Below are 52,119 nucleotides of genomic sequence, written 5' to 3'. Positions count from 1 at the left end.
GGGGTATAGCGCAGTCCGGTAGCGCGCCTGCTTTGGGAGCAGGATGTCAGGAGTTCGAATCCCCTTACCCCGACCATATTAAAAATCCTCGTATCGAAAGATACGGGGATTTTTTTTGCCCTCCGGAAATGTTTCATTCAAGTCATCGTACAACTTGCCGATAGCCCGCTAACGAAAGGGGCCTGCCATCGATCGCCCCTTGCATCCGGCCAATACAAGAAAAAGGGCGTTCGTCATGTTGCTTCGTCAGTTGAATATTGCTCCCCGTGCCGCCCTGGGCTTTGCCCTGATCGCGGTGCTGGTGGCGTTGCTCGGGGTGTTTGCGCTGGGGCAGATGTCGAGCATCCGCGACAGCGAAGTGGCGGTGGAGACGCAGTGGCTGCCGAGCATTCGCGGTGGCGACGAGATTCGCGAGATCATGCTGCGCATTCGCACCATCTCGCTGCGCATGGCGCTGGATCAGGATCCGGCCAACATCGCCACGTACCGCAGCCAGATGGACACCCGCGACAAGGAACTGAGCGAGAAAATCGCCGCCTACGACCGGCTGGTGACCACCCCGGAAGGGCAGCAGTTGTACGATCAGTTCAAGAAGACCTTTGCTGCCTACCGCACCGGCATCGCTCAGTCGTTCACTCTCGCCGAGCAAGGCAAGCGCGACGAGCTGACCAAGCTGCTGCTGGTCGACATGAAAACCGTAGTCGACGGCTCCGGCAAACAACTCAATGACCTGGCAGACTTGTTCGCCCGCCAGGTCGCTGCCGAAAGCCAGAACTCTGCAGCCCACTACGAAACCTCGCGCACCATCGTGAGCTTGTTCATCGCTCTGGCGGCGCTGGCGACCGTGGCCCTGGCCATGTTGCTGACCCGCAGCATCGTTCGCCCCCTGAGCGCCGCCGTCGACGCTGCCGAGCACGTTGCCAGAGGCGATCTGACCCGTCCGATCGAAACCCACGGCAACGATGAAGTCAGCCGGTTGCTCAAGGCGTTGGCGACCATGCAGCAGAATTTGCGTGAAACCCTGCAGGGCATCAGCGGCTCGGCAACGCAACTGGCGACCGCTTCCGATGAGCTGAGCGCGGTCACCCACGACAGCACGCAAGGGCTGCAACAGCAGAACAACGAAATCGAACAAGCCGCCACCGCGGTCAACGAGATGACCACGGCGGTCGAGGAAGTCGCCCGCAATGCGGTGTCGACGTCCGACGCCACCCGCCAGTCCAGCGAATCCGCGCAGTTGGGCCAGGAGCGGGTCAGCGAAACCGCCGGCGCCATCAACGCCCTGGCCAGCGAAGTCGAACACACCGGCGAGCTGGTGCAATCACTGGCCAATCAGTCGCAGGACATCGGCAAAGTGCTGGACGTGATCCGGGCGATCGCCGAACAGACCAATCTGCTGGCACTCAACGCTGCCATCGAAGCGGCCCGGGCCGGAGAGAGCGGACGCGGGTTTGCCGTGGTCGCCGACGAAGTCCGGGCACTGGCTTATCGCACGCAGCAATCGACCCAGGAAATCGAGCAGATGGTGCAGGGCATGCGCAACGGTTCAAGCCTGGCGCTGGAGTCGATGCAGGCCAGTGCCTCGCGCGCTGCCACCACGTTGGTGCTGGCCGAGCGGGCCGGTGAAGCGTTGCAGACGATCACGGCCTCGGTACACGAAATCCACGAGCGCAATCTGGTGATCGCCAGCGCCGCCGAAGAACAGGCGCAGGTGGCGCGGGAAGTGGATCGCAATCTGGTGAACATTCGCGATCTGTCGGTGCGCTCGGCGGCGGGTGCCGATCAAACCAACGCGTCGAGCCATGAACTGTCGCAACTGGCCAACGCCCTGCAAGGCATGGTGCGACGCTTCCAGCTGTAATCATGCAGGCGTGAAAAAGCCGCGCTTCTCGTCAGAGAACGCGCGGCTTTGTTTTGTCGGGCGTCTGAAAAATCAGGCACCGTCCTGGTCTTTCAGGTGTTCGAACAGGCCTTTCGGCATTTTCTTGCCATTGGCTTCGAAGTTGGCTTTGACGTTGTTGTACGCCTCTTGCTCGTCGATGAAGCCGTCGTGGTTGGTGTCGATCTTGTCGAAGTCGGACTTCGGCGCAACCTTCAGGAACTCGGCGCGCGAAACCTTGCCGTCGCCATCGGTGTCGGTCTTGGCCATCGACGCATCGCCGCATTTGCCTTCACCGCATTTGCCTTCCGGGGTTTTCACCGAGGTCTCGGCCGAAGCGACCATGTAACCCTGGGCCAGCGGTTGCGCGGCGAACACCGAGCCGGACAGCATCAGGCCGCCGGCCAGTACGGCACCGACCAGGCCAAGGGAGTTTTTGCCAATTTTCGAAGTACGGGACATTGCATTCTCCTTCGGTTGCACTGCGCAACCACACGTTTAGGGCGATCAGCCGGAGCAGGTGTGCTCGGGTGTGGCCATTAAGCGGTGGCGGTGTATCGCGTCTGTGTCGAGGAGCGGGGCGTTTGTAAGCGAAGGTGGGGAAAGCAGAGGCAGATACAGTAGAAAACAAAACACCGTGAGGGCGAGCCCGCCCCCACGGTGTTTTTACATCAGTGCAGCTTCAGGCGCGGCTCGGTGCCGCGTCCGATCTTGCTGCCCAGCATCAGCATCGCCGTGCGGAACGGCCCGTACAGCGCCATCTGGTGCATGCGATACAGCGACACGTAAAACATCCGCGCCAGCCAGCCCTCAAGCATCACGCTGCCGGTCAGGTTACCCATCAAGTTACCCACAGCCGAAAAACGCGACAGCGAAATCAGCGAGCCGTAGTCGGTGTATTTGTACTCCGGCAGGGTCTTGCCTTCGATGCGCAGCTTCAGCGATTTGGCCAACAGCGATGCCTGTTGGTGCGCAGCCTGGGCCCGTGGCGGAACGTTGCGATCCGAGCCCGGTTGCGGGCAGGCGGCGCAATCACCGAAGGCGAAAATGTTTTCGTCGCGGGTGGTCTGCAGCGTCGGCAGCACTTGCAGCTGATTGATGCGGTTGGTTTCCAGACCGTCGATGTCCTTGAGGAAACCCGGTGCGCGGATCCCGGCGGCCCAGACTTTCAGACTGGCCTTGATCTCGTTGCCATCGGCGGTGATCAGGCTGTCGGCGGTGACCTGGCTGACCGACGCGTTGGTCATCACGTTGACCCCGAGTTTCTCCAGGGTCTTGTGCACCGGCCCGCTGATGCGCTCCGGCAGGGCTGGCAGCACCCGTGGCCCGGCCTCGATCAGGGTGATGTGCATGTTTTCCGGTTTGATCCGGTCCAGGCCGTAAGCCGCCAGTTCATGTGCGGCGTTGTGCAGCTCGGCCGCCAGTTCGACGCCCGTGGCGCCGGCGCCAACGATGGCCACGCTGATTTGCTGGACCACATCGGTTTGCCCGGCGTGAGCACGCAGGTAGTGGTTGAGCAGTTGCTGATGGAAACGCTCGGCCTGCTTGCGGGTGTCGAGGAACAGGCAGTGCTGCGCTGCACCCTGGGTGCCGAAATCGTTGGTGGTGCTGCCGACCGCGATCACCAGAGAGTCGTAGGGCACTTCCCGCGCCGGAACCAGCTCAACGCCGTTTTCGTCGTAGGTGGCGGCCAGCTGAATCTTCTTCTGCTCACGATCGAGCCCGCTCATGCGCCCCAGCTGGAACTCGAAGTGGTTCCATTTGGCCTGGGCGACATAGTTGAGTTCGTCTTCGGAAGAGTTCAGCGATCCGGCGGCCACTTCGTGCAGCAGCGGTTTCCAGATGTGCGTGAGGTTCGCGTCGACCAGCATGATGCTGGCGGTGCCGCGTTTGCCCAGAGTCTTACCCAGACGGGTAGCCAACTCCAGACCGCCGGCGCCGCCGCCGACAATGACAATACGATGGGACATAGGGATAGCTCGCAAGGTTTTGAAAGGAAATCGGTACGGCTACCCGAGCGAGCGCGATGCAGCTCATAGCGTCAGGTAACTGATAAATCGGCTCAACAGGCCCAGACCGATGGTCACTGCCAGCACCAGCACCAGGAGCATCCACGGCCGGAATGGCCGGCGCTCGACACGGTGTTGGGACAACTGCAGGTACTCTTCGACATGCTTCTGGTCTTCGGGGTTCAGGCGGCTGGTCATAAAGGCCTCGTCAGGTAGACGTTACTGAATGAGAACACGCTACAGCGGTTTTCAACCGGGATTGAACGCAGCATAGCCACTGTCCGGGACCGGTTCGACAGACACACTGTCCCCGAGGCGAATGATCCCGCTTTGTAACACTCGCGCGGTGATTCCGCCATGCCCGCGCACGGCCTGGAACGTTCCGGGGCCAAGGTTGTTTTGCAGGCGCGCACACGGCTGGCACCAGCCTGTGGTTTCGAAAATCGCCTGACCAATGCGAAAGCGCCGCCCCTTGAGGCTGAACAGGTTGATCCCGCTTATAACGAGATTGCGCCGCAGATCTTCAGGCGTGACCGGTTGTTCGGCCGACCGGCCCATCAGGCCGCTGATCACGGCCAGATGTTCCCACTGAATCAGCGTCACCTGCCGCGCATTGCGCACACCGGGCCGCGCGTGATCGCCGGTGAGCCCGGCTTCAAGACGCGCCTCCACTGCATCGAGTGCGAGCATCGGCCCCCGTGATTCGGGGCGCACGCCAATCCAGCGCACGCACCCGGTCTGTGGGACATCGGCAATCAATTGTTGAAGCGGCGTCACAGGCTGATCCCGACATCGAACACGATGCTGCGTCCCAGGTTGCCGCGCAGAAAATCCGGGGCATCGGGATGGGCGAACAGCACCCGCGCAAAGGTCGGCCCGACCAGCGACAGTGAACGCCAGCCCTGACGCAGGTATTCGGTGGGTGGCGGAAAGTGGCTATTCAGGTCGAGCACTTCGCGTTTGAGGCTGGCGAAGGCAATGATGTCCAGCTCGCCCAGATCCATCCCGCGTTCCTTGTAGTTGTGCGCTTTCTTGCGCAAGGTCGGCGCCAGTCTCAGCAGAAATTCATTGGCCGGAATCCGCCGCGGCTTGGCTTCACGCCGCACCAGTTGGCTGAGGGAAAACGCACTGCGCCGCCGTTGCAGCTCATCGCGCCATTCGTCGTTGAGCCGACGGCCCTCGTCGAGGACGAAAAACACCTCGAAATTGGCGTCGCGAAACAGCACGTCCGGCGGCTCACCGGCGGGGGCGAATTCGTCAGCGCGATAAGGAATATTCAAGCCTTGCAGCAGGCGCTGGCAGACCCAACGCTCACGCTCCCATTTGCGGGCATTGGACAGGAAGGCGTTGGCTTGCTCGGCCGCGATGGTCAGCAGGCGTAAATAATCTGAGTCATCCATAGGCCCAAGCTTAGCGTTCAATTGCGACAAGCAGAAAGCTTTGCATCGGCAGATGTCCCGCCGTGCAGGTGTAGACTTCGCCGTAGGAGCGCCAATCAAAGGAGTCTGCGGTGCGAATGAAGGTGATGGGATCATGATCGGTGCAGAACTGCTGTCATCGACAAGTCTGACCCTCGGCTGGCTGATTTACCTGCCGGTACTGCTCTGGGCGATTGTTCGCGCACCGTGGGTCGAACTGTTCAGCGACAACCGCCGTCAGCATTTGCTGTTCGGCACGGTGTTCGCGTTGTTTCTGCTGTGGCTGGTGCGCAGGGATTTCGACACCGGCGTGTCCTACCACTTCATCGGCATGACAGCGGTGACGCTGCTGCTGGACTGGCCGCTGGCGATCGTTGGCGGACTGGTGGCGCAACTGGGACTGGTCTTGTTGGGACGTCAGGATCTGGTGGCCGTCGGGGTCAACGGCGCCTTGCTGATCCTGTTGCCAGTGCTGATCACCGAATGCGTGGCGATCCTGGTCGAGCGCGCCCAGCCACGCAATCCGTTCGTGTACATCTTCTGTTCCGGTTTTTTCGCCGCCGCGCTGTCGGCGTTGCTCTGCCTGACGCTGAGCCTGACGTTGCTTTGGTACGACGGTCTCTTTGCCATGCCCGAATGGCTGGAAGATTTCATCGGTTACCTGTGGCTACTGATTTTTCCCGAAGCCTTCATCAACGGCATGGTGGTCAGCGCCTTGGTGGTGTTCTGCCCGGAATGGCTGGAGACCTTCAACCGCACACGCTACCTTTCGGCGCCGTGGAAGGATGACGATCCCAAGTCTTGATCCACATCAAATCCACCCAGCGCGCCGCATTTCATGCTCGGCCAAATCCCTTCAGGAGCAGCGGCATGAGCGTGTACGAGTGGGCGAGGCAGGAAACCCGGCAGAGTCTGGAGATGGCGCAGGAGGTGGGGTTCGATCCGGGCCTGAGCCTGCGCGCCTTGCTCAGTGCGGTGGTGCAGCAGAGCAAGGCGGTGCGCAACGCCGAAGACCTGGCCGACGAGTTGCGCTTTCTGGCGGAAAACCTCGACGACGATCAGGACTACGGCTTCATGCGGCCCTGAGCGGGATCAGTGACGCGGGTCGAAATCGCCGGAAAACAGTTCGTCCTCGGCATCCGGGGCCACCGGAATCTTGTGCTCTTCTGACGCCCAGGCGCCGAGGTCGATGAGTTTGCAGCGGTCCGAGCAGAACGGACGGTATTTGTTTTCCGGGGTGAATTCCACGGGCGCGCCGCAAGTCGGGCAGTTGACGGTTGGGGTCTGGCTCATGATTGGCCTCCGGATAAAGTCAGGTAAAAGTGATGCAGGCGCTCGACCTCGCTGTGCAGCCAGGCGAGGTCGCGGTCGTTGACCACCACCTCGTCGGCACGGCTGACGCGGTCTTCGCGGCTGGACTGGGCCTTGAGGATCGCCTGGACCTGCTGTTCACTGGTCTGGTCACGCTGCAAGGTGCGTTCGATCTGCAGTTGTTGCGGGGCGTCAATCACGAGGATTCGCTGAGTCATCGCGTATTGCCCGGATTCGATCAGCAGCGGCGAAACCAGAATCGCGTAAGGTGATTGTGCCAGTGCCAGATGATGGGCGATTTCCTCGGCGATCAGCGGATGCAGCAGCGCTTCGAGCCAGCGCCGTTGCTCCGGCACCTCAAAGATCAGTTTGCGCAGGGCCGCACGATCCAGCGTGCCGTCGGCCTGCAACACATCGGGGCCGAAGTGTTCGGCGATCTTCGCCAGTGCCGGGCGGCCTGGTTCGACCACCCAGCGCGCTGCGTGATCGGCGTCCACCACGTGGATACCAAGATCGATGAAGTGCTGGGCGGCGGCGCTTTTGCCGCTGCCGATGCCGCCGGTCAGGCCGAGAATCCAGGGTTTTTCCACAGGGGTATTCATTTCAAACCGACAAACTGCCAATAGAAGCCGGTTATTTGACCACCCCAGAGCAAGGCAATCCAGCCGGCAATTGCCAGATACGGGCCGAAGGGGATCGGCGTCGAGGTTTTCTGGTCACGCAGCTTGAGCAAAATCACCCCGAGCACGGCGCCCACCAGCGAGGACAAGAGGATGGTCAGCGGCAGAATCTGCCAGCCGCCCCAGGCCCCGAGCAGCGCCAGCAGCTTGAAATCGCCGTGACCGATGCCGTCCTTGCCGGTGATCAGTTTGAACAGCCAGAACACCGACCACAGCGCCATATAACCCAGCACCGCGCCCCACAGGGCATCGTGCAGCGGCACGAACAGCTCGAAGCTGTTGACGATCAATCCCAGCCACAGCAGCGGCAGCACCAGCACGTCGGGCAGCAATTGATGTTCGGTGTCGATCAGGCTCATGGCCAACAGGCCCCAGGTCAGCACGATCAGCAGGCACGCCGGCCAGCCGAAACCCAGGTGCCAGGCGATGAACGCCGAGAGCAGGCCGCAGGTTAGTTCGGTCAGCGGGTAGCGCTTGCTGATCGGTGCGCTGCAACTTGAACAGCGCCCGCGCAGGAACACGTAACTCAACACGGGAATGTTTTCCCACGCGCGGATCCGGTGGCCACAGTGCGGGCATTGCGAATGCGGCAGCATCAGGTTGTAGGTGGGCAATGGCGCTTCACCGGGCAGCCCCAAAACATCGTGAGCCTGTTGGCGCCATTCGCGCTCGAGCATTTTCGGCAGGCGCCAGATCAACACGTTGAGAAAACTGCCGACCACCAGCCCGAGCAGCAGGGCGGTGATGACAAAGGCCAGTGGGTAGAGACTGAAGAGTTCGTCGATAGGCATGTCAGATCGCTGAGCCGAGTTGGAAGATCGGCAGGTACATCGCCACCACCAGACCGCCGACGATCACCCCGAGCACCACCATGATGAACGGCTCCATCAGGCTGGTGAGGTTGTCGACCATGTTGTCCACTTCGTCCTCATAGAAACCCGCGACCTTGTCGAGCATCTCGTCCAGTGCGCCGGACTCTTCGCCGATGGCGGTCATCTGCACCGCCATGTTCGGAAAGATGCCGGTGGAGCGCATCGAGAAATTCAGCTGCATGCCGGTGGAAACGTCCTGGCGGATGCGCAGCACGGCGCGTTTGAACACCACGTTGCCGGTGGCCCCGGCCACCGAGTCCAGTGCTTCCACCAGCGGCACGCCGGCCGCGAAGGTGGTCGACAGGGTCCGGGCAAACCGAGCCACGGCGGACTTGTACATCAAGGTGCCCACCAGCGGCAGCTTGAGAAACCAGGCGTCACGCCGGTCGCGCAGGGCCTGGGATTTTTTCAGGGCATGGCGGGTGCCGAAAAAACCGGCCACCAGCAGACCGAGAATCGCCCACCACCATTGCTGCATGAATTCGGACAGGCTGATCACCATCAACGTGAAGGCTGGCAGTTCGGCACCGAAGCCAGAGAACACCGACTGAAACTGCGGCACCACCTTGACCAGCAGAATCCCGGTAACCACCGCCGCGACCAGCACCACGGCGGACGGGTAGGTCATGGCCTTCTTGATCTTGGCCTTGAGGCTTTCGCTCTTTTCCTTGTAGGTTGCGACCCGCTCCAGCAGGGTGTCGAGGGCGCCGGACTGCTCGCCGGCATCGACCAGGTTGCAGTACAGCTCGTCGAAATATTGCGGCTTCTTACGCAGCGCGGCGGCGAAGCTGTTGCCGGCGGCGACTTCCTGTTTCACCTCGTCGACCAGTTTGCGCATGGCCGGGTTCTCGAAGCCTTCGCCAATGATGTCGAACGACTGCAACAGCGGCACGCCGGCTTTCATCATGGTCGCCATCTGCCGGGTGAAGAGGGCAATGTCCTGGGCCTTGATGCGCTTGCCGAAGCTCAGCAACGAGGCGGATTTCTTGCGTACCTTGCCCGGGTTGATGCCTTGCTTGCGCAATTGGGCCTTGACCAGTGCGGGGTTCTGGCCGCTCAGCTCGCCGGTCACCTTGCTGCCTTTTCGGTCCGTGCCTTCCCAGGCGTAGACGCTGATTTTCGCTGCCTTGACCGCCATGTTCAGTCCTTGGTGACCCGGTTGATTTCTTCAAGGCTGGTGATGCCTTGCATGGCCTTGATCAGGCCCGAGGTGCGCAGGTCGTTGTAGCCGTCCCGGCGCATCTGGGTATCGATTTCCAGCGAGTTGCCCTCGGCCATGATCAGCCGTTGCAGCTCGGGGGTGTTCTTCACCACTTCATAAATCCCCACGCGACCCTTGTACCCGCCGTTGCAGTGATCGCAACCGGAGGGCTCATAGATCGTGAAATGGCCGATGCGTTCCTCGGGGAAACCTTCCTTGATCAGGGTTTCGCGGGGGATTTCGATGGGTTTCTTGCAGTGGCCGCAGAGTTTTCGCGCCAGGCGCTGGGCAATGATCAGGCTCACCGAGGTCGCGATGTTGAAGCCGGGAATGCCCATGTTGTGCAGGCGGGTGAGGGTTTCCGCCGCGCTGTTGGTGTGCAGGGTGGACAGCACGAGGTGCCCGGTCTGGGCGGCCTTGATCGCGATTTCAGCGGTTTCGAGGTCGCGGATCTCGCCGACCATGATCACGTCCGGGTCCTGACGCAGGAACGAGCGCAAGGCCTGGGCAAAGTCCAACCCCTGGCGTGGATTGACGTTGACCTGGTTGATGCCTTCCATGTTGATCTCTACCGGATCCTCGGCGGTGGAGATGTTGATGTCGACGGTATTGAGGATGTTCAGCCCGGTGTACAGCGACACGGTCTTGCCCGAGCCGGTGGGACCGGTCACCAGAATCATGCCTTGTGGCTGCTTGAGGGCGGCCATGTACAGGTCTTTCTGCTCCGGCTCGTAGCCGAGGGCATCGATGCCGATCTGGGCGCTGGAGGGGTCGAGGATCCGCATCACCACTTTCTCGCCCCAGAGCGTGGGCAGGGTGTTGACCCGGAAATCGATCGACTTGCTCTTCGACAGACGCATCTTGATCCGCCCGTCCTGGGGTTTGCGCCGCTCCGAAATGTCGAGGCTGGCCATGACCTTCAGGCGCGCGGCAATACGCCCGGCCAGCTGAATCGGCGGCCTGGCCACTTCTCGCAGTATTCCGTCGGTGCGCACCCGCACCCGGTAGTTCTTTTCGTAAGGTTCGAAATGCAGGTCGGACGAGCCGCTCTTGATCGCGTCCAGCAGCATCTTGTGTACGAAGCGCACCACCGGGGCATCGTCGGCATCGATTCCGCCGAGTGTGTCCTGCTTGCTGTCATCGACCGATTCGATGTCCAGCCCGTCGAGGTCGACATCGGCCATTTCCTCCAGGCCGGAGGCATGGGTGTCGAAGAATTTTTCGATGGCGTCGGTGAGTTTGTCATCCTCGACCAGAATGGCTTCGGTGCTCAGCCCGGTGCTGAACTGAATGTCATTGATCGCCTGATGATTGCTCGGGTCGGAGATCCCCACGAATAGTTTGTTGCCGCGCCGCCAGAGGGGCAGGGCGTGGTGTTGGCGCACCAGTTTTTCACTGACCAGGCCCTTGGGCTGGGTTTCCTTGTCGAGACAGTTGAGGTCGAGAAATGCCATGCCGAAATGCTCCGAGGCTATTTCGGCGACCTGCCAGCTCTTCACCAGTTTGTTCTGCACCAGGTAACTGACCAGCGACAGGCGATTGCGCTGCGCCTGTTGCCAGGCTTGCTGGGCACTCTTTTCCGTGAGCAATTCGGCCTGGACCAGTTGTTTAGCCAGACCGCTCAGAGCGATGTCATTCATGGGGTTTCCACGTGCTTGCCGTTCATGACTTATAGCCTAGTCAAGTGACAGCGCCAAACACCCGGGGTGCAGGTGACAAAAAGTGTCAGATAGTGCGGCTACGGGTTGTAGGAATCGGCACGACGTCCGGATCACGCCCAGCAGGCCGGGGCTGCGAGCCCTTGGCACGGGCTGTGCTGAGTCCTGTTCAGATCATGAGATTCCGACTCATGCATGGAGCGTGTCTATGAAGAAACAACAAGGTTTCACTCTGATCGAGCTGCTGATCGTTGTGGCGATCATCGGTATTCTCGCGACTGTGGCGCTGCCGCAGTATTCCAAGTATCAGGCGCGGTCGAAGGTGACGGCAGGGCTGGCGGAAATCAGTGCGATGAAGGTGCCGTTCGAGGACACCATCAACCAAGGTACCGCTCCGGATATCACCACTGTGAATGGCGGTACAACCGCCACCTCCAACTGTACGCTGACGGTTACGGGCACAGCGGCGACCGGCGCTGGCACCATTACATGTACGCTGCTTAATGCACCAGGCCCGGTGCTGGGCAAGACCATTACGCTCACTCGCTCTGGCGCGGCCACGGGTGCCACGTCGGGTGTCTGGACATGTGCTTCGACGGTCAACAATGAATACGCACCGAGAGGTTGCCCGGGCAGTGGCGCTTGATATCTGAGCGATACAGCAAGAAATGCCCCGCTTTGCGGGGCATTTTTTATTGCGCGGCAGCTCACAAAAGCTTCAATAATTTCAGGGTGTTAGGAACTTTTCGAAAAGCCGCAACTTGCATGTAGATAATTCACCGGTCATGCAATTTGCATGATTCCGAGAATATTAATAGTTCTTAAGTTGTTGATTTATAAGGATTTATTAAGATTTTAAAAGTTGGCACAGCGTTCGCAATATCTCCGGTAACCCTGCTGACAAGACACGCAGCAGACTTTCCAGAAAAACAGGAGTTACTCGTATGAAGAAGTTCGCTATCACTGCCGCTGCTGCTACCGCGCTGACCCTGACCATGGCTTCCGGTGCATTTGCTCAATCGACTCAGACCACTCAGGCGCCAATGACCCTGGCTGCCGGTGAAGTCACCAAGGCTAAAGAAGCTACTTCCGATACCTGGATCACTACCAAAGTCAAAAGCGACCTGGTAACCGAAAAAGGCATTCCTGGTACCGACATCAAGGTCGAAACCAACAAAGGTGTGGTTTCCCTGTCCTCTGAGGTCGCCATCACCGAAGCCCAGAAAACCACCGCAGTGAACATCACCAAGAAAATCAAAGGCGTGAAAGCGGTCTCCGCTGACGGCCTGAAAGCCGAGTAAGGCAAGACTTCTCGCCTGGACCGGGAGAAGACGCGACAGGCGGGCCGAGCAATACGTCTGCCGCACTTTAGAGTTCATGCGAACGGCCACACGGAATGTGGCCATTACAGGCCCCGGCACATGTGTCGGGGCCTGTTCTATTTCAGGGGAGGAAAAAGCGGGAAGGTCAGTTGCCGCGCTTGCTGTTGATCTGTTTCAGGCGATTGCCTTCAAAACGCAGGTATTGATACATGCCGTTGCTCGGGCCATAGGTCCATTCCTCGACCTGAAACTCTTCACGACGGTTGGCGCTGCGCTTGTAACCGAGCAGATCGCGACTGACCGGCTCGCCGCACTTTTGCAGCACCTCGCTGGCTCGGTCGCCAAGGCTCACCAGTTGGCTGCCGCAGCGCAGGGTATCGGACGCCGCAGCCTGGCTGGCGATCAACGCCAGCCCCAGTGCCGTCAGCCATTTGCAGTTCATTACTCGGCATCCAGATGCATTTGCGTCACTACCCGGCCGTCGCTCTCCGCTTCGCCGAGATTGGCGTCGATGAAGTACACGCGATCGTCGGCCAGTTGGCCCTTGTCCACCAGGTAATCCTTGATGCTGCTGGCCCTGTCCTGACCGAGCTGGCGCAACAGCACATCGCTGGAGCTCCAGAACTTGATCACGTCGGCGCGCATTTTCGCGGTGCGTTCTTCCTTGCCCAGATCCTTCCATTCGGCCGGTGGCTGGGTTTTCAGGCGGGTGCGATAGATGCCCTCAAGCAGCGGGCCTTTTTCGTTATCCGGTACCTGAATCAGCGAAGCCTGAGCCGGCACCTTGTCGCCCCGGCGCTGGAGCATCTTGTAGTAGTTGTACTGGTATTCACGTTCCAGACGCTGTTCGGCGAGCAACGGACCGTCACTGCTTTTTGCCGCGGTGCCTTCGATTTCCAGGCGCAGGGCCGGGCGCTCCTTCAGCGCTTGCGAGAGTTTCACCAGCGCCGCTTCGGCGTCTTTGCTCAGGTCGCTGGAACCCGGTGCGAAGGACACGGTGCCGAGGTCTTCGGAACCACCACCGCTGACCAGACCGCCAATCAGCTTGAATGGTGCGGCGGCGGCCTTGACGATCAGGTTGCGCAGGGTCTGCCAGACAATCGGCATCACGCTGAATTGTGGATTGTTCAGGTCACCGGTCACTGGCAGCTCGATGGAGATCTTGCCGTCGACGTCCTTGAGCAGGGCGATCGCCAGTTTCAGCGGCAGGCTCACGGCGTCCGGGCTGTCGACTTTCTCACCCAGTTGCAGCTGCTCGACCACCACTTTGTTCTCGGCCTTGAGCTGGCCTTTGGTGATCAGGTAATGCAGGTCGAGGTTGAGCCGGCCCTTGCGGATCCGGTAGCCGGCGAACTTGCCGGAGTAGGGGGTCAGGGTGGTCAGTTCGACCCGTTTGAAACTGGTGGCGATGTCGAGACTGGCCATCGGGTCGAACGGGTTGACTGCGCCCTTGATGGTTACCGGCGCATAGCGGTCGACCTTGCCTTTGACATCGACGCTGGCGGGCTTCGCCTGACGGCTGTCGATGGTGCCGATCTGGCCGTTGAGCTGTTGAATCGCGGTGGCAAAGTTCGGGGTCAGGCTGAAGTCGGCGAAGTTGGCCGAGCCGTCGTTGATCGCGATGCCGCCGATGTGAATGCCCAGTGGTTTGTCATTGCTCGCCGGTTTCGCCGCAGCGGTCTTCGCCCCGGAGTCGGCCGGTTGCGGGATCAACAGGTCGTCGATGTTGGTGGTGCGGTCATCGTTGATCATGAACCGCGCATACGGCTGGAACAGGTTGACCTTGTCGATCGACAGGCTGTCGCCGTGCTGATAGTTCAGGCCTTCGACCACCACTTGCTGCCACTTGAGGAAGTCGCGGGTTTTCAGGGTGTCGAGGGTGTGCAGCTGATCGACCTGAGCGCGACCGGTGACGCTGAGGGCCAGCGGGTCGGTGCTTTTCAGGTTCACTTTCAGGTCACTGCCGAGCATGCCGCTGCGCAGTTCGAGACGAATGAACGGGTTGATGTAGGACTGGGCGACCCGCAGGTCGATGTCCTGGGTTTTCACGTTGAGCTGCGCGGTGACCGGGGCCAGATTGACCACGCCGTCGGCGCTGATCTTGCCCTGCTTGCCCAGGCCGGTGTCGAGTTTGAGGTTGAAAGGCGAGCCGTTGAGGCTGTCGAAATTTTGCAGATCGACGTTCAGCGGCGTGACATCCAGAGTGACTTCGGGCTTCGCCGAGCGGTCGGCCAGATGCACTTTGTAGTCACGCAGTTGCACGTCCTTGAGCAGCACTTGCCATGGCTTGCTCGGCGCGGTCGGCTCGGGTTTCGGCGAGTCGGCGGCCGCAGGTGTGCTTGCCGGTTCCGCAGCCGCTTTGGCGGCGGGTTTCGATGGCTGGCTGGCGAACAGTTTTTGCCAGTCCAGTTGTCCGTCCGCTTCAAGCGCAGCCCAGGTTTCCAGTTTCTGGCTGCGGATCTTGCCGACCACCACTTGCTGTTTGGCCAGATCCACGGTGGTGTCGCTGACGTCGAGACGCTCGAGTTTCGCCAGCTGACGTCCGTCCGGCGCCTTGATGGCGAACGGCGCGATGTTGACCGCGACGTTGCTCAGCAGCAGTTCGGTTTCCTTGGACAGGTTGAGCTTGTAGTCGGTGCTCAGGCTGACGACACCCTCTTCCAGCACCAGTGGCACGGCGTCGCGCACGTAAGGCCAGAAGGCTTTCATTTTGCCGTCGGTGATCTTGAGGGTGCCTTCGGAGGCGATCGGAACCAGGCTGAAGTTACCTTTCCAGTCGATCTGCCCACCGGCCGGGCCGATCGCGACGAGGGTCATGTCGGCGTTGTCTTCAGGCAGGGTGCTGAGGTTTTTCAGCTCGAAATCGAGCTTGTCGTAAACGAATTCGATCGGTTCGCTGGGGCGCGCATCCACGAAATGCAGGTTGCCGCCGGCCAGCTGGATCCGGTCGATGCGCAGCGGAAAGGGTTTGGCGTCGGGATCGGCCGGGGTGGGCTCGCTGGCCGGGAGCTTGAACAGACCGAGAAGATTGAGCTGACCGTCTTTGGCGAACAGGATCTCGGTCCTGGATTTTTCCAGTTCGACGTCGGACAGATGCAGGGCTTTGGTCCACAGGCTGTCGAGTTGCAGGTTGGCGTACAACCGTTCGAAGCCGACCTGTTCCTTGCCCGGCTCGCCGATCACCAGGCCCCACAGCGTGAGTTCAAGGCTGAACGGGTTGAGTTCGATGCGCTGCAGATGCGCCGGCACCGTGGCGTAGTTGGCCAGTTGCTGATTCACCACCCTGAGCGCAATGCCCGGCAAAATCAGGAACCCCAGCAGGCTGTAGAGGGCCAGGGCAGTCAACAGGGCGCCAATCGCGCGAATCAATCCTTTGGGCATGTGCGGCTTCATCTGTCTGAATCGGAGTGCCTTGGAGTATGGCACGCGATTCCGGTTCCGAAGTACATCGCGCGAGACAGGATTGTTCAGATTTGTCTGCAATTTCTGTAGGAGCTTCCGAAGGCTGCTCCTGCAGGGGTAAAGATCAGAGCTGCAGAATCAGTGTCTTCAACGGCGGTTGTTGATCCCGCGAAGGGAAGTCGGCACCTGGCGTCATCACGCTCCATTCACGCACCGGCCGCCCGGCTTTTTCGGCGCAGCGCAACACCTGTTCGCGCCAGTCATCCATGCTGACTTTCGCCAGATTGTTGCAGCAGATCAGCACGCCATTCTCGGCGGTGGTCAGCAGGGCTGGCTTGAGCAGGCTTTGATAATCGCGCAGCAGGTCGACGGTGCCGAACGCGCTCTTGGCCCACGCGGGCGGGTCGAGCAGCACCAGATCGTACTGGCGCTGTTCGAGGCGTTGATAGCTCGGCAGTTTTTGCCCGCGACGCTGACTGATCGGCAGACCGGCCAACTGGCGGATCGCCGGGAAGTAGTCGGACTGGATGAATTCCATGGTCGGCAGTTGCGGATTGAGCTGACCGTTCTCGCGTCCCACCGCCAGATTGCCCTCGGCGAAATCCAGGTTGCACACTTCGCGCGCACCGCCGGCCGCTGCGCTCAGACCGACGCCGCAAGTGTAGGCAAACAGGTTGAGCACGCTTTTGCCCTTGGCGTGATCCTTGACCCAGCCGCGGGTGTTGCGCAGGTCGAGGAACAGCAGCGGATCCTGCCCGGCGTGGCGTCCCCGCACGCGATAATTCAGGCCCCATTCGTGGCCGACCAGATCCGCCAGTGCCGCGTCGTCGGCGCGGTAGACGCTGTCTTCACGGTCGATCCGCGAGTTGCCACGGGAGCGGTCGTTGTAAACCAGCAGGGTTTCAAGGCCCAGGGTCTGGTTGACCATGGCGTGCAGTTGCAGCAGGTCTTCGCGCGCCAGGGTCTGGTGGAAACTTTGCACCATCAGTTGCGGGCCGTAGCGGTCGATGGTCAGGCCGCCGGCGCCTTCCTGGCTGCCGTGGAACAGCCGATAGCAGTCGGTGCCCTGACGGTGCAGCTCGGCGAGCAGATCCTGGCGTTGGTCGAGGGCGGCGCGCAGCGCCAGGTTCAAGGAAGACATGCGGGCGCCTTGCTGGAGGGAATCGGGGCGCGGGAGTTTAGCAGCAACTCGGCTGCAAGCGGCGAGCTTCAGGCTTGAGGCTCGCCACGTGCAGCTGCGCTTACTGGTTCAGGCGTTTATCGATCAAGCCCTGCACCACGCTCGGATCCGCCAGTGTCGAGGTGTCGCCAAGGCTGTCGAGTTCGTTGCAGGCGATCTTGCGCAGGATCCGCCGCATGATCTTGCCCGAGCGGGTCTTCGGCAGGGCCGGGGCCCACTGGATCAGGTCCGGTTTGGCGAAGCTGCCGATTTCCTTGCTGACGTGGGCCAGCAGTTCTTTCTTCAGTTCGTCGTTGGGCTCGGTGCCGTTCATCGGTGTGACGAATGCATAAATCCCCTGACCTTTGACATCGTGGGGATAACCGACCACGGCGGCCTCGGCGATGCTGTCGTGCAGCACCAGCGCGCTTTCCACCTCGGCGGTGCCGATGCGATGGCCGGAGACATTGATCACGTCGTCGATGCGCCCGGTGATCCAGTAATCGCCATCCTCATCGCGGCGGGCGCCGTCGCCGGTGAAGTAGTAACCGGGGTAGGGTTTGAAGTAGGTGTCGACCATGCGCTGCGGATCGCCGTAGACGCTGCGGATCTGCGCCGGCCAGCTCGACTTGATCGCCAGCACGCCGCTGCCGGCGCCCTTGATTTCCTTGCCGTGCTCATCGAGCAGCACCGGTTGCACGCCGAACATCGGCTGGGTGGCGCAGCCCGGTTTGATCCGCTGGGCGCTGACCAGCGGGCTGAGCATGATGCCGCCGGTTTCGGTCTGCCACCACGTATCGACAATCGGGCAGCGTTGTTCGCCTACGACGTTGAAATACCATTCCCACGCTTCAGGGTTGATCGGCTCACCGACACTGCCGAGCAATCTGAGGCTTTGTCGCGACGTTTCCTGCAAGGGCCCGGCGCCTTCACGCATCAGTGCGCGCAGGGCGGTGGGGGCGGTGTAGAAGATGTTGACCTTGTGTTTGTCGATCACCTGCCAGAACCGCGAAGTGCTCGGATAGCTTGGCACGCCTTCGAAGATCAGCGTGGTCGCGCCGTTGGCCAGCGGGCCGTAGACAATGTAACTGTGGCCGGTGACCCAGCCGACGTCGGCGGTGCACCAGAACACTTCGCCGTCGCGGTAGTCGAGGACGTACTTGAAGGTCATCGCCGCTTGCAGCAGGTAACCGCCGGTGGTGTGCAGCACGCCCTTGGGTTTGCCGGTGCTGCCGGAGGTGTAGAGGATGAACAGCGGATCCTCGGCGTCCATCGGTTCCGGCGGGCAATCGTCGCTGACGTCGCGCACCGCCTGGTGATACCAGAGGTCGCGGCCTTCGACCCAGTCGACGTTGTTCTGGGTACGCTCGACCACCACGACGGTGCTGACATTCGGACAGCTCTGCAGGGCCTTGTCGACATTCTGTTTCAGCGGCACGAATTTGCCACCGCGCACGCCCTCGTCGGCGGTGATCACGGTGCGGCAGTCGGCATCGAGAATACGGTCGCGCAGGGAGTCCGGAGAAAAACCGCCAAACACCACCGAATGAATCGCGCCGATCCGTGCGCAGGCGAGCATGGCGTAGGCCGCTTCGGGGATCATCGGCATGTAGATGCACACCCGGTCGCCTTTTTTCACGCCACGGCTTTTCAGCACGTTGGCCAGGCGGCAGACTTGGTGATGAAGTTTGCTGTAGGTGATTTGCGTCGATTCGGCAGGGTCGTCGCCTTCCCAGAGGATGGCGGTCTGATCGCCGCGCGTTTCCAGATGGCGGTCGATGCAGTTGTAGCTGACGTTCAGCTTGCCACCGGCAAACCAGGCGGCGTCGCCGGTCTTCAGGTCATAGCGCTGGACGGTCTCCCACGGCGTGCTCCAGTCGAGGAAGCGGGTGGCCTGTTCGGCCCAGAAGGTGCTGGGGTGTTCAATGGATTCGCGGTACAGGCGTTGGTAGTCGTCCTGACTCAACTGTGCAGCCCGGCGGACGGCATCGGCTTTGGGGAACGTGCTGATATCGAACATGACGGTTCCTTATTCTTGTTGTGCGACAAGGATAAAGATGCGCCGAGAGCGGGAAGGGTTCAATACCTGTAAACAAACACCCCCTCATGGTGAGGGGGTGTGTTCAGGGCTGGATCAGCCGCGGTGACGGCCGCGGAAGTAGTTGATCAGGCCTTGGGTGGACGGGTCTTCAGCGGCGGTTTCTTCGCTGCCGACCAGGCGGTTGTAGACGCCTTTGCCCAGTTCCTTGCCCAGCTCCACGCCCCACTGGTCGAAGGCGTTGATGCCCCAGACCACGCTTTGCACGAAGACTTTGTGTTCGTACATCGCCACCAGTGCACCGAGACGACGCGGGCTGATGCGCTCGACCACGATGGTGTTGCTCGGACGGTTGCCCGGGATCACCTTGTGCGGTGCGATTTTCTGCACCTGGTCTTCGCTCATGCCCTTGTCGCGCAGTTCTGCTTCGGCTTCCGGCAGGGTCTTGCCGAGCATCAGCGCCTGGCTCTGCGACAGGCAGTTGGCGTACAGCCACTGATGGTGATCGGAGACCGGGTTGAAGCTGACGATCGGCACGATGAAGTCGGCCGGGATCAGTTGGGTCCCTTGGTGCAGCAACTGGTGATAAGCGTGCTGACCGTTGCAGCCGACGCCGCCCCAGATCACAGGGCCAGTGTCGGTCGACACCGCGGTGCCGTCCTGGCGCACGCTCTTGCCATTGGATTCCATGTCCAGCTGTTGCAAGTGCTTGGTGATGTTACGCAGGTAGTGGTCGTACGGCAGGATCGCGTGGCTCTGCGCACCCCAGAAGTTGCCATACCACACGCCGAGCAGGGCCAGCAGCACCGGCATGTTCTGTTCGAACGGCGCGCTCTGGAAATGCTGGTCCATGGTGTAGGCACCGGACAGCAGTTCCTTGAAGTTGGACATGCCGATGGCCAGCGCGATTGGCAGGCCGATGGCCGACCACAGCGAGTAACGACCGCCGACCCAGTCCCACATCGGGAAGATGTTTTCTTCGCGGATACCGAAAGCCACGGCGGCGGCATTGTTGCTCGATACGGCGATGAAGTGGCGATACAGCTCGGCTTCCGAACCACCCTGAGCCAAGTACCAGGCGCGTGCGGCCTGGGCGTTTTTCAGAGTTTCGAGGGTGTTGAACGATTTCGACGAAACGATGAACAGCGTGGTCTCGGCGCGCAGTTTTTGCGTCAGCTCGTGGAATTCGCTGCCGTCGATGTTCGCCAGGTAATGGCAACGCACGCCTTTCTGGGCGTAGGACAGCAGGGCTTCGGAAACCAGCTCAGGGCCGAGGAACGAACCACCGATGCCGATGTTCACAACGTCAGTGATCGGCTTCTCGGTGTAACCACGCCACAGACCGTCGTGGATGCGGCCCACGAGATCGGTGATCTGGTTCAGCACCTTGTGTACTTCAGGCATCACGTTGACGCCGTTGACCGACAGCTTGTCGCCGACCGGGCGACGCAGGGCGGTGTGCAGCGCCGGGCGGCCTTCGGAGGAGTTGACGATTTCGCCGTCGAACAGCGCCTTGATCGCGCCCTTGAGATCGACTTCATTGGCCAGACCCACCAACAGGTTGCGGGTCTCGGCGTTGATCAGATTCTTCGAATAGTCGAGAAACAGTCCGCAGCTGCTGAGAGTGAACTGATTGAAGCGCTGCGGATCGGCGTTGAAGGCTTCGCGCATGCTGAAATCCTGCATGGCTTGGCGGTGATCTTTCAACGCTTGCCAGGCAGGCAGAGCGGTAACGTCATGAGGAGTGCGGTAGTACGCCATCGCTGCGGTTTTCCTTTTTACTTGAACGGCCTTTTGAACTCTGAAAAGACCTCCCCGCCATGTTTGGGCGAGGGGGCAACTGCGTCGACACGATTACTTTGGCGCAGGGCGAATACAGTAAACCCAGCGCCGCGATCTGTCTTGGCTTTGTCTGACCTGTTTTCGGTACTTTTTTAACATTGATAACAGACGGGGCCGACAGACGGCGAGTAATGCGAGCAAGTCCCTGCTTATCGCGTGGAGTCGAACGGCGGGCAGTTTGCCCGATGGGCAGGTAGTCAGCAATACGGTCTGGAAGCGCGTGCAGACGCTGTGGGAGCGGGGTTGCTCCCACAGCGTTTGCCGGTGTTCAGGCGGGGGTATCGAGATTCAGGTGCAGGTTGTCGATCAACCGGGTGGTGCCGAGGAAGGCCGCGACCAGAATCACCAGATCGCGATCCTCGGCCGTTGCCGGGCGCAGGGTCAAGGCGTGGCGGATTTCCAGGTAGTCCGGACGCAGGCCGGCGGCTTCCAGTTGCTGGCGTTGCGCCTGGATCAGGGCAGGGAAGTCGCGCTCGCCTTGCTTGATCGACTCGGCAATGCTGCTCAGGGTGCGATAGACCACCGGCGCCACGGCGCGCTGTTCTTCGCTGAGGAAGCCGTTGCGCGAGGACAGCGCCAGACCGTCGGCGGCGCGGACGGTCGGTTCGCCGATGATCTGGATCGGCATGTTCAGGTCGTGCACCAGCGCTCGGATTACCGCCAGTTGCTGGAAGTCTTTCTGGCCGAAGATCGCCAGGTCCGGCTGGACCATGTTGAACAGCTTGCTGACCACCGTCGCCACGCCTTCGAAATGCCCCGGACGGCTGGCGCCGCACAGGCCTTCGGAGAGTTGCGGCACACTGACCCGGGTCTGCCCGGCCATGCCGTCGGGGTACATTTCTTCGACGGTCGGGGCGAACAGCAGATCGCACCCGGCTTCCAGCAGTTTTTCCTGATCCGCCGCCAGGGTGCGCGGGTACTTGTCGAGGTCTTCGCCGGCGCCGAACTGCAGCGGGTTGACGAAAATGCTCGCGACCACGAAGTCCACACGCTGGGTGGCCTTGGTGATCAGTGCGATGTGGCCGCTGTGCAGATTGCCCATGGTCGGCACGAAGCCGATGCGCTTGCCTTCGCTGCGGGCGCGCGCCACGGCGGCGCGCAGTTCTCGTACGGTTTTGACGGTGTTCATGCAGAGAATCCGTGTTCGATCCCGGGGAAAGTGACGGCTTTGACTTCACTGACGTAAGCCTTCAGCGCGGACTGGATGCTGTCCTGACCCTGCATGAAGTTCTTCACGAACTTCGGCACGCGGCCGCTGATCGACAGACCGAGCATGTCGTGCAGTACCAGCACCTGACCGTCGGTGTCGCTGCCGGCGCCAATGCCGATCACCGGGATTTTCACGGCCTGGCTGATTTCAGCCGCCAGTTCGCTCGGCACGCATTCGAGCAGCAGCATGGCTGCACCGGCCTGCTCAAGGGAGATCGCGTCGGCGCGCATCTGGCGTGCCTGGTTCTCGTTGCGACCCTGCACTTTATAGCCACCGAGAATGTTCACGGCTTGCGGGGTCAGGCCCATGTGGGCGCAGACCGGCACACCGCGCTCGGCCAGCAGGCGGATCGAGTCCGCCAGCCACAAGGCGCCTTCGACCTTGACCATGTGCGCGCCGGCCTGCATCAGCAGGGCGCTGTTGGTCATGGTTTGTTCGAGGGTGGCGTTGGCCATGAACGGCAGGTCGGCCAGGATCAGGGCATCAGAGTTGCCGCGTTTGACGCTGGCAACGTGGTAGGCCATTTCTGCGGTGGTCACCGGCAGGGTGCTGTCGTGACCCTGCAGGACCATGCCGAGGGAGTCGCCCACCAGCAGCACTTCGACACCTGCCTCGTTGCAGGCGTGGGCGAAGGTCGCGTCATAGCAGGTCAGCATGGTGATCTTTTCACCTTTCTGCTTGAGGCTCTGGAGCGTGGTCAGGGTGATGGCTGGCATGTAAGAAATCCTCGTTCAGGCGCTTTGGAAACTACTGCGAGTAACGCGCGTGATTCGTCATCTATTCAGGCGCACGCTCTTTTGTCGTGCTTATAAGGCCTGGATTGCGCCCTTGTATGCCGGGTTGGCGGCAGCGGGACGCCTATAGTCGTGATGAGGCCTCAGGAAGTCAATTGCATGTGTTACCGCATTGTTACGAGGGGAGTGTTACCGGCGTTACTGATGCGATTCAGCGGGCCGGCGGGCCTGATCTGCGGGGTTTTTGTCCTACAAAAACGCAAAAATGCGGGAGCCGATGGGCTCCCGCATCAGCGGTTCGTGTCAGGCGTGAGAGAGGCGTTCGAGGCCGACGAACGGGCAGGCTTTCAGAAGGTCGGCAAGGTTGCGGCCATCGGCCAAGTGCAGATCTTCGGGAGCCAGTTCGGCCAGAGGATAGAGAACGAACGCGCGTTCCTGCATGTGGTAATGCGGGACTTTGAGGCGCGGCTCGTCGATCAGGCGATCTCCGAACAGCAGAATGTCCAGATCCAGCGTGCGTGGGCCCCAGCGCTCCAGTCGTTCGCGGCCCTGATCGTTTTCGATTGCCTGCAAGGCATCGAGCAGATCCAGCGGGGCGAGCGCACTGTCGAGTGCGGCAACCGCGTTGGTGTAACGCGGTTGGCCCGGCAGCAGCGAGTCGCTTTGGTAGAAGGCAGACACACCGACCAGTTCGGTGTCGGGCAATTGCCCCAGCGCATCGACCGCGCTGCGCAGTTGTTCGGCCGGGTCAGCCAGGTTGCTGCCCATGCCGATGTAGATGCGTTCCATAGCTTATTCGCCCGTGGCGCTCGGTGCGCCGGCGCGTTTGCGCTTGGAGCCGCTGCTGCGGCGACGCTTGCGCGGTGCGCCACTGGCGTCATCACCCTTACCGCTGAGGTCGCGGATCATGTCGCGACGCTCGCTGTCATTGGCGTCCTGATAATCGGTCCACCATTCGCCCAGGCCATCGGTCTGCTCGCCAGCGCTTTCACGCAGCAGCAGGAAATCGTAGCCGGCGCGGAAGCGCGGATTGTCCAGCAGCAGGTCGGCGCGTTTGCCGCTGCGGCGTGGCAGGCGCTCCTGCATGTCCCAGATCTCGCGGATCGGCATGGTGAAGCGTTTTGGAATCGCGATGCGCTGGCACTGTTCGGCGATCAGTTCGTGAGCGCCTTCCTGCATGGCCGGAATCGGCGGCATGCCGCGCTCTTGCAGGCGCAACACGCGGGCCGGCAGGGCTGGCCACAGCAGCGCGGCGAACAGGAACGCCGGGGTCACCGGTTTGTTCTGCTTGATCCGCAGATCGGTGTTGGTCAGGGCTTCGCTGATCAGCGTGTGGGTGTATTCCGGGTTGTGTTCCAGCGCATCGGCACTGGCCGGGAACAGTGGCGCGAACAGTTGCAGGTCGACCAGCATCTCGAAGGTGATGGCACCGTGGCCGGAGAGGAACAGCTTGAGCACTTCCTCGAACAGGCGGGCCGACGGAATCTCGCGCAGCATCGGCGCCAGTTCACGAATCGGCTGGACGGTGTGCTTCTCGATACCGAAATTGAGCTTGGCGGCGAAACGCACGGCCCGCAGCATCCGCACCGGGTCTTCCTGGTAACGCTGCTTCGGGTCGCCGATGAGGCGGATCAGGTGATTGCGGATGTCGTGCACGCCGTTGGCGTAATCGAGGATGCGCTCGCTGACCGGATCGTAATACAGGGCGTTGATGGTGAAGTCGCGGCGTTGCGCGTCCTCTTCCAGGGTGCCGTAGACGTTGTCGCGCAGAATGCGCCCGCTCTCGTTGCGCGAGGACTGGTTGCTGTCTTCGTCGTCTTCGTTTTGCGGGTGATTGGCGCGGAAGGTCGCGACTTCGATGATTTCGCGACCGAAATGGATGTGTACCAGCTTGAAGCGGCGGCCGATGATCCGCGCATTGCGAAATTCGGCACGAACCTGCTCGGGGGTGGCGCTGGTGGCGACGTCGAAGTCTTTGGGCGTGATGCCCAGCAGCATGTCTCGCACGCAACCGCCAACCAGGTAGGCCTGGTAGCCGGCGCCCTGCAGACGTTCGACGATGTTGACCGCGTAACGGCTGAATTGCGCCTTCTGCAGCGAATGTTGGCCGCTGTTGAGGACTTCAGGCGTGCTACGGATGTGTTGCGTACGACGCAGGGGAGTTCGGAATGACTGGAACAGCTTCTTCAGCATGGGATGCACTGTTTGAAGGAATGTTCGGCCATACCAGAGAATGACCGCATGATGGGCCGGGATTCTAGCATTTAGTCGAGGGATGGTGTAGGACGCTGCCGTTTTGCGCCGCAAGCCGCAGGCTAGAGGGGGTGAGGATGCGTCAGAAGGGAGGGATTTGCCGTAAAGGAGAAACTACAAGGGGAGCCGAAGCTCCCCAAGAAGTAGTTGCGTGCTCTTTTTATTATTGATTCGGGCTTCTTGTTTTTGTTGAGTGCCCTCGCCATGAAGCTTTTCCTTCATGACCCTCCCAATCGGGAGCCAAGAGCAAACGGATTGCTTTGGTCGCTGTGTTGCAGTGATCTTGCGATCCAACCAGTACAGGCTCTGTCTTAAGACAGTTTTTGTTGTTCTCGGCCTGGTCGTGGGGCTAGCCCCAAATACAACGCCTCTCCAAAAGAATCAGTTAGCTGCGCCTCTCGCCGTCTTGTTTTTATTGTGCGTGAGTCGATTCGTCTTATTTTTATTGTCTTGTGCATTGCTTGTTATTGTTCTTGTACCAAACATATAGCAGGTGCCGTGCCAACTTTTGCGAACCCCAATAAAACAAGGGGTTAGGTCGATATAACCGTTTTCGCAGGGCGAAAAAAAGCCGGGGTTTCGTTACCGATAACCCCGGCTTCTGTTACGTGAAAAGACTGAGGTAACAGTTTTTTCACATCTTCAACGGTAACCCGCACACTCGACAGGTAACGTTCAGCTCTCGCTGGCGACCCCGGTCTTGCGCCGTGGAATGCCCAGACGCTGGCGGCGTTCCCACAGGCATTTGCGGCTGACGCCCAGTTTGCGCGCCAGTTCGGTCTCGGTCATGTGGTCCTGATGCTCGAGTACGAAATGCTGGAAGTAGTCTTCCAGTGACAGGTCTTCGGTCGGCTCGTGACTACTGTTGCTGGCGTTACCGGCCGTTTGCGCCGGCAGGCCGATGAATTCGTCGTCCTCCAGGTCGCCCAGCTCGATGTCGATGCCCAGCAGGTCGGCAGAAATTTCCGGGCTTTCGCTCAGAATCACCGCGCGCTCGACGGCATTTTCCAGCTCCCGCACGTTACCCGGCCAGGAATAGTGCCGGATCGCCTGTTCGGCATCAGCGGCAAATTTCAGGTCGGTGCGGTTGATGCGGGCGCTCTGGCGAGCGAGGAACGCATTGGCGATTTCGTTGACGTCGGCGCCACGCTCGCGCAGGGCCGGCAGTTTCAACGCGATCACGTGCAGTCGGTAGTACAAGTCCTCACGGAACTGGCCAATTTTCGCCAGGCTCTTGAGGTCCCGGTGGGTCGCGGCGATCAATCGGACATCGACCTTCTGCGACTGGACCGAGCCCACCCGGCGAATTTCGCCTTCCTGCAATACGCGCAGCAAACGAGCCTGGGCTTCCAGTGGCAACTCGCCGATCTCGTCGAGGAACAGCGTGCCGCCGTCCGCCGCTTCCACCAGACCGGCACGACCTGCGCTGGCGCCGGTGAACGCACCTTTCTCGTGGCCGAACAGTTCGGACTCGATCAGGCTTTCCGGGATGGCTGCGCAGTTTACCGAGATCATCGGTGCCTTGGCGCGTTTCGACAGGTTGTGCAGGGCGCGGGCCACCAGTTCTTTACCGGTACCGGACTCGCCCTGGATCAGCACATTGGAATCGGTCGGGGCGACTTTACGGATCTTGCCGTAAAGGTCTTGCATCGGCGGACACGAGCCGATGATGCCGATTTCGCCATTGCTGTTGTCGATGGCGGATTTGCCGCTGCCATTGGCCGATTTGGCAGGAGTCGCTTCGCCGGCGGCAGGCGCCGACTGGCGATCACGCAGGATCCGCGCGACAGCCTGAAGCATTTCATCGTGGTCGAAAGGCTTGGCGATGTAATCCACCGCGCCCATCTTCATCGAGTCGACCGCCGAGCGCAGGCTGGCGTAGCTGGTCATGATCAGCACCGGCGTGCCCTGGCCGAGCTTGATCAGCTCGGTGCCCGGAGCGCCCGGCAGTCGCAGGTCGCTGACGATCAGATCGAATGTGGGAATACTGAAGCGTTCTTGTGCTTCCTGCACTGAACCGGCTTCGCTGACCTGGTACTGGTTGCGTTCCAGCAGGCGGCGCAAGGCGGAGCGGATAATGGTTTCGTCTTCGACGATCAAAATGTGCGGCATTGATTCGATACTCTCGACGGTCTCAGTTCACAGCGGACGTCGCTTCGACATGGCGCGGCAATGTCACCCGGATACGGGTGCCGCGCTGGCTCTGAACATCAGCCGGGCTGTCGATGGTGATTTGTCCATAATGCTCTTCAACGATGGAATAGACCAGTGCAAGGCCCAGACCGGTGCCTTCGCCAGGATCCTTGGTGGTGAAGAAGGGTTCGAACAATCGGTCCATGATGCTCGACGGAATACCGCTGCCTTCGTCTTCGACGATCAGATCGACCGTGTGTTCGCCGGCTTCGCTCTTGACCCGCACCGCACTGCCGGCAGGCGAGGCGTCACGGGCGTTGGAGAGCAGATTGATCAAAACCTGAGCGAGCCGCTGCGGGTCGCCTTCGACCCAGTGATCGGGATCGCACAGGTTGTAGAACTGCACTTCGAAATTGCGCCGGTTCAGGGCCAGCAGGCCGATGGCATCCTGGGCCACTTCCGCCAGACAGACGGGCTCGTCACTGTGCTGATGGCTGCCGGCGTGGGCAAAACTCATCAACGACTGGACGATGCGTGACACGCGTTTGGTCTGTTCGAGGATCTGGCCGCTGATTTCCGTCAGCTCACCGTCTTCCTCGCGTTCCTCGCGAAGGTTTTGCGCAAGGCAGGCGATGCCGGTGATCGGGTTGCCGATTTCGTGAGCAACACCCGCCGCGAGTCGACCGATGCTGGCCAGGCGCTCGGAATGCACCAGTTTGTCTTCGAGCATCTGGGTTTCGGTCAGGTCTTCCACCAGCAGCACCAGGCCGCTATTGCCCGGTGCCAGCGGTTCGTCGATGGCCGCTTTGTGCAGGTTCAGCCAGCGGGTCTGGCCGTCGAGGGCCAGGTGCTGCTTGTGCAAGTGCTCGTCGGGCAGGTGGATGAAGCCTTGCAGCAGGTCTTTCCATGGATTGGCGATGGTGCTCAGGCGCGAACCGACCACCCGTTGCGCGGCAATTCCGGTCAGTTCTTCCATGGCCTTGTTCCACATCAGGATCTCCTGATCCTTGGCCAGCGAGCAGACGCCCATCGGCAGTTCCTGCAGAGTCTGGCGGTGGTAGCGACGCAGGGCATCGAGTTCGGCGGCCAGCCCGGTCAGGCGCGAGTGGTAGTCCTCGAGGCGGCTTTCGATAAAGTGGATGTCTTCGGTGACGTAGTTTTCACCGCCGGCCTTGTACGGCAGGAAGGTTTCCACCATGTCCTGGGCGACGCTCGGGCCCATCAGGCCGGAGAGGTTGGCTTCGATCCGGTCACGCAGGCGGCGCAAGGCATAAGGGCGGCGCTCGTCGAATGGCAGATAAAGGTCGCGCAGGGCCTGCTCGACTTCTTTTTGCGCAGCCTTGGCGCCCAGCGGCTTGGCCAGTTGCGTGGCGAATTCCTGCGGCGAAGCGGCGTGCAATTCGCGGCGTTGCGGACGGCGCACGTTATCCACGGCGCAGGCTTCGGCAGCGCTGGCCTCTTCGGGGCTGGCGTTGGTGAACAGCGAAATCAGCGTGAACATCAGGACGTTGGCCGCCAGCGAGGCGATGGCCGCCATGTGCCAGCTGGTGTCGTCCAGGACGTAGATCATGTTCAACAGCGGAATATAGAAACCCTGCAGATTGCCGACCAGCGGCAACAGCATGGTCACGACCCACACCACGATCCCTGCCAGCAGACCGGCGATAAAGCCGCGGCGATTGGCGGTCGGCCAGTACAACACCGACAACACACCCGGCAGGAACTGCAGGGTCGCGACGAAGGCGACGATGCCGAGGTTGGCCAGATCCTGCTCGGCGCCCAGCATCAGGTAGAAGCAGAAACCGGCCATGATGATTGCGACGATCAGTGCTCGGCGGGTCCATTTCAGCCAGCGATAGATATTGCCCTCGGCCGGTGGCTGGTAGAGCGGCAGCACCAGATGGTTCAGGGCCATGCCCGACAGCGCCAGCGTGGTGACGATGATCAGGCCGCTGGCCGCCGACAGTCCGCCGACATAGGCCAGCAACGCCAGCGACTTGCTGTTGGCGGCGATGCCGATGCCGAGGGTGAAGTATTCCGGATTGGTGGTGGCGCCGAGTTTCAGGCCGGCCCAGAGAATCAGCGGCACGGCCAGGCTCATTAACAGCAGGAACAGCGGCAGGCCCCAGCTCGCGCTGACCAGCGAGCGCGGGTTGAGGTTTTCGGTGAAGGTCATGTGATACATGTGCGGCATCACGATCGCCGAGGCGAAGAACACCAGCAGCAACGTGCGCCAAGGACCTTCCTGCAACGGGGTGTGCAGGGCGGCGAGAGCAGTCTGGTTCTGTAGCAGCCACAGTTCAAGTTGCTGCGGGCCGTCGAATACGCCGTACAGCGCGTAGAGGCCGACGCCGCCGAGGGCCGCCAGTTTGATCACCGATTCGAAGGCAATCGCGAACACCAGCCCTTCGTGCTTTTCACGGGTGGCGATATGACGCGAACCGAAGAAGATCGTGAACAGGATGATCAGCGCACAGAACGCCAGGGCCACGCGATTCTGCACCGGTTCGCCGGTGAGGATGCCGATGGAATCGGCCACGGCCTGGATCTGCAGCGCCAGCAACGGCAAGACGCCGATCAGCATGAAAATCGTGGTCAGCGCACCGGCCCAGGTGCTGCGAAAGCGGAAGGCGAACAGGTCCGCCAGCGACGACAGTTGATAAGTGCGGGTGATCTTCAGAATCGGATACAGCAGCACCGGCGCCAGCAGAAACGCGCCGGAGACCCCGAGATAACTGGACAGAAAGCCGTAGCCGTACTGATAGGCCAGACCGACCGTGCCATAGAACGCCCACGCACTGGCGTAGACCCCCAGCGACAGGGTGTAGGTCAACGGATGGCGAATGATCGCCCGCGGGATCATGCCCCGTTCACTGATCCAGGCCACGCCGAACAACGCGGCCAGGTAGGCGGCGCTGATCAGCAGCATCTGGGTCAGGCTAAAGCTCATCGGCATCTTTTTGGCTCTGCAGGATGAAGGTCACGACAATCAGGATCAGCCAGAGCAGATAAGGGCGATACCAGGCGCCCGTAGCGTCGATCCACCAATCCATGATGGCGGGAGAAAACAGGTAGATCCCCACGACCAGAAGCAGGACCAAGCGATAGATGTACATCCCGGCCTCTCTTTTTTATGCGCGTGCCCGAAAACGTGCGGCGATGGTAACGGATGGGCGCGCCACTGCAAGTGTCGTCACAGCAGTTGCGCTTCGGGCAGGGTCAGTGTGCGCGGGATTTTCAAGGCATCCCAGTGGGCGCTGCCCCAGTTCAACAGTTCCTGCGGCGAGGCGTGGGCCAGTTCGGGCCCCGGGTTTTGCCCCAGTGCGCGCAGGGCCCGCAGCAACAATGGCGTGGCCTGATCGGCTTCCAGCGGTGGCGAGCGATAGGACTTGCCGAGCTTGTTGCCGTCCGGCTGGGTAATCAGTGGCAAATGCAGATAGCGCGGTTGGCGCAGGCCCAGCAATTCCTGCAGGTAGAGCTGGCGCGGCGTTGAGTCGAGCAGATCGGCACCGCGCACGATGTCGGTGATGCCCTGCCAGGCATCGTCCAGCACCACCGCCAGTTGGTAGGCGTAGAGACCGTCGCGGCGGCGGATGACGAAATCTCCCACTTCACGGCCCAGATGCTGGCGGTATTCGCCCTGCACCCGGTCGATGAAATGGTATTCGAGCTCTGGCACGCGCAGGCGAATCGCCGCGTCTTCCTGGCCATGGCCGGCGTTGCGGCACAGTCCCGGATAAATGCCGTGATACGGCTCCAGTTGTTTGCGCGAGCAGGTGCAGGCGTACGCCAAGCCGTGATTGAACAGGCTGTCGAGCACTTGCGCGTAGGCTTCATGCCGATCGCTCTGGCGAACCATCTCGCCGTCCCATTCGAAACCGTAGCTTTCCAGCGCCTTGAGAATCGCCGCTTGCGCGCCCGGTTCTTCGCGGGGCGGATCGAGATCTTCCATGCGCACCAGCCAGCGGCCATTCACCGAGCGGGCATCCAGATAAGAAGCGAGCGCCGCTACCAGCGAGCCAAAGTGCAGGTGTCCACTGGGGGTCGGGGCAAAGCGGCCAATGTAGGCGGGGGAGGTGTTGGCAGTCATGAGGGCGATGTTACTTGAGAGTCAAAAAACAGCAGAAACAAAAACGGAGCGTTCGCACGCTCCGTTTTTCGTTCAGGCCGGGATTATTTGCCGACCTGCTTTTCCTTGATTTCCGCCAGGTTCTTGCAGTCGACGCACATGTCGGCAGTCGGGCGGGCTTCAAGGCGCTTGACGCCGATCTCGATGCCGCAAGAGTCGCACCAGCCGTACTCTTCGTCTTCGATCAGTTGCAGGGTCTTGTCGATCTTCTTGATCAGTTTGCGCTCGCGGTCGCGGGCGCGCAGCTCGAGGGCGAACTCTTCTTCCTGGCTGGCACGGTCGGCCGGATCAGGAAAGTTGGCCGCTTCGTCTTTCATGTGATCAACAGTGCGGTCGACTTCCTGCATCAAGTCCAGTTTCCACTTGGTCAGGATCTTGGTGAAGTGCGCGCGCATTGGAGCGCCCATGTACTCTTCGCCCGCTTTCGGGACGTAGGGTTCGAAACCGCTGAGTGTCTGACTTGCCTGTTGCTTTGCTTGGGTGGGCATGAAATGGACCGCCTCTACTCTTGTAATCCATTGCGCAGGATTGCTCCATCACCGACACCTGCCGGCCCTGCGGCTGCAAGCGGGCGAACTTACCAGATCAATTCGGCCCGCGCTACTCCCGGATGTCGAGCGCGCGGCCGGTGGGGCTTGCGAATGTTTGCCAAGCCATGTCCGGCAATGTTGCAGACCTGCTCAATCACTGATTTTAGTCAATCCTGGAGCGTACGCCCGGGTCGTTACAGTCCAGTGTTCTTGAGGCTGTGACCGTTGCGGGTTCTCGCTCGTTCCGGCAGATGGGTAGAATCGTTTCTTATCCCTCGTTGAAGGAAGGCCAATGGCTCAGCCCTACAGTGCGCGCAGTCGTGCGATCGAACCGTTCCATGTGATGGCGTTGCTGGCGCGGGCCAATGAATTGCAGGCCGCCGGCCACGACGTGATCCACCTGGAAATCGGCGAACCGGACTTCACCACCGCCGAGCCGATCATCCGCGCGGGCCAGCAAGCCCTGACAGCGGGGAAGACCCGCTACACCGCGGCCCGTGGCATTCCCGAGCTGCGCGAGGCGATTTCCGGCTTCTATCAAACGCGCTACGGCCTGAACATCGATCCTCGGCGGATTCTCATCACGCCGGGCGGTTCCGGCGCGTTGCTGCTGGCCAGTGCGTTGCTGGTGGATCCGGGCAAGCACTGGCTGCTGGCCGACCCCGGCTATCCTTGCAACCGGCACTTTCTGCGCTTGGTCGAAGGCGCGGCGCAGCTTGTGCCGGTCGGCCCGGACGTTCGCTATCAACTGACGCCGGACCTGGTGGCGCGCCACTGGGATCACGACAGCGTCGGTGCGCTGGTCGCTTCGCCAGCCAACCCGACCGGTACGATTCTGACCCGCGATGAGCTGGCCGGTTTATCCACAGCCATCAAGGCGCGTCACGGGCATCTGGTGGTGGACGAGATCTATCACGGCCTGACTTACGGCACCGACGCAGCCAGTGTGCTGGAAGTCGATGACAGCGCATTTGTCCTCAACAGTTTCTCCAAATATTTCGGCATGACCGGATGGCGCCTCGGCTGGCTGGTGGCGCCGGATGCCGCGGTCAGTGAGCTGGAAAAACTCGCGCAGAACCTCTACATCAGTGCGCCAAGCATGGCCCAGCATGCGGCGCTGGCCTGTTTCGAGCCGGATACCATTGCGATTCTCGAAGAGCGCCGCGCCGAGTTCGGCCGCCGTCGCGACTTCCTGCTGCCGGCATTGCGTGAACTGGGCTTTAACATCGCTGTTGAACCAGAAGGCGCGTTCTATTTGTATGCCGATATCAGCCAGTTCGGCGGCGATGCCTTCGCGTTCTGCCGGCATTTCCTCGAAACCGAACATGTAGCCTTTACTCCGGGGCTGGATTTCGGTCGCTATCAAGCCGGTCATCATGTGCGCTTTGCCTACACGCAAAACCTCCCTCGCTTACAGGAAGCGGTGGAACGCATTGCCCGTGGCTTGAAGAGCTGGCAAGGCTGATGCGCTTTCATCCTCCTCTCGAAGAAGGCCGGTTGATCCGCCGTTACAAGCGTTTTCTCGCCGATATCGAAACCGTTGGCGGCGAGTTGCTGACCATTCATTGCCCGAACACCGGCTCGATGCTCAATTGCCAGGTCGAGGGCGGGCAGGTCTGGTTCAGCCGCTCCAATGACCCGAAGCGCAAGCTGCCCGGCACTTGGGAAATCGGTGAAACCCCGCAGGGCCGGCTGTTTTGCGTGAACACCGGACGCGCCAACGCACTGGTCGAAGAAGCCTTGCTGGCCGGCGTCATCAGTGAACTGAACGGATTTACCGGGCTCAAGCGCGAAGTGGCGTACGGACAGGAAAAGAGCCGGATCGATTTTCGCCTCGACTATCCGACGGGCCCGGCCTATGTGGAAGTGAAAAGCGTCACCCTCGGTTTCGACGGCACGGCAGTCGCGGCGTTTCCCGATGCGGTGACAGAGCGCGGCGCCAAGCATTTGCGTGAGCTGGCGCATCTGGCCCGGGACGGGATTCGCGCGGTGCAGTTGTACTGCGTCAATCTCACCGGCATCGAAGCGGTGCGTCCTGCCGAGGAAATCGACTCGGCCTACGCCGCCGCGCTGCGTGAGGCGGTGGCGTGCGGGGTCGAAGTCCTGGCGTACGGCGTGCGTTTGAGCCATGAAGAGATGGTGATCGACCGGCGACTGGACGTGCTGCTCAACGGTTAAACATCGATCCACAGCCCTTGCGCGTCTTCACGGCAAGGGATGGCCGTCAGCGATTGCCCGGCGCAGGGGCCAGCGACGCATTCGCCGTCCTCAATCAGAAACAGTGCACCGTGGGTGGCGCACTGGATCAGGCTGTTGCTCGGGTCGAGAAACTGGTCGGGCTGCCATTCCAGGCCAACGCCCCGATGCGGGCAGCGATTGAGATAGACGTAAGCCTGCCCCGCGCGGCGCACGGCAAACAGTTTTTTCCCGTCGATATCGAAACCGCGACTGCCGCCCTCAACCAGATCGGCGCCCGCGCAAAGAAACTTCATGGCTATCCTCAAATGTCGGCTCGTGTCTGGATATGTCCGAGCTTGACGTTCAAATGCAAACAATTATCAAATGGCCGCCTTCGCCCGTGGCGAGGTGACCGCTGCCGAGGATACTTGGCCTGCCGTTCCGATGCCCGGGAAAACCTTTCAAGGAAGCTGTCTATGCGCCTGAGTACCCGCGTTGCCGTGCTGTGTGTCGGACTTTTGGTCAGCCACCAGGCTGCAGCGGCCGAGTTGCCGCAACGTTGGGTCAGCGCTGGCGGCGCGTTGTCGGAGTGGGTGAGTGCGCTGGGTGGCGAGGCCAAACTGGTGGGCGTCGACACCACCAGCCAGCATCCGCAATCCCTCAAGTCGCTGCCAAGCATCGGCTATCAGCGCAGCCTGTCGGCTGAAGGCATTCTCAGCCTGCGCCCGGACATCCTCATCGGCACCGAGGAAATGGGCCCGCCGCCAGTGATCTCGCAGGTTCGCAGTGCCAAGGTGCAGGTGGAGTTGTTCTCGGCTCAGCCGGATCTGCCGACACTGGAAAAAAACGTCACCCATCTGGGGCAGTTGCTGGGCGCCGAAAGCCAGGCCGCGCAATTGCTGCAAAGTTATCAACAGCAACTCGACGCGCAAAAGGCGCGTGTTGTTGAAGCTCAGACCCAGCAGAAAGCGCCTGGTGTGCTGTTGCTGCTCGGACATGCCGGCGGGAAGCCACTGATCGCCGGCAAGGACACCGCCGCCGACTGGCTGCTGCAACAGGCGGGCGGGCATAACCTTGCGACCCACACCGGTTACAAGCCGTTTTCCGTGGAATCCCTGGCCAGTCTCGATCCTGAAGTGCTGGTGTTCGCTGACCGTGCGCTGACCGGCGAAGCGGCGAAAGCGGCGCTGTTCAAGGAAAACCCGATCCTCAATTCCAGCCGTGCGGCCAAGACCGGACGGGTGCTGGAGCTGGACCCGACGCTGCTGGTGGGCGGACTCGGGCCGCGTTTACCGGCAGCGCTGAAAACCCTGTCTGACGGTTTCTACCCGGCCCAGAGCGGCCAATGACCACGCTGGTCAAACCCCGTGGCTTGTTTATCGGCCTGATCCTGCTGTGTCTGCTGGCGATCTGGTTGTCGCTGGCGCTGGGGCCGGTCAGCCTGCCGTTGTTCGATACCTTGCGCGCTGCGCTGCGCATGATCGGTGTGCCGCTGGCGCCGGACGGGCTGGAACAGGCTGAACTGATTCTCGGGCAGATTCGTCTGCCGCGTACGTTGCTCGGGCTGGCAGTCGGCGGTGTGCTGGCGCTGTCCGGGGTGGCGATGCAGGGGCTGTTTCGCAATCCGTTGGCCGATCCGGGGTTAGTCGGCGTCTCGAGCGGCGCGGCGTTGGGCGCGGCGGTGGCGATTGTCGGTGGCTCGTTTTTTGGCGGATTGCCGGAGTGGTTCGGGCCTTATCTGCTGTCGGTTTGCGCGTTTCTTGGTGGTTTGGGTGTGACGGCGCTGGTTTATCGACTTGGTCGCCGCAACGGGCAGACGAATGTTGCGACCATGCTGCTGGCGGGTATCGCCCTGACGGCGCTGGCCAGTTCGGCGGTGGGGCTTTTCACCTATCTGGCCGATGACGCGACATTGCGCACGTTGACGTTCTGGAACCTGGGCAGCCTCAACGGCGCGAGCTATGCGCGGTTGTGGCCGCTGCTGATCATCACCGTCGGTGTTGCGCTTTGGCTTCCACGTCGGGCGAGGGCGCTCAATGCGTTGCTGCTTGGCGAATCGGAAGCCGGGCATCTGGGGATCGATGTCGAGCGGCTCAAGCGCGAATTGGTGTTCTGTACGGCGCTGGGCGTGGGCGCGGCGGTGGCGGCGGCAGGCATGATCGGGTTTGTCGGGTTGGTGGTGCCGCATCTGGTGCGCTTGCTCGCGGGGCCGGATCATCGGGTGTTGCTGCCGGCATCGGTGCTGGCCGGGGCGAGTCTGTTGCTGCTGGCGGATCTGGTGGCGCGGCTGGCGCTGGCGCCGGCGGAACTGCCGATCGGCATCGTCACCGCGTTCATCGGTGCGCCGTTCTTCCTTTATCTGTTGCTGCGAGGGCGTGCCTGATGTTGCGTGCGCACAATCTGCACATCCGCCGTGGCCGCAAGTCCGTTCTGGCCGATGTCAGCCTGCAACTCGAACCAGGCGAGGTGCTTGGCGTGCTGGGGCCGAATGGCGCCGGCAAAAGTACCTTGCTCGGTGCGTTGTGCGGTGAGTTGAGCGCGCACGAGGGGGAAGTGCTGCTGGACGGTGAGGCCTTGAGTCATTGGAGCGGTACTCAGCGCGCCCAGCGGCTGGCGGTGTTGCCACAGGTGTCGACCCTGGATTTCGCCTTTCGTGTTGAAGAAGTGGTCGGCATGGGGCGTCTGCCTCATCAGAGCGGGCGGGTGCGCGATGACGAGATCGTCGCTGCCGCGTTATTGGCGGCCGATGCCGGGCACCTGAGTGGTCGCAGTTATCTGGCGCTGTCCGGCGGTGAGCGTCAGCGGGTGCATCTGGCGCGGGTGCTGGCGCAACTCTGGCCGGGGCAGGCGGGGCAGACGTTGCTGCTTGATGAGCCGACCTCGATGCTCGATCCGTTGCATCAACACACGACGCTGCAAGCGGTACGCGAATTTGCCGATCGTGGCGCGGCGGTGTTGGTGATCCTGCATGATCTGAATCTAGCGGCGCGCTATTGTGATCGCATCCTGCTGCTGGAGGGCGGGCGCCCGGTGGCGCTGGATACACCGCAGCAGGTATTGCGTCCGGAATCGCTGAAGGCAGTGTTCGGTCTTGAAGTGCTGGTGCAACCGCATCCGGAGCGCGGGCATCCGCTGATCATCGCCCGCTGATTTTGTCATCGAGGTGAGGGTATGCGCGGGATTTTGCTGTTGGCGGTGTTGTGGCTTGCAGGTTGCCAGCATGTTGCGGCGCCGCCGGTCGTGGGCGAGATCCGTGATTTGCGCAGCGGCGAAAGTCTGACGGCGCAGCAATTACTGACGCAACTGAGCAAGCCATCGCGGCTGATCATTGGCGAACAGCATGACAACGCCGATCACCATGCCCTTCAATTGTGGTTGTTGCAGAACCTCGAAGAAACGCGACCCCAAGGCAGTCTCTTGTTGGAAATGCTGACGCCCGATCAACAGTCGCGCGTCGATGATGTGCGCCATGCCGCAACGCCACCGGCTGATCTTCCTGCTGCATTGGCCTGGCAGGATGGTTGGGACTGGAATCTCTACGGGCCGATAGTTCGGTTCGCCCTCGCGCAATCCTGGCCGTTGCTGGCGGCCAACCTCGATAACATCGAAATTCGCGCGTTCTATCGCGATCCTCCGGTTCTGAGCGGTGAGCGCAGCAACGCCAAATCTGTGAAAGAGACGCTGTTGGAGCAGATCGGCGATTCTCACTGCGGCCTGCTGCCGTCATCACAAATGCCGGCGATGCTGGCCGTTCAACGACAACGGGATCGGCGCATGGCCTCGCGTTTGTTGGCGGCGCCCGCGCCGGCATTATTGTTGGCGGGTGCTTATCACGCGCGCAAGGATGTGGGTGTGCCGCTGCATGTGCTGGATCTGGGCGCGCCGGAAGCGCCGACGGTGCTGATGCTGGCGGAGCAGGGCAGTCGGATTACGGCGGCGATGGCTGATTATGTCTGGTTCACAGCGGCCAAGCCGAAACCGGATTACTGCGCCGAAATGCGTAAGCAGTTCGGCAAGAAATGACTTTTCCACAGGCAAAAAAAGACCCGGTAAAAACCGGGTCAAATAACCGTGATTAGCCTGATGAGGAGATAATCTGAGAGTCCGAACCAAGGGCTTTTCAGAATATCGACTGATCTCGCGACCAGTTGTGATAATCATAGCGATTCTCATTACCAAGTCAACTGCTGTTTTTTCATTTCTTTTGTTTTGTCCCGGCAATGGCGTAAACGCCCCGTGAATACGGGCGTCAGGTCTGACTGTTAAATCCTGTGAGCTGCTTGTTGAGCTGGTCGATACGCCGCGCCATGCTTTCGATCAGGCTGTGGGCGATTTTCGGATTGGTGCGGGTCATGCTCAGAAACTGATCGCCGGGAATCAGCATCACGGTGCTCGCTTCTCGCGCAATGACCGTCGCGTTGCGCGGCTCGCCAGTGAACACCGCCATTGCGCCGAATATTTCATCCTTGGGCACGTCGCCTACCTTGTGCCCGTTAACAAACGCTTCGGCGTGTCCTTCGATAATCACGAACACATGGTCGGCGACATCGCCCTGGCGGATCAGAACGTCCCCGGCTTCAACCCGCTTGAAACCGTTGGTGCTGCGAAACTCGCGCGGCTTGAACTCGGCAACGGCGTGGGCCAGCAGCGCCATTTGCCCGAGCAGGAAGCGCAGAAACTGCTCAGAGCGCGATGCTTCGCCATACACATGTTGAAACAAATCGCTTCGGCGATAGGGCAGTAATGTCAGCGGGTTGTCTGAGTACAGCGTGCAATCCGCCCATTCCGGACCCTGTTGCAGGCCGATCAAATCTCCCTCATGCCAATAGAACAGGCCACGGCCACCCAGTCGGCCGGTGATGACACCCTGCGTCAGCAAGAACAATTGGTCGTCCGGCAAACGTGGCAACAGATCATCCGTGGCTTCCAGTTCCAGGGCCGGCCCGTACGGCGGCAGGCCTTCAAGCCATTGCGCAGGCAAGCTCTGCAAGTGGTTGATCAATGCATCGGCCTGGGCCGATTGTTCCCCGAGCAGGTACATGGCGGTCGGTACCCGTTAGTTCTTGTGGCGAGAGGAAATGGCTTCCAGCTGCTTGTTCAGCGCATCCTTGCGTTCGGCGGGAATGTCGTTCCAGTGCACATCCATCAGCGCCCCTTCGATCGCATACAACAACACCTTCGACGCCCGAAACCCGCGAGTGCGCACGGCCCGGTAGGCATCCACCGCGCCGAGGCGACGCAAGTCGGAGGCGCTATGGATACCCACGGCATGCAGCCATTGCGCCGACGTCTTGCCAAGATTCTTCAGGTGTTGCAGTTCATCATTCATCAAGCCTCCTTGCGACGGCCGAATGGTGCGTGGGCGAGCTTCTCAGGAGTGTAGCCATCAGTAGGAAAAGCGTGGTTGTTTGGTCGGATTCAACGCAAACGCTTCTAAGAAACGTCAGTTTCCGCTGATGAGTCAGGATGGGGAGGGCGAGGGAGAATTACCAATAGCACGCAGTCCAGCGCAAAGCGGGGGCGCTGGACGAGTTGGGTGTTCCGAGACTCAGCGAGTGCGATAACGCAGGCGTGTACCGAAATTCATCGACATCAGGATTTCGTCGGCACTCAGCTCCGGCGGGAAGTAGGCCCCGGAGATCTGCGCATGCGCCAGGCTCGCGCCTTCCAGCGAAGCATTGCGAAAGTCGATGCCGCGCAGGTCGGCGGAACGGAAGTAGGCGTCCCGGAAATCCACGCCATCGGCGTTCAGTTCACGCAGGTCGAGACCGCGAAAGTCACCGCCAACCATGTCGATCGGGCCGTCTTTCGGGCGTTCATTGTTGAAGCCTGTGATGTCGTCTTTGTGCAGCAAGGCATAAAGCGGGGTGTCGAGAAGTTTCGGCTGGCTCATGTCAAATCACCTGTTGGTTTTATGACGCCAGTATAGTGCCACTATTTGACGGCCGTGAAGCGAGCGAGGGCTTCACGGCCGAAATAGTTTCTTACAGACCTGGCAGGCGCTGGCGGATCTGCGCCACGACGGTATCCAGGGTACCGGATTCATTGGTCTGCACGCGTTTGCTGCGCAGAATTTCTTCCGGCGTCAGGGCTTCGCGGTTGGCCTGTTGTGCTTCGATCACGGCGAGGGTCGCGTCGGACGGATCCTTCTTGTCCGCCTGACGAATCGCCAGCCAGCTCTCGATCACGGCCTGCGGAGCATTGCAGTCGAGGATCAGGAATGGCGCGCCGGTGGCTTCGGCGACCTTGGCGGCGTTGTCGCGTTGTTCGCGCTTGAGGTAAGTGGCGTCGATCACCACCGGGAAACCGGCGTGCAGGATCACTTCGGCGATTTCATGCAGACGAGCATAAGTCGCGGTGCTGGCATCGGCGCTGTAGATCCCGGCCTGAACATCATTGGCAACGGTTTGCTCGCCGAACAGACGTTTGCGCTCGACATCGGAACGCAGGCGGATCGCGCCCAGCGCTTCGACCAGACGCATCGCTACATGGCTTTTGCCTACAGCGGACACGCCGTGGGTAATCGCCATGAAGCGCGAAGGAATGGTGCTGTAGCTTTCAGCCAGGTTGGCGTAGTTGCGGTACTGGCGCAGGGTGGTCGCGCGCTGCACCGGAGTGGCATCGGCCGGCATGCTGAACAGTGCAACCTTCGCACGTACCAATGCGCGGTAAGCCTTGTAGAAGTTCAGCACTTCCAGGCCTTTATAGTCGCCGGTCAGCTCCAGGTACTGGCTGATGAAGCGACGGGCCAGGGATTTCAGGCCACGATCTTCCAGGTCCATCGCCAGGAAGCCGGTATCGGCCCAGACGTCGGTGAAGCGGAATGGCTCGTTGAATTCGATGCAGTCGAAGATCACGACTTTGCCGTCGATCAGCGTGGCGTTGCCCAGGTGAATGTCACCGTGACATTCGCGAGTGAAGCCGTCGGCCTTGCGTTGGGCAAACAGCGGCTTCAGGCGATCGAAGCTGCTTTCGGCCCACGCTTGCAGGGCATCGAGTTGAAGCAGGTCGTTCTTGTCGCTGAGGAACGGCAAGATCTGTTCGAAGTTCTGGCGCACCGGCGCCATTACGCTTTCAGGCGTGCCGGCATCGTGTTCCGCCGGGACTTTCGGCGCGTTGAGGTGGAAGCGGGCGATCTGCTCGGCCATCGCGTCGACGTGTGCGGTGGTCAGCTCGCCGTTGGCTTGCAGGGTGCTGAGCAGGCCGGTCTGCGGGAACTGGCGCATTTTCAGCAGGTATTCGATGGCCGGGCCTTCACCGCCCAGTTGCGGGGCTTCGGCGCTGCCGGTCACTGGAATCACTTCCAGATACAAATCTTCGGTCAGGCGCTGGTTCAGACGCAGCTCTTCGCCGCAGAAGTGTTCACGGGAATCGAGGCCGGTAAAATCAAGGAAGCCGAAATTCACCGGCTTCTTCACTTTATAGGCGTAGGGACCGGTGAGCAGTACCCACGAGATATGGGTTTCGATGACCTGGAACCCTTCGACGGGATGCGGGTAGAGGGTCGGGTTTTGCAGGGCAGCGATCAGGGACTGGCTCACGGACGATCCTTCAGAGACTGGGGGAAATTCAAGGCGCTCATTATGGCCGCTCGCCAGCCCGACGCAAACCTCGGAGCGCTCCTGTTGAGTATGAATAAAGTGCGTATAATCCGCCGCCATGACTCGTACTCGATCCCCCCGTACCCCTAAAAAACCAGCTTCCCGGGGCCTGCGCCCATGGTTGGGCTGGGCCCTTAAACTCAGTCTGGTCGGCCTTGTGGTGCTGGCCGGCTTCGCCGTTTACCTCGATGCCGTGGTGCAGGAGAAGTTCTCCGGCAAGCGCTGGACCATCCCGGCCAAGGTGTACGCGCGCCCGCTCGAGCTGTTCGTCGGACAAAAGCTGAGCAAGGACGATTTCCTCACCGAACTCGATGCCCTGGGCTATCGCCGCGAAGCCGTGAGCAACGGTCCCGGCGCGGCGGCGGTCAATGGCAACACGGTCGATCTGAATACCCGAGGCTTCCAGTTCTATGAAGGCCTCGAGAAACCGCAACCGGTGCGCGTGCGTTTCTCCGGCGATTACGTGGCCGAACTCTCGGCGACCAACGGTTCGAAACTCTCCGTGGTACGCCTGGAACCGCTGATGATCGGCGGTATCTACCCGAAAAACCTTGAAGACCGGATTCTGATCAAGCTCGATCAGGTGCCGCCGTATCTGCTGGAAACCCTGGTCGCCGTTGAAGACCGGGATTTCTACAGCCACTGGGGCGTGTCGCCGAAATCGATTGCCCGCGCAGTCTGGGTCAACACCTCGGGCGGCAAGATGACCCAGGGCGGCAGTACGCTGACCCAGCAACTGGTGAAGAACTTCTACCTGACCAACGAACGCAGCCTGACCCGCAAGCTCACCGAAGCGATGATGGCGATGCTGCTCGAGCTGCATTACGACAAAAAGGAAATCCTTGAGGCGTACCTCAACGAAGTCTTTGTCGGTCAGGACGGCCAGCGTGCGGTGCACGGTTTCGGTCTGGCCAGCCAGTTCTTCTTTGCTCAGCCTTTGTCCGAGCTGAAGCTGCACCAGGTCGCGCTGTTGGTCGGCATGGTCAAAGGTCCGTCCTATTACAACCCGCGTCGCAACCCGGAGCGGGCGCTGGAACGACGCAATCTGGTGCTCGACGTGCTTGAGCAGCAGGGCGTTGCTACCGCCGAACAAGTGGCCGCCGCGAAGAAAATGCCACTGGGCGTGACCACGCGGGGCAAGCTGGCCGACAGTTCTTTCCCGGGCTTCATCGATCTGGTCAAACGCCAGTTGCGTGAAGACTATCGCGACGAAGACTTGACCGAAGAAGGCCTGCGGATTTTCACCAGTTTCGATCCGATCCTGCAGATGAAAGCCGAAGCGTCGGTCAACGACACCTTCAAGCGCCTGTCGGGTCGCAAGGGGTCCGACGACGTGGAAGCGGCGATGGTCGTGACCAACCCGGAAACCGGTGAAGTCCAGGCCATGATCGGCAGCCGTCAGGCGAGTTTCGCCGGATTCAACCGCGCACTGGACGCGGTGCGGCCGATCGGCTCGCTGATCAAGCCGGCGGTTTATCTGACGGCGCTGGAGAAACCGAGCCAGTACACGCTGACCAGTTGGCTGTCGGACGACCCGCTTTCGATCAAAGGCGCAGACGGCCAGGTCTGGAAACCGCAGAACTATGACCGTCGCTCCCACGGCACAGTGTTCCTTTATCAGGGGCTGGCGCATTCCTACAACCTGTCGACCTCGCGTCTCGGTCTGGCGGTTGGGGTTCCGAATGTCCTCAAGACGCTCGCGCGACTGGGCGTGACCCGCGAGTTTCCGGCGTTCCCGTCGATGTTGCTCGGCGCTGGCGGCATGACCCCGATCGAAGTCGCGACCATGTACCAGACCCTGGCCAACGGTGGCTTCAATACGCCTATGCGCGGGATCCGCAGCGTGCTGACTGCCGACGGCGAGCCGCTCAAGCGCTATCCGTTCCAGATCGAGCAGCGTTTCGATCCAGCCTCGATCTACCTGATCCAGAACGCCATGCAGCGGGTCATGCGTGAAGGCACCGGCAGTTCGGTTTATAACGTGTTGCCAAGAACCCTGACACTGGCGGGCAAGACCGGCACCAGTAACGATTCGCGCGACAGCTGGTTCGCCGGTTTCAGTCAGGATCTGCTGGCGGTGGTCTGGCTCGGCCGTGACGACAACGGCAAGACGCCGTTCACCGGGGCCACCGGTGCGTTGCAGGTCTGGACCAGCTTCATGCGCAAGGCCGACCCGCTGCCGCTGGACATGCCGCAGCCGGATAACGTGGTGCAGGCCTGGGTCGATTCGCGTACCGGCCAGGGCTCCGATGCCAACTGTCCGGGCGCCGTGCAGATGCCGTATATTCGCGGCAGCGAACCGCCACCCGGCGCCTCCTGCGCGGGCGAAAGCCCCGCCTCGGGCGAGTCGGTGATGGATTGGGTCAAGGGCTGGATGAATTAAGCAAAGAGGGTTTCAAGTGAACAAGTGGTTGATTCCAGCGGTGACCGCCGTGGCTTTGCTCAGCGGCTGCTCCACCGTACAGCGTGGTTCGATTCCGGTTGTGGACTCCGGCACCGCCGTGTCCAACAGCGAGCGCATTTCGGCCAATGGCGGTTTCCGTCAAACGACGGTGAAACGTCCTGCACAGGCCCAGACTCAGGCGATCCCGCAAGGCGATACCGGTGTGGTGGTGATGGTGCCGGGCGGCGCAGCGGCTTCGGCACCAATCAGCACTTCGCCGATCGTTCCGGGCCCGGCGTCTGGCGGCATCACGCCGGGGCCGTATAACCCTTCGCCAGTCGAGTCGGCGCCGATCAGCTCCGGCAGCTACAGCATGCCTTCGACGCCGAGCGGCATTCCTTCGGCCAGCAGCGGCGGCGGTCTGTCTGCCGATGAACAACTGGACGGCCCGGTTCTCGCACTGTTGAGCACTGCGCAGCAACAGCAGGCCGGTGGCGACCTCAACGGTGCGTCTTCCAGCCTGGAGCGCGCCCAGCGTGTAGCACCGCGCGAGCCGCAAGTACTTTACCGCCTGGCGCAGGTGCGCATGGCCCAGGGCGATGCGCCGCAAGCCGAGCAGACCGCTCGTCGTGCACTGACCATGGCCAATGGTCGTCCGGACTTGCAGGCCAGTCTGTGGGAATTGATCGCTCAGGCGCGTGAGAAGCAAGGTGATTCCGCCGGCGCCACTCTGGCCCGTCAGAAGGCCAAGGTTTCGCTGTGATGGACAGTCGTTTCTCCAAGGTCGCCGATCAATTGCTGTTGATCGAGCGTGAACTGCGTGCCCAGGGCTGGTGGGATGACGTCCAGCCCTCGGTCGAAGCCCTGAGCAGTGTCGAGCCGTTTTCGGTCGACACCCTCGATTTCGAGCAATGGCTGCAATGGATCTTCCTGCCGCGGATGAAGATGATCCTCGAACAGGATCTGCCATTGCCCAATGCCTCGGGCATTCAGGAAATGGCCGAGATGGTTTTTGCCCAGCGCAATCTGCAGGGCAAGGATCGGCAGCTTCAGGTATTGCTCAAAGAGTTCGACCTGCTGATCACCGCTTCGCGCTGAACCGGAAACTGCCAGTGGTTACTGGCAGTTTTCCGCAATCTGTTTTTGTGCCTCCGCAGTACGTTGCTGGCGCTGGTCGTCGCTCAGCCGCCGCAATTCTCCCTCTACTTCCTCCCTCAAACGCGGATTGTTCTGCAGTTGCGCGAGATTCGTGCGCGCCTGTTCGCAAAATGCCTTGAGCTGATTCTGTTGCTCGGCCACTTGCTTCTTGACCTTGTCATCGATGGCTTTCTGGTCGCCCAGCGCGCCGCTGCCAGGTAATGCGGCAGGTATTGGTGCGGTAGAGGAGGGCGTCTTCACGGCGGTGGATGTCTGCCCTTGTGGTGGCTGTTGATCGAAATGGGTGACGCCCTGGGCATCGACCCATTTGTAGATCTGACCGGCCATACACCATGGGCTGGCGCCGATCAGCAGAGTTAAGAGAAGCGTTCGCATGCTGATTCCTTGGCAAAACTGCGCAATTGAAGCTAACAGAGTAGCGGTTTCCAGGTTTTTTCTTGCGTTCTCATGTGCTTACCCACAATTAAGCACATTGACGGCTTGACTTGGAGAGGGCGAAACAGAAGAATCCAAAGTCCGCTGTACAGGGACTGCCAGAAGCAGACCCTCTCGGCAGATCATGAGGCGCATATCCGCGTCGACCTGTTACACCCGCAACGCGTTACCTCGCGCTGGGTGGGAAAGGCCCGCAACACTTGGGACGATCCCAATACTTGCTCAGTCAGTGCTGACGTAGTCGGCGACCACCGTCGCTCATGCTCTGCCGAGAAGTAAACCTATTAAGACCCGTTCGCTTTTTTGTGGACGGTATTCTGGCGTTTTAGAGGTGAACAACGTGGAGCTTTTATCTGGCGGTGAGATGCTCGTCCGCTTTTTGCGTGACGAAGGCGTCAAATATATCTACGGGTACCCGGGTGGTGCTCTCCTTCATGTTTACGATGCCCTGTTCAAAGAACCGGAAGTGACCCACATCCTGGTTCGTCACGAACAAGCGGCTACCCATATGGCTGACGGCTACGCCCGTGCCACCGGTAAAGCCGGCGTGGTATTGGTGACTTCCGGTCCAGGCGCCACAAACGCCATCACCGGTATCGCCACCGCCTATATGGACTCGATTCCAATGGTGATCATTTCCGGTCAGGTGCCAAGCACCATGGTCGGCACCGACGCGTTCCAGGAAACCGACATGATCGGTATCTCCCGGCCGATCGTGAAGCACAGCTTCATGATCAAGCACGCTTCGGAAATCCCGGAAGTCATGAAGAAGGCCTTCTACCTGGCGCAATCCGGTCGTCCGGGCCCGGTCGTGGTCGATATCCCGAAAGACATGACCAACCCGGCCGAGAAGTTCGAATACATCTTCCCGAAGAAAGCCAAACTGCGTTCCTACAGCCCGGCCGTTCGCGGTCACTCCGGGCAAATCCGTAAGGCGGCAGAAATGCTCCTGGCGGCCAAGCGTCCCGTGCTGTACTCCGGCGGTGGCGTGATCCTCGGCAACGGCTCCGCGCCGCTGACCGAACTGGCGCAAATGCTCAACCTGCCGGTTACCAATACCTTGATGGGCCTGGGTGGCTACCCTGGCACTGACCGTCAGTTCATCGGCATGCTCGGCATGCACGGCAGCTACACCGCGAACCTGGCGATGCACCATGCCGACGTAATCCTGGCAGTCGGTGCGCGTTTCGACGATCGTGTGATCAACGGCGCACCGAAGTTCTGCCCGAACGCCAAGATCATTCACATCGACATCGACCCGGCTTCGATTTCCAAGACCATCAAGGCCGACGTGCCAATCGTTGGTCCGGTGGAGAGCGTCCTGACTGAAATGGTCGCGATCCTCAAGGAAATCGGCGAAACCCCGAACAAGGAAGCCGTTGCCAGCTGGTGGAAGCAGGTTGATGAATGGCGCGGTGATCGCGGCCTGTTCCCTTACGACAAGGGCGACGGCAGCAAGATCAAGCCACAGACCGTGATCGAAACCCTGTGCGAAGTGACCAAAGGCGACGCCTTTGTGACCTCCGACGTGGGCCAGCACCAGATGTTTGCTGCGCAGTACTACAAGTTCAACAAGCCGAACCGCTGGATCAACTCCGGTGGCCTGGGCACGATGGGCTTTGGTCTGCCGGCCGCGATGGGTATCGCTTTGAGCTTCCCCGACACCGATGTTGCGTGCGTCACCGGTGAAGGCAGTATCCAGATGAACATTCAGGAACTGTCGACCTGCCTGCAATACGGTTTGCCGGTCAAGATCGTCATCCTGAACAACGGTGTTCTGGGCATGGTTCGTCAGTGGCAGGACATGAGTTACGGCAGCCGTCACTCACACTCCTACATGGAATCGTTGCCTGACTTCGTCAAGCTGGCCGAGGCCTATGGTCACGTCGGCGTGCGCATCACCGAATCGAAAGATTTGAAGTCGAAGATGGAAGAAGCGTTCGCCCTGAAGGATCGCCTGGTCGTGATCGACATTTCGGTCGACACCAGCGAGCACGTCTATCCGATGCAGATCAAAGACGGCTCCATGCGCGATATGTGGCTGAGCAAGACGGAGCGTACCTAATCATGCGGCACATTATTTCCTTGCTTCTGGAAAACGAACCCGGTGCTTTGTCTCGCGTAGTCGGCCTGTTCTCGCAGCGCAACTACAACATCGAAAGCCTGACCGTGGCGCCAACCGAAGACCCGACCCTGTCGCGTCTGACGCTGACCACAGTCGGCCACGATGAAGTCATCGAGCAGATCACCAAAAACCTGAACAAGCTGATCGAAGTGGTCAAGCTGGTGGACCTGTCGGAAAGCGCTCACATCGAGCGCGAACTGATGCTGGTCAAGGTCAAGGCCACTGGCGCCCAGCGCGCCGAGATCAAACGCACCACCGATATTTACCGTGGACAGATCGTCGACGTCAGCGCCAGCGTGTATACCGTTCAACTGACCGGTACCAGCGACAAGCTCGACAGCTTCATTCAGTCCATCGGCACCGCATCGATCCTGGAGACCGTCCGCAGCGGCGTCACCGGTATTGCCCGCGGCGACAAAGTACTCAGCATCTAAACCAAATTAGCGAATGGCCTGAACGGCCTGGATATAAAGGGGAAATTCATGAAAGTTTTCTACGATAAAGACTGCGACCTGTCGATCATCCAGGGCAAGAAAGTTGCCATCATCGGTTACGGCTCCCAGGGCCACGCCCAGGCGTGCAACCTGAAAGATTCCGGTGTCGACGTTACCGTCGGTCTGCGTAAAGGTTCGGCTACCGTTGCCAAGGCTGAAGCCCACGGCCTGAAAGTGACCGACGTGGCTGCCGCTGTTGCCGGTGCCGACCTGGTCATGATCCTGACCCCGGACGAGTTCCAGTCCCAGCTGTACAAGAACGAAATCGAGCCGAACATCAAGAAAGGCGCCACCCTGGCCTTCTCCCACGGCTTCGCGATCCACTACAACCAGGTTGTTCCGCGTGCCGACCTCGACGTGATCATGATCGCGCCGAAAGCCCCGGGCCACACCGTACGTTCCGAGTTCGTGAAAGGCGGCGGTATCCCTGACCTGATCGCGATCTACCAGGACGCCTCGGGCAACGCCAAGAACGTTGCACTGTCCTACGCCGCCGGCGTGGGTGGCGGTCGTACCGGCATCATCGAAACCACCTTCAAGGACGAGACCGAAACCGACCTGTTCGGCGAACAAGCCGTTCTGTGCGGCGGTACCGTCGAGCTGGTAAAAGCCGGTTTCGAAACCCTGGTTGAAGCTGGCTACGCGCCGGAAATGGCCTACTTCGAGTGCCTGCACGAACTGAAACTGATCGTTGACCTCATGTACGAAGGCGGTATCGCCAACATGAACTACTCGATCTCCAACAACGCTGAATACGGCGAGTACGTGACGGGTCCTGAAGTGATCAACGCCGAATCCCGTCAGGCCATGCGCAACGCCCTGAAACGTATTCAGGACGGCGAATACGCCAAAATGTTCATCAGCGAAGGCGCAACCGGCTACCCTTCGATGACCGCCAAGCGTCGTAACAACGCCGCTCACGGTATCGAAATCATCGGCGAGCAACTGCGCTCCATGATGCCGTGGATCGGTGCCAACAAGATCGTCGACAAAGCCAAAAACTAAGTCGTCGAACCTTGTATGAAAAAACGCGGCCTCGGCCGCGTTTTTTCGTATGGGCGGGCGGTTCTGGTATAAAGCTGCATCGTTTGTGGCCGAACCGTCGTCCCAGACACCTGTCGAAAATGTCCAATCCGTTGCAAGGTAATGTCCATGAGCGAACGCCCCGAAGAGCCGAACCAGGCTTCCGACGCCGAAAGCCTGCTGCCCATCGATGAGCACATCGAAGAAGGGCATGATGCAGAAGGCCGTAAAGTCCGGCATCGTGGTATCTATCTTCTGCCGAATCTGTTCACCACTGCGAACCTGTTCGCAGGGTTCTATTCCATCATCAATTCGATGAGTGCCCAGGCTGCGTTGAGCGCCGGGGATGCCGCGAATGCGAGCAAGTACTTCGCCTTTGCTGCCATCGCGATTTTCGTCGCCATGGTGCTCGACGGCCTCGATGGTCGCGTAGCGCGCATGACCAATACCCAAAGTGCCTTCGGTGCCGAGTACGACTCGCTGTCGGACATGGTTGCCTTTGGTGTCGCGCCGGCATTACTGGCATTCGGCTGGGCGCTGGGTGACATGGGCAAGGTCGGCTGGATGGTTGCCTTCATCTATGTGGCGGGTGCAGCGTTGCGTCTGGCGCGCTTCAACACTCAGGTGGGTACCGCCGACAAGCGCTACTTCATCGGCCTGGCCAGCCCGGCTGCTGCCGGTGTGGTTGCGGGGATTGTCTGGGCGTTCAGCGATTACGGGATCCAGGGTTCCAAGATGTCATTCCTGGTTGCGTTGATGGTAGCGGCCGCCGGCATGCTGATGGTCAGCAACATCAAGTACAACAGCTTCAAGGAGCTGGATCTGAAGGGGCGCGTGCCTTTCGTGGCGATCCTTGCCGTGGTGCTGGTCTTTGCCGTGGTGTTCAGCGATCCGCCTCGCATTTTGCTGCTGGTGTTCCTCGCCTATGCCGCTTCGGGCCCGGTGCAGTATCTGTTGCATCTTCGTCGTCACAAACACGCCGAGTGATGTAATTTCCCTCATACTCCGCAGTCTATGGTGCATCTGTCCTCCAAAGCTGCGGAGTTGCCATGCTGATCAAAGTCCCCAAAGCGTCCGACTGCCATGAGTCGGACGTCACGCCTGAATCCATTTATCTTTCTCGCCGACAATTGCTCGGAGCGACCGCGGCCGGCCTGGCCGTGAGCACTTTGCCGCGCTGGGCCGGTGCCGAAGAGGCTGCCCGCTATGCCGATGTCGAGGCCGGAAAAGCGCCCGCCTGGTTTGCCGAGAAATTGCCCTCTGTCAAATGGGGCGCGGTGAACGTCAAGGATGAGGCGATCACACCTTTCAAAGACGCGACCCATTACAACAACTTCTATGAGTTCGGTACCGACAAGGGTGACCCGGCGGCCAATGCCGGCTCGTTGAAAACCGAACCGTGGAGTGTTGTCGTGGACGGGGAGGTGGGTAAACCGGGGCGTTATGCTCTGGAAGATTTCATGAAGCCTTACCAGCTGGAAGAGCGTATTTATCGCCTTCGTTGTGTCGAGGCGTGGTCGATGGTGATTCCCTGGATCGGTTTTCCCATTTCGGCACTGTTGAAGCAGGTAGAACCTACTTCGAATGCCAAATACATTCGCTTCGAAACCTTGCAGGATCCGAAGAGCATGCCCGGACAGCGTTCGGGATTTGCCCTGATCGACTGGCCCTATTTAGAAGGCTTGCGTCTGGATGAGGCGATGAATCCCTTGGCGATTCTGGCGGTGGGTATGTATGGCCGCGAATTGCCAAATCAGAACGGTGCGCCGTTGCGTCTGGTGGTGCCCTGGAAGTACGGCTTCAAGAGCGTCAAATCCATCGTGCGGATCAGTCTGGTCAGCGAGCAGCCGAAGACAACCTGGCAAAGCATCGCGGCGGATGAGTACGGGTTCTACGCGAATGTGAACCCTACGGTCGACCATCCACGTTGGACTCAGGCTCGGGAGCGGCGACTGCCAAACAGTCTGTTCAAGCCGAATGTGCGTGATACGCAGATGTTCAACGGCTACGCGGATGAGGTCGCTTCTTTATATACAGGGCTCGATCTGCGGAAGAACTACTGATGCGATATCCGATCTGGCGCATAGGTGTTTTCCTGGCTGCGGCGATCTGGCCGCTGTTGTGGTTCTATCAGGCTTTTGCGGATCTGCTTGGACCGGATCCGGGGAAGGTTCTGGTTGATCGGCTGGGGCTTGGGACATTGGTATTGCTGCTGATCACCCTGAGTATGACCCCGCTGCAGAAACTTACGGGGTGGGCCGGGTGGATTGCTGTGCGTCGTCAGTTGGGGCTCTGGTGTTTTGCCTATGTGGTTCTGCATCTTTGCAGCTATATGGCGTTCATTCTCGGTTTCGACTGGTCGCAACTGGGTGTCGAGCTGCGCAAGCGTCCCTACATCATTGTGGGTGCTCTTGGTTTTCTGGGGTTGCTGGCATTGGCGATTACCTCCAATCGATACAGTCAGCGCTGTTTAGGTACCCGCTGGAAGAAGTTGCACCGGCTTGTATATGTGATTCTGGGGCTGGGATTGCTGCATATGCTGTGGATTGTCCGTGCTGATCTTAAGGAGTGGGCGATCTATGCCTTTATAGGTGTTTTCCTTTTGGCGCTGCGTATTCCTCCCTTGACCCGCCGGATCCCGCGTTTGATGGGTAAAAAGCAGGTTTTTCAGGAAAAGCGAAATTAAGGGTTGACGGCAGATTCTGAGTCTCTATAATTCGCCCCACTTCCGGCGCAGTCGAAACGGAAAACTCTTTGAGATTCAATGAGTTAAGTAGGTTTCGAAAGCGAGTTGCTTCAGTTCATCGAAGCCTGGAAGGAGTTGGGGATGCCGGCTTGTTCGGTGCTTTCAACGGTTCGATCTTCTCGGTCGAAAGCGGAGAAAAAGAGGTGTTGACAGCAGCGTGTAACGCTGTAGAATTCGCCTCCCGCTAACGAGAGAT

Annotated in this window: 50 protein-coding genes; 20 read left to right on the top strand and 30 right to left on the bottom strand. The window is 60.5% G+C overall.

What is annotated here, in order from left to right; all coding sequences use genetic code 11:
* Positions 1 to 235 precede the first annotated feature (235 nt).
* On the top strand, positions 236 to 1,861 hold the full coding sequence (locus tag AC1RT4_RS28665) for a methyl-accepting chemotaxis protein (protein ID WP_236196090.1): 1,626 nt from the start codon (positions 236 to 238) through the stop codon (positions 1,859 to 1,861).
* 72 nt (positions 1,862 to 1,933) lie between these two features.
* Here the strand turns inward: AC1RT4_RS28665 and AC1RT4_RS28660 are convergent, their stop codons facing one another.
* From AC1RT4_RS28660 to AC1RT4_RS28640, 5 genes are all read right to left on the bottom strand, one after another.
* A complete protein-coding gene (locus tag AC1RT4_RS28660; protein ID WP_007959573.1) occupies positions 1,934 to 2,341 on the bottom strand; it encodes an HvfA family oxazolone/thioamide-modified RiPP metallophore in 408 nt (135 codons plus the stop codon).
* 209 nt (positions 2,342 to 2,550) lie between these two features.
* Positions 2,551 to 3,849 carry an NAD(P)/FAD-dependent oxidoreductase gene (locus tag AC1RT4_RS28655; RefSeq protein ID WP_064599500.1) on the bottom strand — a complete coding sequence of 433 codons (1,299 nt, stop codon included), beginning with the start codon at positions 3,847 to 3,849 and terminating at the stop codon, positions 2,551 to 2,553.
* A gap of 63 nt (positions 3,850 to 3,912) precedes the next feature.
* Positions 3,913 to 4,086 (bottom strand): DUF3094 domain-containing protein, encoded by a 174-nt coding sequence (locus AC1RT4_RS28650; protein WP_007909875.1) that lies wholly within the window; start codon positions 4,084 to 4,086, stop codon positions 3,913 to 3,915.
* A gap of 51 nt (positions 4,087 to 4,137) precedes the next feature.
* Positions 4,138 to 4,665 carry an MOSC domain-containing protein gene (locus AC1RT4_RS28645; protein ID WP_085655054.1) on the bottom strand — a complete coding sequence of 176 codons (528 nt, stop codon included), beginning with the start codon at positions 4,663 to 4,665 and terminating at the stop codon, positions 4,138 to 4,140.
* The gene (locus AC1RT4_RS28640; RefSeq protein WP_007959580.1) at positions 4,662 to 5,288 is read right to left on the bottom strand and encodes a DUF1780 domain-containing protein; all 627 of its coding nucleotides are present in this window, start codon (positions 5,286 to 5,288) and stop codon (positions 4,662 to 4,664) included. Before AC1RT4_RS28640 ends, AC1RT4_RS28645 begins: the two co-directional genes overlap by 4 nt.
* 133 nt (positions 5,289 to 5,421) lie before the next feature.
* On the opposite strand from AC1RT4_RS28640, the gene AC1RT4_RS28635 reads away from it, so the two are divergent.
* Together AC1RT4_RS28635 and AC1RT4_RS28630 are read left to right on the top strand one after the other, a co-directional pair.
* Entirely contained in the window at positions 5,422 to 6,111 is a 690-nt protein-coding gene (locus AC1RT4_RS28635; RefSeq protein WP_493089488.1) for an energy-coupling factor ABC transporter permease, read from the top strand.
* Between the two features lie 65 nt (positions 6,112 to 6,176).
* Positions 6,177 to 6,392 (top strand): hypothetical protein, encoded by a 216-nt coding sequence (locus tag AC1RT4_RS28630; RefSeq protein WP_007959584.1) that lies wholly within the window; start codon positions 6,177 to 6,179, stop codon positions 6,390 to 6,392.
* 6 nt (positions 6,393 to 6,398) lie between these two features.
* Here AC1RT4_RS28630 and yacG read toward each other — a convergent pair whose 3' ends face one another.
* The 5 genes from yacG to pilB are packed head-to-tail and all read right to left on the bottom strand — an operon-like array spanning position 6,399 to position 11,010.
* On the bottom strand, positions 6,399 to 6,599 hold the full coding sequence (gene yacG / locus AC1RT4_RS28625) for a DNA gyrase inhibitor YacG (protein ID WP_011335983.1): 201 nt from the start codon (positions 6,597 to 6,599) through the stop codon (positions 6,399 to 6,401).
* Positions 6,596 to 7,219, bottom strand: a complete 624-nt coding sequence (gene coaE, locus AC1RT4_RS28620; protein WP_493089485.1) for a dephospho-CoA kinase — start codon at positions 7,217 to 7,219, stop codon at positions 6,596 to 6,598. The genes yacG and coaE overlap by 4 nt, the downstream gene beginning before the upstream one ends.
* Positions 7,216 to 8,088: a prepilin peptidase gene (locus AC1RT4_RS28615; protein WP_493089483.1), complete on the bottom strand. Its 873-nt coding sequence runs from the start codon at positions 8,086 to 8,088 to the stop codon at positions 7,216 to 7,218. The genes coaE and AC1RT4_RS28615 overlap by 4 nt, the downstream gene beginning before the upstream one ends.
* A gap of 1 nt (position 8,089) precedes the next feature.
* Positions 8,090 to 9,307, bottom strand: a complete 1,218-nt coding sequence (locus AC1RT4_RS28610) for a type II secretion system F family protein (protein WP_480403002.1) — start codon at positions 9,305 to 9,307, stop codon at positions 8,090 to 8,092.
* A 2-nt stretch (positions 9,308 to 9,309) separates the two neighbouring features.
* A complete protein-coding gene (pilB, locus tag AC1RT4_RS28605; RefSeq protein WP_493089478.1) occupies positions 9,310 to 11,010 on the bottom strand; it encodes a type IV-A pilus assembly ATPase PilB in 1,701 nt (566 codons plus the stop codon).
* Positions 11,011 to 11,236: 226 nt separating this feature from the next.
* Between pilB and AC1RT4_RS28600 the strand changes: the two genes are divergently transcribed.
* Together AC1RT4_RS28600 and AC1RT4_RS28595 are read left to right on the top strand one after the other, a co-directional pair.
* A complete protein-coding gene (locus AC1RT4_RS28600) occupies positions 11,237 to 11,674 on the top strand; it encodes a pilin (RefSeq protein WP_493089476.1) in 438 nt (145 codons plus the stop codon).
* Positions 11,675 to 11,972: 298 nt separating this feature from the next.
* Positions 11,973 to 12,329 (top strand): BON domain-containing protein, encoded by a 357-nt coding sequence (locus AC1RT4_RS28595; protein ID WP_085608680.1) that lies wholly within the window; start codon positions 11,973 to 11,975, stop codon positions 12,327 to 12,329.
* A 166-nt stretch (positions 12,330 to 12,495) separates the two neighbouring features.
* Here the strand turns inward: AC1RT4_RS28595 and AC1RT4_RS28590 are convergent, their stop codons facing one another.
* From AC1RT4_RS28590 to dksA, 14 genes are all read right to left on the bottom strand, one after another.
* Positions 12,496 to 12,792, bottom strand: a complete 297-nt coding sequence (locus AC1RT4_RS28590; RefSeq protein WP_289203822.1) for a DUF2845 domain-containing protein — start codon at positions 12,790 to 12,792, stop codon at positions 12,496 to 12,498.
* Positions 12,792 to 15,743, bottom strand: a complete 2,952-nt coding sequence (locus AC1RT4_RS28585; protein ID WP_493089474.1) for a DUF748 domain-containing protein — start codon at positions 15,741 to 15,743, stop codon at positions 12,792 to 12,794. The genes AC1RT4_RS28590 and AC1RT4_RS28585 overlap by 1 nt, the downstream gene beginning before the upstream one ends.
* Positions 15,744 to 15,876: 133 nt before the next feature.
* On the bottom strand, positions 15,877 to 16,893 hold the full coding sequence (locus tag AC1RT4_RS28580; RefSeq protein ID WP_493089472.1) for a class I SAM-dependent rRNA methyltransferase: 1,017 nt from the start codon (positions 16,891 to 16,893) through the stop codon (positions 15,877 to 15,879).
* 100 nt (positions 16,894 to 16,993) lie between these two features.
* Positions 16,994 to 18,931 (bottom strand): acetate--CoA ligase, encoded by a 1,938-nt coding sequence (acs, locus tag AC1RT4_RS28575; protein WP_493089470.1) that lies wholly within the window; start codon positions 18,929 to 18,931, stop codon positions 16,994 to 16,996.
* Between the two features lie 114 nt (positions 18,932 to 19,045).
* A complete protein-coding gene (pgi, locus tag AC1RT4_RS28570) occupies positions 19,046 to 20,710 on the bottom strand; it encodes a glucose-6-phosphate isomerase (RefSeq protein ID WP_127799958.1) in 1,665 nt (554 codons plus the stop codon).
* 349 nt (positions 20,711 to 21,059) lie between these two features.
* On the bottom strand, positions 21,060 to 21,920 hold the full coding sequence (gene panC, locus AC1RT4_RS28565; RefSeq protein WP_007959604.1) for a pantoate--beta-alanine ligase: 861 nt from the start codon (positions 21,918 to 21,920) through the stop codon (positions 21,060 to 21,062).
* Complete coding sequence (gene panB, locus AC1RT4_RS28560; protein WP_493089467.1) at positions 21,917 to 22,717, bottom strand: 3-methyl-2-oxobutanoate hydroxymethyltransferase; 801 nt, start codon at positions 22,715 to 22,717, stop codon at positions 21,917 to 21,919. The genes panC and panB overlap by 4 nt, the downstream gene beginning before the upstream one ends.
* Positions 22,718 to 23,038: 321 nt before the next feature.
* Positions 23,039 to 23,524, bottom strand: coding sequence for a 2-amino-4-hydroxy-6-hydroxymethyldihydropteridine diphosphokinase (gene folK / locus AC1RT4_RS28555; protein WP_493089465.1), 486 nt, complete (start codon positions 23,522 to 23,524; stop codon positions 23,039 to 23,041).
* Between the two features lie 3 nt (positions 23,525 to 23,527).
* Entirely contained in the window at positions 23,528 to 24,928 is a 1,401-nt protein-coding gene (locus tag AC1RT4_RS28550) for a polynucleotide adenylyltransferase PcnB (RefSeq protein WP_007959609.1), read from the bottom strand.
* A 735-nt stretch (positions 24,929 to 25,663) separates the two neighbouring features.
* Entirely contained in the window at positions 25,664 to 27,100 is a 1,437-nt protein-coding gene (locus tag AC1RT4_RS28545) for a sigma-54-dependent transcriptional regulator (RefSeq protein WP_007959611.1), read from the bottom strand.
* 22 nt (positions 27,101 to 27,122) lie between these two features.
* Entirely contained in the window at positions 27,123 to 30,077 is a 2,955-nt protein-coding gene (locus AC1RT4_RS28540) for a sensor histidine kinase (RefSeq protein ID WP_007959612.1), read from the bottom strand.
* Complete coding sequence (locus AC1RT4_RS28535) at positions 30,061 to 30,237, bottom strand: hypothetical protein (RefSeq protein ID WP_003176118.1); 177 nt, start codon at positions 30,235 to 30,237, stop codon at positions 30,061 to 30,063. Before AC1RT4_RS28535 ends, AC1RT4_RS28540 begins: the two co-directional genes overlap by 17 nt.
* A 77-nt stretch (positions 30,238 to 30,314) precedes the next feature.
* Positions 30,315 to 31,211 (bottom strand): tRNA glutamyl-Q(34) synthetase GluQRS, encoded by an 897-nt coding sequence (gluQRS, locus tag AC1RT4_RS28530; protein WP_493089462.1) that lies wholly within the window; start codon positions 31,209 to 31,211, stop codon positions 30,315 to 30,317.
* Between the two features lie 83 nt (positions 31,212 to 31,294).
* Positions 31,295 to 31,738, bottom strand: a complete 444-nt coding sequence (gene dksA / locus AC1RT4_RS28525) for an RNA polymerase-binding protein DksA (RefSeq protein WP_007959616.1) — start codon at positions 31,736 to 31,738, stop codon at positions 31,295 to 31,297.
* Between the two features lie 334 nt (positions 31,739 to 32,072).
* Here dksA and AC1RT4_RS28520 point away from each other — a divergent pair, with 334 nt between their 5' ends.
* The gene (locus tag AC1RT4_RS28520; RefSeq protein ID WP_197870637.1) at positions 32,073 to 33,245 is read left to right on the top strand and encodes a pyridoxal phosphate-dependent aminotransferase; all 1,173 of its coding nucleotides are present in this window, start codon (positions 32,073 to 32,075) and stop codon (positions 33,243 to 33,245) included.
* Positions 33,245 to 33,958, top strand: coding sequence for a DNA/RNA nuclease SfsA (gene sfsA / locus AC1RT4_RS28515; protein ID WP_493089459.1), 714 nt, complete (start codon positions 33,245 to 33,247; stop codon positions 33,956 to 33,958). Before AC1RT4_RS28520 ends, sfsA begins: the two co-directional genes overlap by 1 nt.
* On the opposite strand, the gene AC1RT4_RS28510 is transcribed toward sfsA, so the two are convergent.
* Positions 33,955 to 34,272 carry a Rieske (2Fe-2S) protein gene (locus AC1RT4_RS28510; RefSeq protein WP_375747891.1) on the bottom strand — a complete coding sequence of 106 codons (318 nt, stop codon included), beginning with the start codon at positions 34,270 to 34,272 and terminating at the stop codon, positions 33,955 to 33,957. The genes sfsA and AC1RT4_RS28510 overlap by 4 nt on opposite strands.
* Positions 34,273 to 34,434: 162 nt before the next feature.
* Between AC1RT4_RS28510 and AC1RT4_RS28505 the strand changes: the two genes are divergently transcribed.
* From AC1RT4_RS28505 to AC1RT4_RS28490, 4 genes are read left to right on the top strand one after another with little or no spacing between them, the layout of a single operon-like run.
* Positions 34,435 to 35,307 (top strand): heme/hemin ABC transporter substrate-binding protein, encoded by an 873-nt coding sequence (locus AC1RT4_RS28505; protein WP_493089456.1) that lies wholly within the window; start codon positions 34,435 to 34,437, stop codon positions 35,305 to 35,307.
* Positions 35,308 to 35,357: 50 nt separating this feature from the next.
* Positions 35,358 to 36,341 carry a FecCD family ABC transporter permease gene (locus AC1RT4_RS28500; RefSeq protein WP_493089493.1) on the top strand — a complete coding sequence of 328 codons (984 nt, stop codon included), beginning with the start codon at positions 35,358 to 35,360 and terminating at the stop codon, positions 36,339 to 36,341.
* On the top strand, positions 36,341 to 37,108 hold the full coding sequence (locus AC1RT4_RS28495) for a heme ABC transporter ATP-binding protein (protein WP_493089454.1): 768 nt from the start codon (positions 36,341 to 36,343) through the stop codon (positions 37,106 to 37,108). Before AC1RT4_RS28500 ends, AC1RT4_RS28495 begins: the two co-directional genes overlap by 1 nt.
* A gap of 21 nt (positions 37,109 to 37,129) precedes the next feature.
* Positions 37,130 to 37,981, top strand: a complete 852-nt coding sequence (locus tag AC1RT4_RS28490) for a ChaN family lipoprotein (protein ID WP_493089452.1) — start codon at positions 37,130 to 37,132, stop codon at positions 37,979 to 37,981.
* A 226-nt stretch (positions 37,982 to 38,207) separates the two neighbouring features.
* On the opposite strand, the gene AC1RT4_RS28485 is transcribed toward AC1RT4_RS28490, so the two are convergent.
* The 4 genes from AC1RT4_RS28485 to AC1RT4_RS28470 form a co-directional block, all read right to left on the bottom strand.
* Positions 38,208 to 38,999 carry a Crp/Fnr family transcriptional regulator gene (locus AC1RT4_RS28485; protein ID WP_493089450.1) on the bottom strand — a complete coding sequence of 264 codons (792 nt, stop codon included), beginning with the start codon at positions 38,997 to 38,999 and terminating at the stop codon, positions 38,208 to 38,210.
* Between the two features lie 15 nt (positions 39,000 to 39,014).
* Complete coding sequence (locus AC1RT4_RS28480) at positions 39,015 to 39,287, bottom strand: TfoX/Sxy family protein (protein ID WP_003228231.1); 273 nt, start codon at positions 39,285 to 39,287, stop codon at positions 39,015 to 39,017.
* Positions 39,288 to 39,506: 219 nt separating this feature from the next.
* A complete protein-coding gene (locus AC1RT4_RS28475) occupies positions 39,507 to 39,851 on the bottom strand; it encodes a pentapeptide repeat-containing protein (protein WP_007959639.1) in 345 nt (114 codons plus the stop codon).
* A 91-nt stretch (positions 39,852 to 39,942) separates the two neighbouring features.
* Positions 39,943 to 41,499, bottom strand: a complete 1,557-nt coding sequence (locus tag AC1RT4_RS28470; RefSeq protein WP_493089448.1) for a bifunctional aminoglycoside phosphotransferase/ATP-binding protein — start codon at positions 41,497 to 41,499, stop codon at positions 39,943 to 39,945.
* A gap of 118 nt (positions 41,500 to 41,617) precedes the next feature.
* On the opposite strand from AC1RT4_RS28470, the gene mrcB reads away from it, so the two are divergent.
* The 3 genes from mrcB to AC1RT4_RS28455 are packed head-to-tail and all read left to right on the top strand — an operon-like array spanning position 41,618 to position 45,040.
* Complete coding sequence (gene mrcB / locus AC1RT4_RS28465; RefSeq protein WP_273897814.1) at positions 41,618 to 43,942, top strand: penicillin-binding protein 1B; 2,325 nt, start codon at positions 41,618 to 41,620, stop codon at positions 43,940 to 43,942.
* 16 nt (positions 43,943 to 43,958) lie between these two features.
* The gene (locus AC1RT4_RS28460; protein ID WP_493089446.1) at positions 43,959 to 44,705 is read left to right on the top strand and encodes a tetratricopeptide repeat protein; all 747 of its coding nucleotides are present in this window, start codon (positions 43,959 to 43,961) and stop codon (positions 44,703 to 44,705) included.
* Positions 44,705 to 45,040: a YqcC family protein gene (locus AC1RT4_RS28455; RefSeq protein WP_064599443.1), complete on the top strand. Its 336-nt coding sequence runs from the start codon at positions 44,705 to 44,707 to the stop codon at positions 45,038 to 45,040. The genes AC1RT4_RS28460 and AC1RT4_RS28455 overlap by 1 nt, the downstream gene beginning before the upstream one ends.
* Positions 45,041 to 45,058: 18 nt before the next feature.
* On the opposite strand, the gene AC1RT4_RS28450 is transcribed toward AC1RT4_RS28455, so the two are convergent.
* Positions 45,059 to 45,475 carry a DUF4124 domain-containing protein gene (locus AC1RT4_RS28450; protein ID WP_493089444.1) on the bottom strand — a complete coding sequence of 139 codons (417 nt, stop codon included), beginning with the start codon at positions 45,473 to 45,475 and terminating at the stop codon, positions 45,059 to 45,061.
* A 400-nt stretch (positions 45,476 to 45,875) separates the two neighbouring features.
* Between AC1RT4_RS28450 and AC1RT4_RS28445 the strand changes: the two genes are divergently transcribed.
* The 6 genes from AC1RT4_RS28445 to msrQ all read left to right on the top strand — a co-directional run bounded on the left by AC1RT4_RS28445 (position 45,876) and on the right by msrQ (position 51,863).
* Positions 45,876 to 47,600, top strand: a complete 1,725-nt coding sequence (locus AC1RT4_RS28445) for an acetolactate synthase 3 large subunit (protein WP_007959659.1) — start codon at positions 45,876 to 45,878, stop codon at positions 47,598 to 47,600.
* A gap of 2 nt (positions 47,601 to 47,602) precedes the next feature.
* Entirely contained in the window at positions 47,603 to 48,094 is a 492-nt protein-coding gene (gene ilvN / locus AC1RT4_RS28440; protein ID WP_003176102.1) for an acetolactate synthase small subunit, read from the top strand.
* A gap of 48 nt (positions 48,095 to 48,142) precedes the next feature.
* Positions 48,143 to 49,159, top strand: coding sequence for a ketol-acid reductoisomerase (gene ilvC / locus AC1RT4_RS28435; protein ID WP_007959661.1), 1,017 nt, complete (start codon positions 48,143 to 48,145; stop codon positions 49,157 to 49,159).
* A gap of 147 nt (positions 49,160 to 49,306) precedes the next feature.
* The gene (gene pssA / locus AC1RT4_RS28430; protein WP_039771608.1) at positions 49,307 to 50,164 is read left to right on the top strand and encodes a CDP-diacylglycerol--serine O-phosphatidyltransferase; all 858 of its coding nucleotides are present in this window, start codon (positions 49,307 to 49,309) and stop codon (positions 50,162 to 50,164) included.
* A 62-nt stretch (positions 50,165 to 50,226) separates the two neighbouring features.
* Positions 50,227 to 51,240, top strand: a complete 1,014-nt coding sequence (gene msrP / locus AC1RT4_RS28425) for a protein-methionine-sulfoxide reductase catalytic subunit MsrP (RefSeq protein WP_493089441.1) — start codon at positions 50,227 to 50,229, stop codon at positions 51,238 to 51,240.
* On the top strand, positions 51,240 to 51,863 hold the full coding sequence (gene msrQ, locus AC1RT4_RS28420; RefSeq protein WP_493089439.1) for a protein-methionine-sulfoxide reductase heme-binding subunit MsrQ: 624 nt from the start codon (positions 51,240 to 51,242) through the stop codon (positions 51,861 to 51,863). The genes msrP and msrQ overlap by 1 nt, the downstream gene beginning before the upstream one ends.
* Positions 51,864 to 52,119: the final 256 nt, after the last annotated feature.

Source organism: Pseudomonas sp. GW821-FHT11D10 (assembly GCF_058808435.1).
Note: the sequence above shows the minus strand (reverse complement) of the source record. Positions and strands in the feature narration are given on the sequence as shown.

Coding starts and splice junctions, on each gene's coding strand:
- AC1RT4_RS28665 (WP_236196090.1), top strand. CDS start 236: ATGTTGCTTCGTCAGTTGAATATTGCTCCCCGTGCCGCCCTGGGCTTT.
- AC1RT4_RS28660 (WP_007959573.1), bottom strand. CDS start 2,341: ATGTCCCGTACTTCGAAAATTGGCAAAAACTCCCTTGGCCTGGTCGGT.
- AC1RT4_RS28655 (WP_064599500.1), bottom strand. CDS start 3,849: ATGTCCCATCGTATTGTCATTGTCGGCGGCGGCGCCGGCGGTCTGGAG.
- AC1RT4_RS28650 (WP_007909875.1), bottom strand. CDS start 4,086: ATGACCAGCCGCCTGAACCCCGAAGACCAGAAGCATGTCGAAGAGTAC.
- AC1RT4_RS28640 (WP_007959580.1), bottom strand. CDS start 5,288: ATGGATGACTCAGATTATTTACGCCTGCTGACCATCGCGGCCGAGCAA.
- AC1RT4_RS28635 (WP_493089488.1), top strand. CDS start 5,422: ATGATCGGTGCAGAACTGCTGTCATCGACAAGTCTGACCCTCGGCTGG.
- AC1RT4_RS28630 (WP_007959584.1), top strand. CDS start 6,177: ATGAGCGTGTACGAGTGGGCGAGGCAGGAAACCCGGCAGAGTCTGGAG.
- yacG (WP_011335983.1), bottom strand. CDS start 6,599: ATGAGCCAGACCCCAACCGTCAACTGCCCGACTTGCGGCGCGCCCGTG.
- coaE (WP_493089485.1), bottom strand. CDS start 7,219: ATGAATACCCCTGTGGAAAAACCCTGGATTCTCGGCCTGACCGGCGGC.
- AC1RT4_RS28615 (WP_493089483.1), bottom strand. CDS start 8,088: ATGCCTATCGACGAACTCTTCAGTCTCTACCCACTGGCCTTTGTCATC.
- AC1RT4_RS28610 (WP_480403002.1), bottom strand. CDS start 9,307: ATGGCGGTCAAGGCAGCGAAAATCAGCGTCTACGCCTGGGAAGGCACG.
- pilB (WP_493089478.1), bottom strand. CDS start 11,010: ATGAATGACATCGCTCTGAGCGGTCTGGCTAAACAACTGGTCCAGGCC.
- AC1RT4_RS28600 (WP_493089476.1), top strand. CDS start 11,237: ATGAAGAAACAACAAGGTTTCACTCTGATCGAGCTGCTGATCGTTGTG.
- AC1RT4_RS28595 (WP_085608680.1), top strand. CDS start 11,973: ATGAAGAAGTTCGCTATCACTGCCGCTGCTGCTACCGCGCTGACCCTG.
- AC1RT4_RS28590 (WP_289203822.1), bottom strand. CDS start 12,792: ATGAACTGCAAATGGCTGACGGCACTGGGGCTGGCGTTGATCGCCAGC.
- AC1RT4_RS28585 (WP_493089474.1), bottom strand. CDS start 15,743: ATGAAGCCGCACATGCCCAAAGGATTGATTCGCGCGATTGGCGCCCTG.
- AC1RT4_RS28580 (WP_493089472.1), bottom strand. CDS start 16,893: ATGTCTTCCTTGAACCTGGCGCTGCGCGCCGCCCTCGACCAACGCCAG.
- acs (WP_493089470.1), bottom strand. CDS start 18,931: ATGTTCGATATCAGCACGTTCCCCAAAGCCGATGCCGTCCGCCGGGCT.
- pgi (WP_127799958.1), bottom strand. CDS start 20,710: ATGGCGTACTACCGCACTCCTCATGACGTTACCGCTCTGCCTGCCTGG.
- panC (WP_007959604.1), bottom strand. CDS start 21,920: ATGAACACCGTCAAAACCGTACGAGAACTGCGCGCCGCCGTGGCGCGC.
- panB (WP_493089467.1), bottom strand. CDS start 22,717: ATGCCAGCCATCACCCTGACCACGCTCCAGAGCCTCAAGCAGAAAGGT.
- folK (WP_493089465.1), bottom strand. CDS start 23,524: ATGGAACGCATCTACATCGGCATGGGCAGCAACCTGGCTGACCCGGCC.
- AC1RT4_RS28550 (WP_007959609.1), bottom strand. CDS start 24,928: ATGCTGAAGAAGCTGTTCCAGTCATTCCGAACTCCCCTGCGTCGTACG.
- AC1RT4_RS28545 (WP_007959611.1), bottom strand. CDS start 27,100: ATGCCGCACATTTTGATCGTCGAAGACGAAACCATTATCCGCTCCGCC.
- AC1RT4_RS28540 (WP_007959612.1), bottom strand. CDS start 30,077: ATGCCGATGAGCTTTAGCCTGACCCAGATGCTGCTGATCAGCGCCGCC.
- AC1RT4_RS28535 (WP_003176118.1), bottom strand. CDS start 30,237: ATGTACATCTATCGCTTGGTCCTGCTTCTGGTCGTGGGGATCTACCTG.
- gluQRS (WP_493089462.1), bottom strand. CDS start 31,211: ATGACTGCCAACACCTCCCCCGCCTACATTGGCCGCTTTGCCCCGACC.
- dksA (WP_007959616.1), bottom strand. CDS start 31,738: ATGCCCACCCAAGCAAAGCAACAGGCAAGTCAGACACTCAGCGGTTTC.
- AC1RT4_RS28520 (WP_197870637.1), top strand. CDS start 32,073: ATGGCTCAGCCCTACAGTGCGCGCAGTCGTGCGATCGAACCGTTCCAT.
- sfsA (WP_493089459.1), top strand. CDS start 33,245: ATGCGCTTTCATCCTCCTCTCGAAGAAGGCCGGTTGATCCGCCGTTAC.
- AC1RT4_RS28510 (WP_375747891.1), bottom strand. CDS start 34,272: ATGAAGTTTCTTTGCGCGGGCGCCGATCTGGTTGAGGGCGGCAGTCGC.
- AC1RT4_RS28505 (WP_493089456.1), top strand. CDS start 34,435: ATGCGCCTGAGTACCCGCGTTGCCGTGCTGTGTGTCGGACTTTTGGTC.
- AC1RT4_RS28495 (WP_493089454.1), top strand. CDS start 36,341: ATGTTGCGTGCGCACAATCTGCACATCCGCCGTGGCCGCAAGTCCGTT.
- AC1RT4_RS28490 (WP_493089452.1), top strand. CDS start 37,130: ATGCGCGGGATTTTGCTGTTGGCGGTGTTGTGGCTTGCAGGTTGCCAG.
- AC1RT4_RS28485 (WP_493089450.1), bottom strand. CDS start 38,999: ATGTACCTGCTCGGGGAACAATCGGCCCAGGCCGATGCATTGATCAAC.
- AC1RT4_RS28480 (WP_003228231.1), bottom strand. CDS start 39,287: ATGAATGATGAACTGCAACACCTGAAGAATCTTGGCAAGACGTCGGCG.
- AC1RT4_RS28475 (WP_007959639.1), bottom strand. CDS start 39,851: ATGAGCCAGCCGAAACTTCTCGACACCCCGCTTTATGCCTTGCTGCAC.
- mrcB (WP_273897814.1), top strand. CDS start 41,618: ATGACTCGTACTCGATCCCCCCGTACCCCTAAAAAACCAGCTTCCCGG.
- AC1RT4_RS28455 (WP_064599443.1), top strand. CDS start 44,705: ATGGACAGTCGTTTCTCCAAGGTCGCCGATCAATTGCTGTTGATCGAG.
- AC1RT4_RS28450 (WP_493089444.1), bottom strand. CDS start 45,475: ATGCGAACGCTTCTCTTAACTCTGCTGATCGGCGCCAGCCCATGGTGT.
- ilvN (WP_003176102.1), top strand. CDS start 47,603: ATGCGGCACATTATTTCCTTGCTTCTGGAAAACGAACCCGGTGCTTTG.
- ilvC (WP_007959661.1), top strand. CDS start 48,143: ATGAAAGTTTTCTACGATAAAGACTGCGACCTGTCGATCATCCAGGGC.
- pssA (WP_039771608.1), top strand. CDS start 49,307: ATGAGCGAACGCCCCGAAGAGCCGAACCAGGCTTCCGACGCCGAAAGC.
- msrP (WP_493089441.1), top strand. CDS start 50,227: ATGCTGATCAAAGTCCCCAAAGCGTCCGACTGCCATGAGTCGGACGTC.
- msrQ (WP_493089439.1), top strand. CDS start 51,240: ATGCGATATCCGATCTGGCGCATAGGTGTTTTCCTGGCTGCGGCGATC.